The sequence below is a fragment of the Solibacillus sp. FSL R5-0449 genome (assembly GCF_037975215.1).
GTDB lineage: Bacteria > Bacillota > Bacilli > Bacillales_A > Planococcaceae > Solibacillus.
In genome coordinates this window covers 640,687-698,357 of the sequence record NZ_CP150239.1, presented here as the reverse complement: position 1 = coordinate 698,357, position 57,671 = coordinate 640,687, and the positions used below count along the sequence as shown (strand labels likewise).

Here is a 57,671-nt window from a genome sequence, read left to right as displayed (position 1 = left end):
AGCAATTTATTTGATGGAGTGGCTGTAACGAATGCAATCGGGGCATCCGGTTTTTTCGCTTTCATTACTGCACGCTGCAACGCCTCATCATACGTGTACGGAAATGCATCCGCTTCATCGACAATCATAACATCAAATGCCTGCTCAAACCGGTATAGCTGATGTGTCGTTGACAGGACAAGTTGCGCGAACTGAGAGTTAGTTTCCGTGCCGCCGTAAAGTGCATGGATCGTAATCTTTTGAAACACCTTTTGAAAACGTGGATACAGCTCTAAGACTACATCTGTCCTAGGTGTTGCCACACAAACTCTTTTACCTGCTTTAAGTGAATCGTATATTGCAGAAAAAAGAATCTCTGTTTTTCCAGCACCACAAACCGCCTCTAATAGGTGATTTCTGTTTTGTGAAATACTTTCTGCAAGTTCATCTGCTGCTTTTTTCTGGTGAGACGTCAGGTTACCGTTCAATACAAATTGAACTTGTGATTTTTGTTTTCGGGTGCCAGTTCCTTTCCAGATAATCAGCTCATCACAACTGCACATTCGTCCCATCGTAATACAGTGCCGGCAATAGTGACAGATTTTTTGGCACTTTGCACAGAAAAAGGAAACGAATTTATGTGATTTCTCATTTAGACAACGACGGCAAATCAACTTTGGTTTTGTAGTGACGGCGGGGACCGTTTCAAAAAAGCCACGATTGATATAGGTTTCGATTTTTTGCCGAGGAAATGGGGTATGGTTTCGCGACCAGATCCGGCCGGTGAAGAAATTTGTGATTGCTGGTTCCAAAATCAGACCAGAGTATCTAATATGGGTTGGCGAATTTTGTTTGCCTGAAATATTGAAAGGGTTGATTAGTCGATAGCGTTTTTTCTTTGAGATTGCAGACATAATTTCCGCTCCTTTGTTTGATTTTGATGATATCGATATTGAGCTAACAATAAAAAATTCTACTTTCCACATTACTTAAAAAACTTTCTACTTTTCACTCTAAAAGTTCTACTTTCTCCCCTTTACGTTCCACTTTCACCTTAAAACTGTCTACTTTCCGTGAAGAAGTTTCCACATTCCAGCCAAAAACTTCTAATACCGACAACCGTTTCTACTTCTCTCCGTTCACATTCTACTTTCGACTCAAAACTGTCTACTTTCTGAGAAAAACTTTCTACTTTCCGCCCACTAACTTCTAATAACGACAGCCGCTTCTACTTATCCCTGCTCACATTCCACTTTCTACCGGAAATTTTCTACTTTCCCCGGCCCGTGTTCTACTTTCCACCCACAAACTTCTAATATCCCTCGCCGCGACCCACCTCCCCACCAAAAACAAAAAAACAGCCACTCTCCCTAAGAAGTAGTGACTGTTAAGCCTAAAAACAAAATTATTTCTTAATCCATCCCATCGCAATCGCACCTTCACCTAGGTGTGTGCCAATTACCGGACCGAAGTAGCTTAGTGTGAAATCGACTGTTGGATAAGCCGCTTCCAGAGACTTCATCCATTCGCGTGCTTCATCTTCGCAGTTGGCGTGAATAACTGTTGCTTGAAGAGCTCCGTGCTTTTTGACTGCTGAAGCGAGTTGTTCTTCCACTCGGCGTAGTGCTTTTTTGCGTGTACGGATTTTTTCGAATGGCACGATGACTTTGTTCTGGAATGTTAAAATCGGTTTTACTTGAAGCAGTCCGCCGATTAATGCGGCTGCTGCTGATAAACGACCGCCGCGCTGCAGATGCTGTAAATCGTCGACAATAATATAATCATCCATTGAATTTTTCAAATCATTCAAGTGTGCCATAATCTGCTCGCCTGAAGCGCCTTCCGATGCAAGTTTAGCAGCTTCTTTTACATAGAAGCCCTGCAAGTAGGCTGCAACTTCCGAATCAAATGCGTGAACGTTTACGCCTTCCACCATTGCGCCCGCTTGGACAGCACCCTGGAAAGTTCCGCTGATTCCGCTTGATAAGTGAATCGTTACAATTTCATCATAATCTTTTCCTAAAGTTTCAAAAAGCTCGACAAATTTTCCGACAGACGGTTGCGTTGTTTTCGGAAACTCCGCTGCACCGCGCACACGGTCGTAAAATTCTGAAGCTGTAATATCAATCTCTTCATCGTAAAATGTTCCTTCAATGTTTACACTTAGAGGTATCATATGGACATTGTACGAATTTCGTTCTTCAAGTGTTAAATAGGCTGTACTATCTGTAACAATTGCTGTTTTCATCGCTCTCCCACTCTCCTATGTTCACTAGTTTACATGAACTCACTATAATTGTGAACGGTATTTTGCCTTTCTTATAGGGAACTCCACACATTCTCATCTTCACCACTATATGAAAAAAAACATCTTGGCATCCATTCGGGCAAGATGTTTTTACTATATATTATAGAAGATAAGATTTTATTCACTGCCGATATAATAGATGCTCGAAACTTTCCAACCGTCTTCCTTCTTTAAAACCGTTACTTGACGGCCGACACCGGATAGTTCTGCACCTGTATCGATTTCTTTCGTTTCTGTCGTTAAATTGGAAAATACTTGGGCTTCATCGTCGCTGTATTTTACAATCGTAATATCTTCGGCCGTACGTTTTACATCATATTGATTAAACACGTCGGAGACCGCTTCGATATCTTCGTCATAATTAAAACCTGACGCATTTTTGGAAATTATATTTTTATAACGTTCTAAATCTTTTTCATTAAAGGCTGCAATATATTCATTAAACGCAGATATAATATTATTTTTTTCTTCCTCCGGGACATCTGCCTCTTCCTGAATTGAATCACCCATCATTTCAAAGCCTACAGTACCTTCGTCGATCGTTTTCTGCAGATTTTCAGGTGAAGCTTCTTGTTCATTCCCGCAAGCTGCCAGTACAAAAACCGCTAGTACAGCTACCAACCATTTTTTCATAATTTTACAACCTCCCGCAAAACATTTTAGCACACAATATTGGAAAAACCCATCTTGTACAACATAGCATGTGATGATGTTTTTTCTTATACAAATTTCATTAAAAACCTAAATTTCTTTATGAACAAAAAAATTCGATGCACGAATTATTTGCTATTGCCTTCAAAACATTAGGACGAAACTTGTTCACAGATGTTTCATAGATTAGGTCGGGAAGTCTATTTATTAATCGGGAATAATATGCAAAAATAAAAACAAGGATACAAAAATCGAATCCTTGTTTTAACGTTAAATATGTAATTAACGTACTTCTACCCAGCCGTTTTTGATGGCTGTTACTACTGCTTGTGTACGGTCATTAACATTCATTTTTTGTAAAATACTTGATACATGGTTTTTAACTGTTTTTTCCGAGATGAATAATGTCTCACCGATTGTACGGTTCGATTGGCCATCTGTTAATAATTGAAGCACTTCACATTCACGCTTCGTTAATAAATGGAATGGGCGGCGAATTTCTGTTTGATGGAAATTACCTTTATTTTCGTGCTCTGATAGTCGACGGAATTCCGCAACCAGATTTTTTGTTACTTTCGGGTGCAGGTAAGAACCACCGTTAGAAACAACTTTAATCGCTTCAACGATTTCATCGGCATCCATTTCTTTCAGCATATAGCCAAGTGCACCTGATTTTAATGCGTGTGTTACATATGATTCGTCATCATGAATCGATAAAACCATTACTTTCGCATCCGGATATACAGCAAGTAAATCGGCTGTTGCCTCTACACCGTTTTTGCCCGGCATATTAATATCCATTAATACAACATCCGGTTCGTTTTTTTCATATAAGTTTACGATATCTGTACCGTCATCACCTTCAGCAACAACCTCGAATGTATCTTCAAAATCTAAAATACGTTTTACCCCTTCACGGAATAATTGGTGATCATCTACAATAATAATTTTCGTCATTTCGAAACCCCCTGGAATTCTGCTATCTAATCTCTTCATCTTTTGTCGGCAATGGTATTTTCATTAAAATCGTTGTACCCTTACCGATGCTGCTGCTAATCTTCAAAGAACCTTTCAGCAGTTCAATTCTTTCTCTCATTCCCATAATACCGAAAGATCCTTCACGAACGCTTTCTGCATCAAATCCAACCCCATTATCTTTTACTACAACATTAATTTCGTCACATAACCACTCTAGTTTAACAATAATCAGGTTTGGTTTTCCGTGTTTCAATGCATTGTTTACACTTTCCTGCACTAAACGGAAAACAGCCACCTCATAATCTGAAGGGATTCTGCGCTCGTTATTATATGAAAGGAACTGAATCTCAACACCCGGATTGTACTCCATAATCGTAGATAAATACTTTTTCAATGTTGGATCAATACCTAGGTCATCAAGTGCCATTGGACGTAAATCATAAATAATGCGGCGTACTTCGGATAAGGCGTTGCGTACGCTTATTTTCAAATCATGTATTTCTTTTAAAGCGGCGTCGAATCCTTTTTCTCGGAAAGTGCGGTCAATTAAATTCGAACGCATCAGTACATTCGCCATCATCTGTGCAGGCCCATCATGAATTTCGCGCGATAAACGCTTTCGTTCTTCTTCCTGGGCTGCGATAATACGTATACCAAAATCCTGTTTGATTTTTGCCTGTTCAAGTGCTGCCCCGACATTCTTCAGGTCAGTCGTCAAAAAGTTAATAACAACATTCACTTGATTCACGATATGATCCGCTCTTTCAATCGTATCATAAAGTGTGCGCAGGCGTCTTTCCAAATCATCACGCTTATCTCTTAGCTGCTTTTCACGCTCCCGGCAAAGAGAGACCTTTAATTGTAAATTACTTGTATTTTCATAAGCAGCACGTATTTGCTCTTCTGAATGATTATTGAAACTCTTACTTACAACGACTAATCGCTGTCTAGATAATTGAAGCAACTTTTCCAAGTTATCACTTTCATCTATTATAATCTTAATTTCATGACGCACAACTTCCAGCTCTTGTTGCATCTCTTCGAAGTTTCTGCGGCTTTGTTCGCTTATAATAAATACATCATCTTTTGAACTTGTAATAGTTTCCAACATTCGATTAAATATTACATCAAGCGAGGCGATGTCTATTTGATTGTTTTCTAGCACTTTTTCCCCACCTTACTTAGTCAGAATGCGAACTACTCTATCTTTTTACTTTGTAACCTACTAATATAGTACATACATATTATATCATTAGTAAATCATTTTTTAAGTTAAATTATAACCACAAATTTGAAATCAAATTGTAATATTAAGGAGAATAGATAATGAGAAATAACTACATTACAGTAAAAGGTTACGGAGAATCAGAAATCATCATATCCAAATCGCGTTTTTTAACTTATGTAGAACGCGTCGAAACAGAAGAAGAAGCGATTCTCTTTATTGATAAAATAAAAAAGATGCATGCATCGGCTACCCATAACTGCTCCTGCTATATGATCGGGGAGCATGATCAGATCCAAAAAGCGAATGATGACGGGGAACCTAGTGGTACTGCAGGCGTCCCTATGTTAGAAGTTCTGAAAAAACAGGGCTTAAAAGATACGGTCGTTGTCGTCACTCGTTATTTCGGCGGCATAAAGCTAGGCGGAGGCGGTTTAATCCGCGCCTACAGTAAAGCAACGACAGAAGGTATCGCAGCTGCTCAAGTTATTGAGCGAAAATTACATTATTTAATGAAAATTGGGATTGATTATGTGTGGTTGGGGAAAATAGAAAATGAGATACGCGGTTCCCACTACCCTCTTCATGATATTCAGTATGCTGAAAATGTAGAAATTTATGTACACGTTTTAAAAGAAGATGAGCAAACTTTCATTGACTGGATTACAGAACTGACAAATGGCCAGGCTGTGATCACACAAGAAGATGCACTTTTTATCGAGTTTTTGAAAGAATAGTGTAATTAAGCGTCATATAATACATGATTTCGTAACTTTACGACAAAAGTAGATTGTAGTATATTAGATAAGATTATGAACCAATGATTATACCCAATTTAATATAGTAACCTATCCCCAGACTAGAGGAGAATCTTTATGAAAACAAGGCAAAATAAAAAGAAAGGCTCTTCGAAATTCAGATTGTTTCTTAAAGTTACGACGCTTTTGACTCTTTCGCTCGTAATTTGTGCAACAGCGTACGGTGTCTATTTGACGAAGCAAGCCGAACATGCTGCAAACAGTGCATATGAAGTAATCGAAGACCGTAAAATTCCGGAACAACGTGAAGTAAAAGTAGAACCGGCCCAAGACAATGTTTCGATTTTAATTTTAGGTGTCGATGATAGTGAAAAGCGCGGTCAAGGTGCAGATAATTCCCGCACAGATGCCCTCCTGCTTGCCACTTTAAACAATAAAACTAAATCAGTTAAACTAGTGAGTATCCCACGTGATTCATATGTTTACATCCCTCATATCGGATATAACGATAAAATCAACCATGCGCACGCTCGTGGTGGCACACTAGCTTCAATTGAAACTGTAGAAGAATTATTTGATATTCCGATTGATTACTACATGCGTGTAAACTTTAATGCCTTCATCGATATTGTCGATGCATTAGGCGGAATTGAAGCAGAAGTACCATATGTAATGAATGAAAAAGATGAATTCGACCGTAATACAGTAAGACTGCAACCTGGTCTCCAAACGTTGGATGGTCGTCAAGCATTGGCACTTGCACGTACACGTAAACAGGACAATGACATTGAACGCGGTAAACGCCAACAGGAAATCATTAAGGCGATTGCAACAAAAGCAGCATCATTTACATCCATTTCAAAATACGATGATATTTTATCAGCTGTCGGAAACAATATGAAGACAGATATGACATTTACAGAGATGAAATCTTTCTTCAGCTATTTAACAAACGGCATGCCCCGTATTGATACATTGACATTGGAAGGCTATGACGATATGTCGACAGGCGTTTATTATTACAAGTTGGATCAAGAAGCACTTGAAGAAACGAGCCATATTTTAAAAAGTCATTTAGGACTTACTCCTGAATCAACAAACATTTCAGGCACAAGCTCACAATCAAATTCAGCTTATACAACAAGAACGGATACAGATACACAATAATTTGATAAACCAATCTCCGCGAGTGATGCGGGGGTTGGTTTTTTATTTGGTGTTTCTACCTATAATAAAGTGTGTGTATCCGTCATTAAAATTCACACTTTCTTCTTTTTCGACCATTTATTCTACTTTTCCATGAACAGTTTCTACTTTTGCTTCAAAACTTTCTACTTATAGTTCAGTCCGTTCCACTTTCCCCACATAACTTTCTACATTCCTCCTATGCTTTGCAAAAAAAATCCCCCAAAACAAAAAACAAGCAAACAGCACTAAGCCATTTACTTGTTTCGGTCATTTCACTTATTAAATATTCTTACGAGGTTGAGTAACGGTTTATAGTTTTTACCGGCAAGGCCGATAATTTCTACAAACAGCTCAATCGCAACTAATATTACCGCAATGAGTAAAATTGCGCCCCAAACTTTTGCCATCGAGAAGATGACAGCAGCGAGACCGAACATTGCAGCCATTGCATAAATAATCGTCACAGTTTGACGATGCGAGAATCCTAAATCCAATAAACGGTGGTGTAAATGCGATTTATCCGGATCCGACCACTTTTTACCGCTGCGCAAACGACGAACGATTGCGAAGAACGTATCAGAAATCGGAACTCCTAACATAATAACCGGGATAACGAACGAAATAACCGCTACGTTTTTAAATCCTAGTAGTGCGAGCACTGAAATCATAAATCCTAAAAACAGTGCACCTGTGTCCCCCATGAAAATTTTCGCGGGGTGGAAGTTGAAAAACAGGAAACCGATTGTTGCAGCAGCCAAAATGGCAGCCATTGCGATCACAATACCATTCCCCATGATCATTGCCATTACGGCTAATGTCATTAGAGCAATTGTTGATACACCTGCAGCTAGTCCATCAAGACCGTCGATTAAGTTAATTGCATTAGTAATACCGACAATCCAAATAATTGTGAACGGAATTCCTAACCAGCCGAATTCCAGTTCCCCACCAAACGGTAAGTTAATATTATCAATTTGAATACCGCCGACAAATACAACAATACAGGCAGCGATCACTTGGCCAAGCAATTTTGCTTTAGCGGAAATTTCACGCATATCATCAACGATACCTGTTGCTACGATAATTGTCGCGGCAATTAAAATCGCGTATAAGTAGTCACTTTCGAAGTTCGTGACAAATTTTAAAAGTAATATCCCGATCATAAACGCACCAAAAATTGCTAAACCGCCTAATCGTGGCATAATGCGAGCATGCACTTTACGATAGTTCGGGGCATCTACAGCTCCAAGGCGAAAAGCCAATCGCTTCACAAGCGGAGTTAGTATAATAGCAGCAATAAAAGCTACGATTAAAGACACGTAAATCATGTCTCTCCTCCTTAATTTTTGTAGTATAAAGCATTACAATAAATCGCCTTTTGGAGATTCATTAAAAACTCTACATTTTTATTCACCATAAGTATAGCATGAACAAATCATAAAATATAGCTTAAATTCCTTCCACTATTTATTCAGCTCACATAAATTTAACATCTATTAATCTTCTCTTACATTATTAATTTCTTTGAAAGCTTTCAAATTATCAAATAAGTACCATTATTAATTTGGTTCCTATCCAGTTTATTTATATTGCTCCTATGAATTCCCTTTTGGTCAGTAGTCTTTTTGTGCATTATTTGATAAAATAACGAAGTGTCTACTATATTAAAGTAGCCAATTTCAAAGGAGAGTAAAATAATGTTCTCAATTTTCAAACGTAATAAAGAGCAAACAAGTGCTCGAGAGCTCAAGAGATACTACAAAACAGTAGAGCAGATCAACAGCCTCGAAGCAACATATAGTCCCATGTCTGACGAAGAACTTCGCAATATGACATTTACATTTAAAGAACGTCTAGAAAACGGAACAGAACTTGTTGATATTATTCCTGACGCATTTGCTGTTGTCCGTGAAGCTTCTAAACGCGTATTAAACATGCGCCACTTTGATGTGCAGCTAATCGGTGGTCTTGTACTTACTGAAGGTAATATTGCCGAAATGCCGACTGGTGAAGGTAAAACACTTGTTGCCTCACTTCCATCTTATGTCCGCGCATTGGAGGGTAAAGGTGTACATGTTATTACGGTAAACGATTACCTTGCAAAACGTGACTTCGAATTAATCGGTCAAATCCACCGTTTCCTAGGGTTAACAGTCGGACTGAATGTTCCGATGATGGAACCAGGAGATAAAAAGGAAGCGTATAATGCGGATATTACATACGGTGTCGGGACGGAATTCGGTTTCGATTATTTACGTGATAATATGGCCCATACAATTGGCGATAAAGTACAGCGACCATACCACTTCGCAATTATCGATGAAGTGGATTCTGTATTGATCGACGAAGCGAAAACACCTTTAATCATTGCTGGTAAAATGGGGGCAAACGAAGAACTGCATCGCATTGCTGCAATGTTAGCGAAACGTTTCAAAGTTGAGGAAGATTATGATTTCGATGACGAAACAAAAGCAACTTCGTTAACTGATCAAGGAATTGAAAAAGTTGAAGCGGCTTTTGGTGTTGATAACTTATACGATTTGGAACATCAAACACTATACCATTACGTAATTCAGGCAGTACGTGCACACGTTATGTTTGAACGTGACGTTGATTACATCGTACGTGAAGACAAAATTGAATTAGTTGATATGTTTACTGGCCGTATAATGGAAGGACGCTCCCTTTCGGACGGTTTACACCAGGCGATTGAAGCGAAAGAAGGCGTGACAATCACTGAGGAAAACAAAGCACAGGCCCAAGTAACAATTCAGAACTATTTCCGTATGTACCCTAAATTATCAGGGATGACAGGTACTGCAAAAACTCAGGAAAAAGAAATTTTAGAAGTTTACGGTATGCGTGTTATTCAAATACCGACAAACCGTCCGCGTCGTCGCTTGGACCAGCCGGATATCGTATTTGAAACAATCGAGCAAAAATACGAATATGTGGCTCAGGAAGTATTGCGCCGTCATAAAAATGGACAGCCAGTACTAGTAGGAACAACTTCTATTCTACAATCCGAAAAAGTAGCGGATTACTTGAAAAAACACGGATTACAGTTCCAATTATTAAATGCGAAAACAGTCGAACAAGAGGTTGAATTAATCTCGGAAGCAGGACAAAAAAGTCGTATTACCGTTGCTACAAATATGGCTGGACGTGGTACGGATATCGTATTAGGTGAAGGCGTTGAAGAGCTTGGCGGTTTATTTGTAATCGGTACTGAAAAGCATGAAAGCCGTCGTGTAGATAACCAGTTGCGTGGACGCTCCGGTCGTCAAGGGGATTTAGGAGAAAGTCAGTTCATCCTTTCGATTGAAGACGACATGTTCAAGCGTTTTGCTAAAGATGATGTCGAGAAGTTCCGCAAGAAAATGACAACGAATGAAATCGGGTTAATTCAAAATAAAGAAGTGACAGAGCTGATCGAACGTACACAACGTATCGTTGAAGGCGCTCACTTCTCAATGCGTGAATACAATTTAAAACTGGACGATGTTATTAATGAACAACGTCGTATTGTGTATGATTTACGTGACAGAGTCTTGAGAAATGAGGATATTATTCCTCTGTTAGTTCGAATGATGTATGAAACGGTGGACTTTGCTGTTCGTGAAAATGCACCCGAGGATAAAGATGTTGCTGAGTGGGACTTCGATAAAATGGAGAAAACCGTCAATTCCTTATTTATTGAACCAGTCAAAGTAGATCGTGATGAAACAAAGGTCAAAAATTTACTAGATACAATGGATCCCCCAGTTAAGCAATTAAAAGCGGTAATTGAAAGCTTTGAGGAAAATGAACAAATTATGGCGGTTATTCCTAAGGTAATGCTAAGTTTCATCGATCATATGTGGGTAAAACATTTAGAACAAATGGCTCACTTAAAAGAAGGCATCGGGTTACGTCATTATCAGCAGGAAGATCCAATGCGTATTTATCAACGCGAAGGATTAGAATTATTCGGTAAAAACTATCAGGAACTTCGCCGCACAATTGTAGAAGAGCTTGTAACATTTATGAAAAACATTACGATGAATGTGGAGGAATAGCATATGGGTTTATTTGATTTATTTAAAAAAGGTGACAAAGTAGGTAAAGACAGTGCTGTAGATTCATCATCTGTTGTAAAAACATCTGATGAAACTTCTAAAAAAGGTGCTGACCGTGATGTCATAACAAAATTGTCATTCCATCCTGAATGGGATGTTCCACAAGAGCAAAAGTATGTATTTAACTTCCTGGCAAATGATTTGGCACCATTAAAGCCAAATCAATTATCATTGGCTGCAATTAATATTGAGCCATCACTTGCAAACGGATCATGGAATGTAAAAGCATTTTTCCGTTCTTCATTATCCGAGGCTATTGAATTAGGCGAAATCGAGTTATTAATTTTAGATAAAGACGATAACCGTATCGCTTCACATTACTTTGATTTCAAAGAACTTGGTGTCATTCCAGCAGAAAGTGCACGCCCTTGGATATTCACCTTCCCTGCATCTTCAATTACAGCAGACGAAGTACCTGAAGAAGGCTGGAAAATTTCATTCAATTTGCTTTCATTACGCGGTCACCAATTAGATTTGGATGAAACATGGAAAAAGCAATTACCAGAAGATCAACAAGAAAAATTGGCAGAAATCGTAAAAGGCTTACCGAAATTAGGAAAAACAGAAGTAAACTTTACAGGGTTGCAGGCTAAGATGAATAATGATGGCAGCTTACACGCATCTATTTTTATCCGTAACGGTCATGATAAAGCCATTAACCTGGAACAGTTACCTCTTGAAATTATGGATGCACGCAATGTCGTAGTTGCTAAAGGTTCGTTTAAATTAGATCCTGTCTTATCAGTACAACCTAATACGACAAAACCTTGGACATTCATCTTCCCTAAAGAATTAGTAACAGTTAAAGGTATTGACCTTTCTCGTTGGACAGCTCGCGTTCCACAATAGTTTTAATATGCAGCATCTGGAAGTTATTTATTTGGCTTCCGGATGCTGTTTTTTTATGGCGCATCCTGATTATAATTGACACTTTCACGAGAAAAGTAGAACATTTCTTTGTATATATAGAACGAAGCGCTAATAATGTGGAAATTTCAGAGGTTATGTAGAATGTTTCGAGGCTAATGTGGAAAATACATCAACTAATGTGGAATTATTTACTTAAAATGTACCCTCTTCATCACAGTTCCACCTATTAATCTACCAACACTTGACTTAAAAGCAGAACTCAAACTCACAATCAATACCCATTCTATATTTCAAAACAAACTAAAAATCCCCCACCCTATAAAAGGTGAGAGATTGTAATTACGAATTTTGCAGTATGTAGTAGTGTGTATAATCTATGTATTATTCTGCTTCTGGTGTATTGTCTACATCTGAATCGTCTGCAGCCGCTACAATCGCTTCTGCTGTGGAGAAGTTCGCGATACGTTTAGCACCTACGTACTTTTTCCCCCAGTAATATTTGTCGTTAATGCTTGTTTTAATAACACCCTTGCTTGTAGAAGCATGAATGAATTTTCCTGAACCAATGTAAATCCCTACATGAGAGATGCGTTTGCCTGATGTGTTGAAAAATACTAAATCGCCTGGCTCAAGGTCGGCTTTCTTAACTTTCGTACCTTGTGTATACATTTCTGAAGATGTGCGATTCAGTGATGTGATGCCTAGTTCTTTAAATACATGACGTACATAGCCTGAGCAGTCAAAGCCTTTTGCTGATGTACCGCCGTATGAATAGCGAACTCCTAAATATTTTGAAGAGACTTCTTTTAACTCATCAATTGAGTAAGCCGTTTCTGCAGAAGCTTCATTTTCATTTACCGGTGCGAAGAAAATTACGAAGGCTGCTGCCAAAGTTAGTACGGTGTTGCGTAATAATTTCAAGTAATCCATCGTGTTCCTCCAACCAATTAATAATTTTCTGAAAACTTAATTGATATTAGGTTAACACGGGATTCTATTTTATAACATTACAGTTATGTAACAACAAAGTTACATTTACCCGTTTTGAAATAACTTCAAACATTGCCAAAGAACCTATTTTTAAAAGGGATTTTAAACTAACATCCAAACAATTACCGCTATTATTTGTAATATTAACCAATATTTAAAGCGTTTTTCGTAACATTTGTAATATTACGATGAATTCCTGTAACAAAAAAAGAACTAATATGTGCTTTTTCAACAACACACATTAGTTCTTCATCATATTATTTTAAATTATTAAGTCGTTTATACGCGACAAAGCGCTCAGCCCAATATTTTTCCTGAACATTAGAAATCGTAATACCTTTCGATCCCGCATGGATAAATTCATTGTTCCCTAAATAGATACCCATATGTGAAATCGTCGGGATAAATGTATTTTTGAAAAATACTAAATCACCCGGTACAGGTTGCGTCACTTTTGTCGTATCTTGTTCGAAATACATAAGGCTGCTTTTACGATCCATCTGGACTCCGACTGAATTAAATATGTAGTTTACAAAGCCGCTGCAGTCAAATCCTTCTATTGTTGTTCCGCCATATTTATAAGGTGTACCTAATACAGCGTTAGCCGCTTGAATAGCTTGTCCGTATAGGCGCTCTGTTTGTTGGGAAACCTTCCCCGGCAGTGCAACTTCCTTCTTTAACTGTTTTTCAATCGCTTCGTCTGCTGTTTGACTGAAATTAATTTCTGCCTCTACTGTTTTGGCAGAAGGAGCTTCAACAGCCAAGTCTTTAGTTGCCTGCTGGCTGATTGTCAGCTTTTGACCAACTTTAATCGCATCAGATTTTAAATTGTTCAACTGTTTAATGCTTGCTACCGAGATACTGTACTTTTTAGCGATCTTTGTTAAATTATCCCCTTTTATAACCGTATGAGATACTGTATTTTGCGGACTTTCAACTTTTTCCTCTACAACAGAAACTGCCGTCGTTTTTGGTGCAGTTGTTGCAGCAGCCGCTTTGGTTACTGCCGGTGATTTGCTCACTGCATTTACTGCACTTTTTGCTGGCGTAACAACCAGTTTTTGTGCGATAAAAATTCGATCCTGAGATAGGTTGTTCCATTGTTTAAGCTGATTGATCGTCGTATTGTGCGCTTTCGCAATTTTTGTTAACGTATCGCCATGTTTCACCGTATAAGTGGACGCTTCGGCATCTGGTGCGACGAATAAGGCTAGTGAAAACGTTAAACCTGTCAACACTACCTTCCATTTCTTATTCAATATGAAAACTCCCCCATTTCAATGAAACTAAATTTTACTCTATTTTACTTAATATTTAATAGAGTATTCAACCCTCTTTTTTGGAGAAAATTCTACAGATAAATTCATTCTCTTCCTTATTATTATACTTATATATCAATATTATGAAATAGAAGTTCAAAAACATTTCATAGTTACTGAATTGGCGCAAATTGTTTTCTGAAAATAAGCTTGTATTTTAATAATTATATGATAGAATTAGTTCTTGTTAAAAGATTTAAATTTTTAGAAAACTTTGTATTTTCAAATTAAAGGAGTTTAGTTAACATGAATAGCAAGTCAAGTTTTTTCCGTGAGAATATCGCGGTAGGTTTTATGTTATTTGCATTATTCCTAGGTGCAGGTAACATCATATTCCCACCACAATTAGGCCAAATGGCGGGGGAAAATATTGTAATATCCATGATCGGATTTTTAATAACAGGAGTCGGGCTGCCTCTATTAGGTATTATTGCCGTAGCAAAAAATGGCGGAGATTTAGAAATATTGGCCGGCCGAATTAATCCGTATTTCGGTATAATTTTCACTTCAATTATTTACTTGTCGATCGGACCATTCTTTGCAATTCCGCGTACTGGCGCTGTATCATATTCAATCGGTGTGGAACCGTTTTTAACAGAAGCAATGAAAGGTAGCTGGATTCCATTATTCGTTACAACACTTATCTTCTTTGGAATCACATTCTACTTAGCATATAATCCGACAAAAATCGTTGACCGTGTCGGAAAAATTTTAACACCTGCTCTTTTAATCGTTATTTGTTTACTTGCGATTAAAGCCGTTATTACTCCGTTAGGTGAACCTGGTGAAGCGCAGGGACCATATATTAATAACGCATTTGGAGAATCGTTCATACAAGGTTACTTAACGATGGACGTACTCGCATCACTAGTATTCGGGATTGTTATCGTTCAATCATTAGTTGGCCGTGGCATAACGGATAGAGCAAAACAGGTTAAAATTACAATTTTCGCAGGGATTGTCGCTGCAATTGGTTTAGCATTTGTTTATGTATCGTTAGGTTACATTGGGGTAACAAGTACATCGGCAATCGGCTTCCATGAAGATGGCGGTACAATTATCTCCTTGGCAGCACAACAATTATTTGGACAAGCCGGTAAGATTATTTTATCTGCCGTTATCATTTTAGCTTGTTTAACAACATCTGTAGGTCTTTTATCTGCAAATGCAACATTTTTCAATAAGATCTTCCCGAAAATATCTTACCAAGTGTACTTAGTGATTTTTGCACTATTCAGCTTCGGGGTATCAAACTTCGGATTAGCTGATTTAATTAAATTGTCGTTACCTGTGTTAGTTGCAATTTATCCGTTCGCAATTGTGTTAATGGTTTTTGCACTATTCGGAAATTTATTCAACCACGCACCGAGCGTATATGGTATGGCTTTAATTTTCACAGGTATTGTTGCAATTTATGATGGTATCAAAACTGCCGGCTTTGAAATTGAAGCATACGATAATTTTTTGTCAATCTTCCCGTTTTATGAGCAAGGCATTGCATGGGTTGTCCCTGCATTAGTCGGCGGTGTTATCGGCTACATTATGTATTTAGCTAAACGAAAATAAGTTTAACTATCTTTTAGGGGGTAAGTTATAAGTGTAAAAACTTGTAGCTTATCCTCTTTTATTGACTAATAATAGCTTAAAATATTTTTTATCCTTCCCATAAATCCGGGAAGTTTTCATGATAAAATATGGTAATATCCGTATCATGGTATTACGCATTACATTATAGAAAAATAAAATTGATGAGGTGGACTCATGCTAAAAAAACATTTATCAGCAATGCTGTTTTTCATCATGTGCCTGGCTGTACCTTTAACAGTACTAGGTGCTCCTTTAGATGAGGCAAAACAGATTGTTAAGCAAAACTATGTAGGGAATGTTAGCGGCGACATCAATCGTGCCACAAGCCTTGAGCAACTGGCAGAAATGCTCGATCCCTATTCTGCTTATTTTACGCCGGAAGAATTCGATGAGTTTATTAATGGTGTGGACCTTACGACTGTAGGTATCGGTGTCGTCATTGAGAAAGTAGAAAGCGGTATTCAAATTTCCGAACTGATTGATGGTGGCAGTGCAAAAAATGCAGGTTTAAAAGTTGGCGATATCATCACAGAGATCGATGGGAAACCTGTTGCTGATCTAACTATCGACCAGGCTTCTTCCCGTATAAAGGGAGCGGCAAATACAACAGTCTCAATTACGGTTACACGTGAAGACGGCACTGTTTTAACGAAAAAATTAACACGTAAATCTTTCTCTCTTCCTAATGTGGAAACAAAGCTTTTGTACGGAAATACGGGCTATATTTCATTGAATTCATTTTCAAATGATACGGCAAGCCTTGTATCAAAAGCAATTCGCGATTTGAAAAATAAAGGGGCAAAATCATTTATTTTCGATTTGCAAAATAACGGAGGGGGCTATGTTACAGCAGCAGAACAGCTTATCGGAATGTTTCCGAACGCCACCTATGCTTACAAGCTGAAGGAAGCTTCGGGGACATCTATTGTACGTTCGATGAAGCAATCAACAACATTCCCTGAAAATACGAAAATGCTAGTAAATAGATATAGTGCAAGTTCATCGGAAATGACTGCAGCAGCACTTGCCGATCAAAAAGCAGTTACGCTTTACGGGGAAACAACTTATGGTAAAGGCTCTATGCAGGCATTTTATGAGCTTGAAGATGGCAGTTTCCTAAAATTAACAGTAGGTCATTTTTATGGTCCAAACGACACGAAAATAAATGAAGTCGGGGTTAAACCTCATATTAAAACAGTAAGTGAACCGCTCTATAAAGCACATTACGACATAATCGCTTCAAACTTGAAAAACTATAAAGAACTTGCTGTATTAAAGAAAGTTCCATTAAACAAAACTTTCACAATCAAGTTTTCCGCTAAACTGGCGAAAGAGCTAGATACTTCTTCCGTTGAATTAGTGGAGCTAGGCGCAGATACTGTAAAAACAACGTACAAATTATCGGGTCAACAGCTCGTTGTGACACCAGAAAAAGAGTTAACGGCCGGCAAAGAGTATGCACTGATCGTTCATCCTAAAGTTAAAAACGAAAAAGGCAAAAATTTAAAATCCGGTATTTATTTGCACGTAACAACAAAACAGTAAACGAAAATGAGACGATTTGCACAAAGGCAATCGTCTCATTTCAATTTTATGAATGTACTAAACTTAGCTCCGTTGCAAAATAAATCATGCAAATCTCTTTTGCCAGCTGTTCCGGATTCGATTTATTTGTAAGCAGGTTAGTCAATGTCAGTCGTTCCACCGAACCAACAAGACTTTCTGCCAGAATAGTAGCATCGACCTGCTTTACAACGTCGGAATCTTTTAGTTGTGTGTTAAGGATATGTATCAATTTAGAAACGAGCATTTCCTTCACGGCCGTTGATTGCTCTGCTTCGTAAAAACCGATTTTCGTCAAGTTAGGGTTTTCGATAAAATAATTGAAAATATGTGTCAGACTTCCCTGAATAAGATCGATTCCAAATTTCCCGTCATTTATGCCATTTGCAGAACTAGAAAAAATATCAGTTAATTCATTGTGAAACTTCTCATTTAAATCGTTAAATAAAGTTTCCTTGCTTTGGAAATATAAATAAAACGTCGGCTGCGTCAAATTTGCCGATTTCACAATATCACTGATTTTTGTTTGATGATAACCATATGTAGAAAATAACTCAATTGCTTTTTCCAATAATAATTTTTTACTTTTTTCACCGCATGAATTTACACGTCGTCCTCTTGCCATACTTCTCCACCCTTATCTCTATTTTAGATGTTTAGTAAATTATATATTAAATTCCAATTATTCCACTTATGATTATATAGTAAAGTTTTTTTAAAATAAAGTTTTCTGTCATATAACTAACATTTCTCATTAATATCAGCAACCAATTGACATAACTTAGCAAAATGCGGTTTATCCTTATATCAGGACAAATTGCGGATAGTAAAATATAAAATTTTAAGCGAAAAGGGATTTTATAATTTTAATCTCTTCTTTAATAAGCAGGTACTAAAAAGGCGTATCCTATTAAATTTTAGGATACGCGCTTCATCATATTATTTTTTTCGTGAAATCTTACCTTTTACTTTGCTTGTAATTTGCTGCAGCTCATCCATTTTGAAAGCAAACAGCAATACAACATAGCTGATCGATGCGACAATAAATGTAGCAATTACATGAAGCCATTTCTGATCTATTACAATCCATTGAGCAATCGCCCAGTTAATTGCAACAAAAATTAATCCGATTATAACTAACTTAAATAGCTGACCAACATTTTTGTCCAAAAGTTTCAACTGATACTTACTTTGAAGCACAATGACAAGCAACAGGAAGTTTATGATGGCACTGATCAGCGTTCCTAAAGCAACCGCATTTGCACCCATTTCATCGATGGTCGCCAAAACGACCGCAATATTTACACCGAATACCGTTAAAATACTGAAAATCATCGGTAAAACGGAGTTGCCCTTCGCATAGTAGAAACGCGTAATGTATGTGTTCGCAGCAAGGAAGAACATCGTCGTACTGAATACTTGCAGCAATGGTGCTGTAATCGCTGTAGATGCTGCATTAAATTCTTTATATTCAAATATGATGCGGACAACACCTTCTGCCTGGAAGTAGAAGAACACCGAAACAGGCAATACGAGTATATATAATAAACGCATCCCGCGAACATAAAGTTGTTTGACCGATTCTGTGTCCCCTTCTCCCTCTTTTTTACTGAGTAACGGGAAAATAACCGTCGTTACAGCAGTCATTAAAATTGCCTGCGGAAACTGGGACATTTTTGTCGCATAGTTCATCGCTGACGGAACACCGGCTTCCAGCATATTCGTAAAGAATCGCTGAATTAAAATGTAAAGCTGTGCAGTCGCACCGCCAAGCATAATCGGCAACGCTACTTTCCAAAGCATTTTCTGATCTTCAGCCTGTTTAAAGTCGGGCTTGAAGGACATTTCTTTCACATTCCGAACTCCGAATACAAGGAACAGGAACATACAGATTGCACCGACCAATGCCCCGATCCCCATTCCGATCGGACCCATCGTAATGGATAAGATTACGGATACAAGTAAAAATGAACCGTTATAAATAAGCACCGAAAATGCTGATAAATGATAGCGGCCCTGAACATTTAAAATACCGCTCATCCATGTCGATAAAACGAGCATAATCGTCGATGGCATCATCCAGTAGTAAAGCGAGCGCAGTATTTCATATTCCGCCTGATTATCAACTTGGAAAAATTGCATTAAGATCGGATCAGCCAACACCATAAATAAAATGACAATGAGCGTAATCGAAACAACAATCGTTGTAAACGTTCGCTGTATATATTCCGTAATGCTCGATGACGTCTTATGGTAAATGGATATAAACGCCGTCGTAAACGCTCCGCCAATAACTAAATATAAAAAGTTTGGAATTGTATAAGCATTAACAATACTGTCTGAATATAAAGTTGTACCAAATTCAATCCCGATATATGTTTCACGGGCAAAGCCGACCAGACGCGCTAAAATATTAATAACCGCGACGGCCCCTATTATTTTTAAAATTCCTTTCAACGCTTATCACATTCCTTTAGTTACAATTACTTTATTTCGCATGTGTTGTGTAGAGCCCTTTTAAACGCGCAATAATATTTTTTGCATCATGTGTATGAAGCAGCTCGGCTACACGCGCTTCATTCACTGCAATCCCTTTTTTCACTGCATTTTCAAGAGCCAGCTGAAGTAAAATTTCGTCTTTGGGAGGAACTAATACCCCTGCTCCATCCGCCAGCATATAATGCAGTCCCCCGACATCCGATGCAATGACCGGTACGCCGCAGCTCATTGCCTCTAAAGCTACTAATCCCAGTCCTTCAATATAAGAAGGCAGTACGAAAACATCTGCCGCCTGGAAATAACGCGCCAACTCCTGCTGCGGCATCGGTTCGATAAAGTGAATTGCTGTATTGTCCTTAGCCAGCTCTTTTACTTTACTAGTAAAATTACTATCTTTTGTCGATCCGACACAATAAAGAGCGGCTTGTTCCGGAAGGGATTCCGTTACTTTATTGAATGCCCTCACAAGTTCTGTAACGCCTTTTTCCCGTATGATGTTACCTACGAATAAAAAGTTTGTCTTATCGGGATCCATCCCTAACTCTTTGGCACATTGTTTTTTATCGTCCGCTTCTTTGAAAACCGTACGATCAATTCCCATGCTCATCACCGAAATTTTATCGTTTTCAACATGGAAAGTTGTTTCAATCGTTGCAGCAAGCTCTTCCCCTACTGCAATGACATGATCTGCAGACTGTAAAATCTTCTCCGTAAACTCACGGATTTGCCCGCCTTTTTTGGCCATTTTGTTAATATCGCCACCATGTGCTGTCACGATATACGGTATATTGTGACGCTTTTTTAAATAGTAGCTGAACATCCCGCTCGGAAAAACGTAATGGCTATGTGTTAGCGAAATATTACGCTTGTTTGCACGGAAAACTCGCATAAACTGCTGTGCCCATTTTAAATATTTTAAAATAACATTTTTCTTCCCTGTTGCGGGATTGGTATTTACTGCTAGCACTGTTTCGATTCCTTCTCGTTCCAGTTGCTCAACCTGATTTTTCACGAAAATGCCGTAAGCTAAATGTTCCTTTGAAGGGTACATATTGCTAATGACGAATACTTTTTTCATTACTTTTTCGCACCTTCTTTTAAAAGCTGCTCCCCTAATGCTGATTTTTCTTTAAATGATGCATTTGTACGAGCCGCTAAGTTTTGTGCACCGTTCCAATCTACTGCCATATCGTTAAAAAGCATCGCAAACTTCTCGTCTGATTCATGAAGTGAATCAATCGGTAATGAATAGTTTCCTAGCCCTGCCATTTGTAAAAAGTCATTAACCTTCACATGATATGACACACCGATAATCGGCGTTTTCGCATCTGTTGCCAATATTAATGAATGAAGTCTTGTACCGATCAGCACATCAAATGTGGACGTAATTTGTAAAATACGCTGCGGCGGCAAGTTTTCATCAATAATTTTTGTGTTTTCCGGATGCTTCATTTTAGCTTGGATATCCTTTGTCACATCAGCATCTTGCGGATATTTAGTCGCAAAAAAAGTTACATCGACATTATGCTCTTCAATTAGACGGTCCAGGTTTTTCGCCATACCATCAATATAGTTTTCGTATTTTGTCACATCGCCTGTTGGCCAGTATGAAGCATTATAGTAGGGAACTGCTGTAACCCCAACCGATTTTGGTTTTTCACTATAATCTGAACGTTCTACTTCTAAACTAAATGCAGGGTCTCCAATAACAGGAACATCACGTTTTACACCAATTGTTTTAAGCAGCTGTTTTGATTGCGGGTCACGCACTGAAATATTTTGTGCATGCTTGGCCATATAGCGGATAAACCATTTCCCTAAACCTGTGTTAAGCGGACCGGCACCACAGCCATAGACAACATACGGTACATTGTTATTTTTCGCCATCATCGCGTACGAACCATATAACGGTGCTTCGCGTTTATAATGGTCCATTAAAATACCGCCGCCGCCGATTACGACGAAATCAAGGTTTTTCACGACGTTGGAATTCTCTTTGTACGTCTTCATAAACGTTTTCACAGCATTACCGTTTTTGTAGTATAAAGGGTAACTTTGCACAGTATAACGTTCAGCAGTTTGTTTAGGATTATTACTAAAAACCGTAATATTTTTTGTATCTATTTGAAATACCTTCTGCAGCTGGCGAATAATACTTAATAAAATCGCCTCGTCTCCATTATTATCATTTCCGTAATTTCCTACAATACCAATTTTCATTTATTTAATCATCCTTTGAATCAAGCGTATCGATGCGCTTGGCTTATTTCATTTTTCATTTGAAAAAAACATCTATAGTAGATGTGTTTTGCGTTATGATTCGTATTTTCAGTATATCATAATGTCTGTTTGAAACGATATTTCCAATGGCAAGAACACACTATTTCCCAACAAGAAAAATAATATTAAATTTGTAGTTTTTCGTTAATGAGACGGTTTATATATAAGATTAGTTTCATTTTTACTTTTTGACGAGGAATTTATGCAATAAATGACTTTTTCCGTCCATTTGCAAGCTTTGAAATTTTCGGATACATTGCTGTCATAGAGATTTCGTCTCAATGCCCGAGTAGAGGTGATTTATTGTATAGGACTGAAAAACTTGTCTATTTGGAAGCCCTTATTTCTAGATTAAAAGTTGATGATGAAGAGTTTTCCTCTTATCAACAGGCTTACTATCGCTCCCAAGCTGGACTTGCAGGTGAATTAAAAATGCAGAGAACATTAGCGGATTACCATTTTCCTGGCCCCTATAAAATTTTCTATAACTTTGAGTGTATAAATGAAAAGGGTTTTTCTCATCAGATTGACGCCCTTATAATTACGACAAGATTTCTTCTCGTTGTCGAGGTCAAACAAATTTCAGGTACATTATTTTATAAACCCGCATTTCATGAATTCGCCCGTCAAACTGAGGAAGGGGTTATAGAAAACTTCAAAAATCCATTTGATCAAGCTTATCGGCACCAGTTATATATATCGTATTTATTATCAAAATGGGGGATCTCATTGCCTGTTTTGTATATTGTGATCAATGCTAATATAAGGACAAAATTGGATTCGTCCTTAAACGGTTACCCAATTATTCATTTAAGCGGCTTGCCAAATTTTTTAGAAAAATTATATGAAACCAATGGTGAATCAACAGTTAATTTAATGGATTTGGAAAGAAAATTAGTCTCTATCTCGCGCCGGCTTCCCTATAGCAAGAACGTGGAAAGAGATCGTTTACGAAATGGCGTCCTTTGCCAGAATTGTGACTTTCACCATGTCATGTATTATCATCACGGATTGTGGATTTGCCCACACTGCGGCGTGAAAAGTAAAGAAGCTATCTTTTTAGCGTTACATCAATATCGTCTATTAATCGGAGACCGCATTACTAATCGTGAATTGAGGAAATTTGTTGGGATCGACTGTAAAGCAGTTACTTCAAAACTGCTGAAGCGCTTAAAATTCGAGCAATTTGGCAAAGGACGTGGTGTATATCACTTAATTCCTGAAGATATTTTAGAAAGAAAAAATGAATAGGTTATTTTCTTATGTGATTTCTACTTTAAGGAGGTGATGAGTTACCTAAAAAGTATATTTTTCTCATTTTTCGGGGTAGAGTTCAACTTTTTTGGAGCGGAGTTCTGATGCACTCTATTTTCTCTGAGAAATTGGCGAATACTCACAACGTGTTCTACATTTCGAGTGAAACTTTCTACTTTACTGGTAAATCGTTCTACTTTTTTGGTGCGAAGTTCTACTTTATTACGTAACTATTCTACTTTCGTGCCAAATTATTCTACTTTCAGCGACAACTCGGCTATTACTCGCAACCCATTCTACTTTTCGAGTAAAACTTTCTACTTTACTGGTAAATCGTTCTACTTTTTTGGTGCGAAGTTCTACTTAATTACGTAAGTATTCTACTTTGGCGCCACATTATTCTACTTTCGTGCCACAATATTCTACTTTCCGCGACAACTCGGCTATTACTCGCAACCCGTTCTACTTTTCGAGTGAAACTTTCTACTTTACTCGTAAAACATTCTACTTTCCTGATGCTAGGTTCTACATTCTTGTCTAAGCATTCTACTTCCGCGCAAAAACAGCGCAACAATTACTTACATCTCCCCATCAAAACTCATTCCACGCACTAAAACTCTCCGTACCAACCTCACTTCACTTCACGCTCTCCTCCCTCTCTTCCCCAAAGCCTTCTTTTTCCCCATAAAAAAACCTTTGTAAAAGTTGCGATTCCTCGCTGCAACTTTACAAAGGTTCTCTCTTATTTATTTTGTGTAATTGTGCGGTATAAGAATAAGCTAAAGTGCACGCGTGATACTTCTTGACTTGGTTTGTACGTATTATCTTCATAACCTGTCGTAATTTCATTTGCTGCCAGCGTATGAATGTAATCGTATGCCCAGTGTTTTGTACTTACATCTTTAAATTTCGAAGTAGTAGTGCCTGTTAACTTATAGGCCTCAACGAGAATTTTTGCCATTTGAGCACGAGTTAATGGTTTGCCCGGTTCGTACTTGCCATCACCAGTACCACTCATGATGCCTGCTTGTACAATTGCCGCAACCGCACCATAATATGTGCTCTTTGTTGATAGATCGCTAAATCCAGGATTTGGCACATCTTTAGTCGATAAGCCTAATGCACGAGTCAGCAATACCGCCGCCTGCCCACGGTTTAATGCTATATCTGGTTTGAATGTACCATCCGGATAACCGTTAATTAAGTTATTATCAACTAAATATTTTATTTCAGTTTTATAAACATTGTTTACGGAAATATCTTTAAATAATGGTTGTTCAACAGCCTTTATAACAATTTCATTAGAAACAGATTTTGTTCCTAATGTCGCCGTTACACGGGCAGTTCCTTCTTTACCATTTGATTTGAAAAGACCTGAGCTGGATACTGTACCCATGTTTCCATCTACAGTCCATTTAATTTGCGAATCGTTATAAATAAGTGTTTCATTATTTGCGCCTGTTACATTTGCTTTTAATTGAAGCGATGCATTTGGTTGAATTGGACCCGAAACACCTGAAATAGAAAGTCCAGCCGGTGCATCCACTACATTGAAGCTAATTGTTTGTGTTGCGCCTTTATTTGAAACCGTAATACGTTCAGAGCCAGGTGCTACAGCTGTATAGCTTAAGCCGTTAACTGTTACTGTATTGTTTTGTGGTGTTACTACAAAGTCACCTGCATTTACTGCCAATGGGTTGTAATACTCATCCAGCACATAATTCGGTGTAAGTTTCACTGTTGCACCGACTAACAGCGTACCTACTTTATCACGATTTACTTGAATATATTTAGGTGCATTTGTTGTTGGTGCTGTACTGATTGCCTCAATAATCGCAGAAACGCGACGTTGCGTACCTCCAGATGGTGTATTGGCTAAAACGACTGTATTGCTGCCGTATTTACGTATACCCATTGTTGTTGAACCGCCGCCATCTAAATTAATCGCACGGTCAAAGCCAAGGCTTACTAGATAATCCGCAAATTGTGGTAATGTCATACCAGCACTTGAGTTAATACGTCCGTCCACTGTAATTAAGTGTACTTTCTTCTTATCTTTGCTGATTGCAATCGCTGTACGTGGTGCCACTTCTCTAGCACGTGAACTTGATTCATTGATTGTCAGATTTTTTTTGCCGTCCAATACGAGTAATGGACCACTTGCCATCATAAACTGTGCATCCATCCAACGATCATCGATACCAAAGTTTACTGAAATTTCTTCCCCGACTTTAATCCCACGGTATTTATCGCCCCATGCTGAGCCGTTAAAAGAAAGCACGAAACCGTTACGCGGAATTTTCGTTTTTGTTTCATCATCATAGCCGCGGATGGCAGTTACTTTACCTGTTAATGTTTGTCCGAATTTCGTTGCACCGATTGTATTGCCAGTTTCAACGATAAATTCCATACCTTTTCCGTTGTTCGGCGTCATAGAACTATGGTTTTGCGGTGTATAAACAATCGCTTCATCTGTTCCACGCTTTACATTAAGACCATTTACTTCATTCGTTTGACCGTTATATGTAACGTTAATCTTACTATTGTAGTAAGCGATCTCTCCAAATCCGTCCTTTGTAATACCGAATGCAATCGGCTGGCTGACATAGTTCGAACTTGAATCAGAAATAACGCTTGGTGTCACGATCGTATTATATTGAGAAATTAAATATAAAGGATAGCCGTCCCCCATATTATAAAAGTTAGAGTTGATCGCCCCAACTACCCGGTTTCCTTCCTTTGTATGACTGTTCGCATGCTGCGTCGTTGTCATTAAGGTATTAACCGGAGATGGTAAACCTAACCCAATTTTTGTGAAAGAGTCTGTTAAATCTACTTCTAAATGGTTAACTATACTTGTTTTAGAACCTTTATGTGTATAGTTTGAATATTTTACCCCTGTCGAAAGCGGGTATGAGTCATTTGTCGATTGTGCTGCACTTGTAAATTGCGGTGTACTGAAAATTAGTGCAAACACCATGAGCACTGCAATAAATAGAGATTTATTTGTTTTCATAAATTGTGCTTCCTTGTTAACTTGAAGCAAGTCACCTTCCTTTCTAATTGTCCTATCTATAACCTTAACAAATTTCCGCGTGCGAGACTATTAATCTTTTGTTACATTTTACAAAATACCGTTTTATTCAACATAAAATTACATATTGTAAAAAAGTATAATATAAATACACTTTCTATTTAGTCCGTTGATTTCCATTACGGGCGGACGCTTTCCGCGGCTCGAGCCTGTAGTCTCTCCCTCGCGCTTTTCCCGCAGGAGTCTGATTCGCTTGAATAAGTACCCTCCAGTAAACTTTTAATCAATAAAAAAAGAACTATCTCCCTAAGAAGATAGTCCCTTGATTATTCTGCTTTTTGTTTTTCGTAATCGCTAAGCTTGAGCATTGGATACATTGTGCGCATACTCGCAAATATTCCAAAGATAATAAAGTAGAATAGTACATATACTTTCAATTCCCAAATATTATAGAAGAAACCTGCTACACCTGTCGCAAACCATAGTCCAAATAAATATTGTCCGAAGACTGTTTTGCGTTCTTTCCAGTACATCCATACCATCGCAAGAAGGAATCCGGCAAACAATAGAACACCGACTGCTCCTGTCTCCGCAATAACCTGGATATATTGGTTATCGGAATAGAAGTTTTTGCCTCCGTAAATATCAGAACGGATACCGTACTCCTCATAAATTGGTGAGTCATATGATAAAGTCGCCGATCCACCGAATGTACCAAAGCCGGCACCTGTAATCGGATAATCTTTCAGCACTTCAAATCCTTTTTTAATATAGAACATACGACCACTTTCCTGCATTAGCTCCAAAGTGTCGTCCGAGAATGTTTCCGTGAAGCGGTTGCTGATTCCACCTGAAATTTCCTCAGGTGCTACCGCGCTTTCCACGCCTAAGTTCTGTAGAAACGATACTCCCCAGTTTACCGGGAAATAAATAAGCGCAATTGCTACAACAAATGAAATGGCAATTCTCTTCAATAACTGCCAATTACGTGATAGCAGTATAAAGAATAAGACGAATACGAAAGCGGAAATCCATGTACCGCGGGAAAGTGTCAATAACAGCATTCCAAAGAAAGCGACCTGGGCTATACGGAACGTCCATTTAAATTCATTGTTTTTATATGCCCACCGCAGGAAAAATACTGCGCCAATGGCAAAGAACATAACTAATGCCAACGAGTTTGGATTGTTCAGCATACCGTAGACGCGCACGAAGTTTGTTGAAGAAAGTATTTTTTCCGTCCATACTTCCGGCATTAATAACTGGCGCATCGACAGTTTTTCGACAATCCCCTGAATGAAAATAACGGCACCCGAGAATACCGTAACCCATGCTATTTTCACAAGGAAGTTTTTCGGCAATTCACTGCGGCTTAAAATGTAATACAGTAAATACATGACGCCGAATGTACGTAATTGGAAGACAATCGCACCAAGTGATACACCGTTTTTATAACCGATGATGGCACCGAAGATTAAAAAGGCGAAGAAGAAGTATTCAAATGGTTTGAAATGAAACCAAGTTTTAAATTTCTTCGTATTTAGTAAAAATAAACGCAGCAATACGACGATCGTAATTAAATCGCCGATGAGTTTAAGACCAGGGTTCAGTTCAATAAAGAATGTACGGAAAATAACGTACGGTACTAAAATTACTAAACTTTGAAATGGCTTAAAAAATGCGAAAAGTACAAAGAAAATCGCTGTACTGATTTGCGCTATCGAAGGCGGAAGCAGTATGGCCGCCACAAGTACAAGAATTGCCCCAAAAATTTCGAGCCACTCTTTTTTATTCATTTTGACAGAAATGTCATTCATAGATGTCCCAAACCCTTTCCTATATGTAGTTCTCTATTTTTAGATGAGTTTTGCTCATGTGGATTAAGACGAACTTAAGTATAATATGGTTACAATTATAATTCAATGAGAGTATAAAACACACCCTAAATTACTAGAATAATTGTCAGATCAATGGTTTTTCAGTCCAAAAAACAGGAACCATATTTGGGCACTAAAAAAAGAGACAAAATTTTTGCCTCTCTTTACATCTGCATCTCCACAATATGTTTAACCGTTTTAAAAGCTTTATTCATTTCAAAATTCCTCCCTAACTTCCCACATCTAAATAAGTACATAATTTACCATTAAATAGACTAGAGCGTTTTAAAACTTTCCGCAACGAATTCCACCTAGCCATTCATAATTGCTCCTCAAACCCATAAAATATATACATCACTATTTTGGAGGTCGTAGTATTGCAAAATAACCGTAAGAAAAACACTGAACCGCCAATCGATAACAACCCATTAATTCAAGCCGCTTCACTTGAGGTGCTGGCCGGTTTATTAGCTACGTTAGCGGAAGGGATTTCAACATTTGCATCCGCTCTTGCACTGCAGGAAGCACAGCAGCAGGCCAGTAATATCAGCCAAAATAATGTGGATCTCCAGGAAGTTCATGAACAACTACATTACTTAACGAAAGAAGTAAAAAAAATATCAAAAGCATTAAACCTGTAATTATTTTCCGATAAAAATATATCCCAATGCTTTGTCATGCATTCTATTCACGCATCTCTGCCCCGTAATTTCAGAAACCTCTATTTTATGAGCTTTAATCTGGCTCACCTTTTTTATATCTTCAACTCTTCTATTATAGAGCTCTTTTCTCCCTATTATTAAACTCATTTTCAAAGGACTTTTTGATTACATTTATATTACAAACATCTAAAGTAATAGGATTCATCTATGATTCTCGCTCATATATTGGTAAAATATCATCATATAGGAAAGGAGCGTGAATCTGTGTTAAAGAAAATAGTAGGACTAGCATTCGCATTTATCGTTGCTCTGTCTTTCACAACACAATCAACCTCTCATGCAAATGATATAAAAGACCATCAGATGGTTAATGAATTAACGTATTGGTCTAATCTTAATGTCATTCGACCAGACAGCAAAGGAAATTTCTATCCAAACCGTGCCGTAACGCGTGGAGAATTTGCTTCTTACATTACACGCGCACTGGAATTACCAGATTCGTCTACATACACTTTTAAGGATTTAAAAGCTGGTAATGAACTGACACGCGAAATCCAGGCAGCTGCAGGCTCGAACATTTTAAGCGGCTATCCTGATGGCACATTCCGTCCGAACGAAAAAATTACGCGTCAGCATATGGCAGCACTTTTGGAAAAAGCTTTACGTTATTCAAACGTGCCGTTGGAAGGACAACCACTAACGTTTAAGGATAACAACAAAATTAGTGATCAGTTCAAACCGGCTGTAGCTACTAACGTTTACTACAATATTATCCGTGGATCACATACGAAAAATGGCGTATTTTTTGAACCTCAAGGGAATGCGACAATCGCACATGCCGCAGCATTTTTATTCCGGATGCAAACGACAATCGAAACATTTGCTGTAAAAGAAGGCGAAGAACCGACGGAAACACCTGCTCCGAACCCTAATATCTATTATGTGGGTAAAATTTCAAATGGAGTAATTACGAAAAATGCTACTGTTTACTTTAACTATGAACAAGCTGAAGCAGCGTTAAAAAGCTCTGGTTCAAACCTGATTATTAAAGGCGACAAAATTATTAAAATGTCTTCAGGTATCGCTTCAGCAGCAGCTACAACAGTAACGGTATATTCAGATAAAAAATTCACAAAATCGTTATCATACGCTACAAAAGGCTCCCAATTCAAATATATTGGAAGCAGTGATGAGTACGCAATCGTTCAATTAGCAGATACAAAAGGCTATGCAAAAATTGATGAAGTTACATTAACACCTACAAGTTTAATAAAAGGACAAGATTTCTATTTTGTTGATGGTGGTTACTTAACACATCGTACGTACAACCATTCTACACAAAAATATAATTGGGATTATGTAGTAAGTGAAGCACCTGTCTTTATGAAACCAGGTTCACAATACTATAGCCAAGATGGTGTGAATTACTACTCTGACGTTCTATTAACGAAAAAGGTAGGAACACATTATCCTTACTTCCAATTCCAGTCAATCCGTCAGCCATCTAACTATACAGCTGAGGAACTGGACAATATGATTATGACATTATTAGCGGAGCGCCAGGCAATTAAAACTTCTCCTCAATATGCAAAAGCAACGATTGAATCTCGTTTAATCGGTATGGGGAAATTTTTAAAACAGGTGGAATCACAATATCATGTCAATGCCCTATTCATTCTGGCTGCAGCGATGCACGAAGGTGATTACGGTGTTAGTACGAATGCTTTAACGAAAAACAATATTTTCGGTATTAAAGTATTCGATTCAGATCCGACATTAGGTGAAGTTTATAAATCCCGTGACGATAGTGTTCTAGCCTTTATTAACCGTTACGTCAACTTAAACTATGCGCCTCAATCAGGTAGCTATGCAAAAGGTGCAGCCCCTGGTAATAAAACAGCCGGCATGAACGTGCACTATGCATCAGATCCATTCTGGGGCAGTAAAATCGCCGGTCATATGTACCGCATGGACAACCGCTTCGGCAAAAAAGATTACAAGCAAGCGAAGTTGGCCTTCGTATCATATGAAAACGGTCTATTAGTAAATGTCCGGAACGAACCATCAACTTCATCGCCAATTCACTTCACTTATAAAGCGAAGTATGTAGGTGAAACAGGTGTGTTCGGCTATCCTGTAGCAATCGTTGAAGAAACGAAAGGTACGGATGGCTATGTTTGGTATAAAATTATGTCAGACAGCAATCCTCCTGCAAAATACGGTTGGGTCCGCTCTGATTTAGTTCAGTTAATTCCCGGAAATTAATTTCTGATCCAGTACTTCTACGGAAGTGCTGGATTTTTTTGTGTTTATGGTCTGAGGTTTCGCGAGCGGAGGTTTTTATTAGAAGAGTTGGGATCGATATTAGAAGATTGAGATCGGATATTTGAACTTCTGATTATGATATTAGAACATCCGGATGACATATTAGAAGAAACGTCTATTATATTAGAACTTCGCACCTTTATTAGAACATTTTTCAGGTTATTAGAACTTCTGAGGAACATATTAGAAAATCTGAAACAAAAAATGAGCAGCTCCTTATAAAGGAAGCTGCTCACTCAATCATTTCGTATAATATTGCACAATGCCGTTATAAATAGACTGGGCAAATATTTCGACATACTCGTCAGAAATAAGCTTTTCTCTATCCGCAGTATTTGTAATGAAACCAAGCTCCACTAAAACAGCAGGCATTACGTTTCCTTTAATAACAACATAGTCTGCGCGCTTTACACCACGGTTGTACATTTTCGCATTTTTAACGATTTCATTGTTAATGGCTGTTGCCAACGCTAAATCTTCTTTTTCATTTGCATTGGAAGTAACACTGTAGAACGTTTCCGTACCATTTGCCGATTCCTTTGCTGCTGCATTTGCATGAAGGCTGATAAAAATTTCACCGTTCTCATTTTTAGCGTATCGAACACGATCCTCTAAGCTAGGATATGTATCACCAGAACGCGTCATTTTTACTGTTGCACCATCTTTTTCAAGCTTTTGCTTTACTAGATTCGCAACTTTTAGAACGACTTCTTTTTCACGTGCATTTTTACTAACAGCACCCGGGTCTTTACCGCCATGACCAGGATCAAGAACAATAATACGATCTTTTACAGCCGATCCTTTTTGATTAAGCAGTTGTAAATACGTTTTATTAATATAACCGTTAGTACCGTTATATGTGATTTTAGCCCAGCTGCCGGCTAATGAATGGACTTCCACTAGTGTTCCTCGCTTAATTTGACCAAGTGAACGCGCAGTACCTGAAGCCGACTCACGAATGTGCAGGGCATCAACTGTCGCTTTACCAACCGTATTCGTCAATAGCTGTTGCGGCGGGGTAACCGGTTGTTCGTTTTCACCGCCATTTGCAGGAGGCGTCGGCACATTATTTTCCTCTTCCACTACCGGTTTTTCCGGCTCTACTGTCGGAGGGGTAACTGGTTCTGTCTGCAATGAATCCACGGTTTGAGAAACACGAACATACGCAGGGATACCATTTACTAACGTTACATACCAATTGCCGATCGTATTATATACAGCAATTTTCTCTTTTGCTGCAATCGTGCTTACACTATTTGAAGCAATATCACGCTTTTCATATGTCTGGATATTTCCCGATGCATAAACGTGTTTTTGTATTTTATTAAGTTGCTTACCGGATTCATCTATAAAATCTACATAATCCTTGTAAACATAGGCATAGCGTCCTTCATGGGAGACCTTCAGCCAACCGTCCTTCTGGATTTCATAAACGGCGAACGATGCTCCTGTATTTACTTTCGCTAAAATATTTGATGCGTTTGAAGAAGATGCCGACGTACGGACATTTAAATCATTAACATTCGCTTTAGCAGAAGCAATTGCTGTTGAAACATCCGGTACGTTCACACCTTGAACAGGTAATGGCAAACGATATTTTTCAGAAGAGGCACGAGCGATAAATGAAGCAAACTGCGCACGTGTTACCGAATTTTTCGGATTATATTTCTCAGCTTCCACCGTAATACCATTAAAGTAAATTGCCGCGATGTATGGATAATAGCCATATGTCGGTTTAATATCTTTAAAAGGAATTTCCAGCTTTTCTGTTTGAGCTGTATTTAATTTAAAGGCAATGGCCAGCACTTTACTCATTTCTTCTCGAGTCAAAGGCGTGTTCGGTCCAAATTTCCCTTTAGATTGCTCAGAGAAAAATCCTAACTCCACGGCACTTTCTACATAACCCGACAGCTCTGTCCCCAATGTCACATCAGAAAAAGAAGACTTCGTAACAGTTAAAGGCTTGTTATTCGTTGCAACAACGACCATTTTAGCAGCTTGTCCTCGGGTTACATGAGTATTCGGTTTATAAAGAGTTTGACCATTTTCCGTATACCCTTTTATGACACCAGCATTTACTAAATAGTTTATTTCATTATACGCCCCGTTTGAAGAAGGGACATCGGCGAAGCTAGTATTAGCATATGCCGTATTCAATTGGAACATTGCCATGAAGATGATTGTCACCGTCACGACAAGATTGCGCAAAGACAATGTTAAAATCCTCCCCTCTATTAGATAGTTCCCATTTTACCAAATTATTCATAAAATTAATATGTAACAAACTAGAAATTTAATATTTTTCTAGGCTTATTTATGAGAAAATGATTTTCAATTTTTAAGATTGTCTAATAAAGTTAATGCGTTCTACTTTTGAACCGTAATTGTTCTACATTAGCGCCAATAGTTTCCAATTTATATCTCAAGCGTTCTACTTTGGCCTGAAAAGTTTCTACTTTCATTTATAGAACTTCTAATAAAGTAGCTCTTTCTACTTTAGGCATGACTTGTTCTACATTTCGAACTGAAACTTCCACATTCACTAGTAATCTTTCTACTATTGACGTAGAAGATTCTACTTTCTCTCAACCCCTACCCACAAATAAACACAGACAAATTTGTCTGTGTTTCACTACTATTAATAAGTACTTCCCTGCAAGGTGGATATCTATTGAGATATGTAGAAGTTACTATGTTACTAATTTATTCATTAAGTATTGGTATTGCCAATCTTATTATTGTAAACGGTTAATGAAAGCTGTTAAATGCTTTAACATAACGTTATCGTTTGTACCGAATGTGCCGTCACCTTTACCTACTGTGATACCGTTCGATGCTAGGATCGAGATGTCGTTATGTGCCCAGTGAGATGCTGGTACATCTGTGAAGTTTAAAGTATCTTGTTTCATTTTTAAGTCAAATGCTTTTACTAACACTTTTGCCATTTGTGCACGTGTTAATGGTGAAGCTGGATTGAATTTACCTTCGTCACCAGTGAAAACACCTAATTTATATAGTGCAGTTGCTGCACCTGCATATTTTGATGATGATTTAATATCTGTAAATGGTGAGTTTGTATCAGATGTATCTAAGCCTAATGTTTCTGCTAATTGAATTGCTACTTCACCGCGTGATGCATAAATCGTGAAATCGATTGCTGAATCTTTTACTTCTTCTTTTTCAACTGAAGAAACTGCTGCAACTACTTTTTTGCTTTCGCCAAAGCTCGCTACGCGTTTTGCTCCGTTGTATCGCTTTGCCCAGTAAGAAGAACTTAAACTCGCTTCAGTAACGCCTGTGCTTGTACCAGCGTGAACGAATTTATTACCGCCTAATGAGATACCAACATGTGAAGCCGTTTTACCAGTTGTATTGAAGAATACTAAATCTCCTGGTTGTAAATCTGATTTTGAAACAGAGCTACCTTGTTTATATTGAGCAGCAGCTGTACGGCTTAAGTCAAAACCTAATTGCTTGAATACTAATTGAGTAAATCCAGAGCAATCTAACCCGCGTGCTGTTGTTCCTCCATAAACGTATGGTACACCGATATATTTAGAAGCTGTTGCTGTTAATTCTGAAACTGATGCTGCTTGTGCTGTATTATTTGAACCCATCCCTACACCTGAAAAAATCATGAAAATTGCAAAGATCGGTAATAAGATTTTCTTTTTCACTTTAAAATGGAACTCCCTTCAAAATAGGCCTCGTGATGAATATTCGAGGTATAACATAACGTAAAACTTGTTTGTTCATGTTTATTTAACCTAATAACAGGGTAACATATATATTTGTGATATTACTTTTCACTTGTGTAACAGTTTCTAGTATTTCGATATAAAAACAAAAAACACCAAATCTCTATATTTACGCGGAGATTTGGTGTTTTTTGTAGAATTTTTATATTATTGAAATAAAACTTGTAACATTACTGTAATGTAAGGCACTAGTATTTACCAGTTTATTTACTAGAAAAGTGTTGAACTACATAATATTTTCCATTTTTCGACTTCTCAATACCGATGCCCATATGTGTATATACAGCTTTTAAAATATTATCGCGATGTTTCGGTGAAGCCATCCAAGCTTTAACCGTAGTTTCCGGTGACTCGAAGTTTCGGGCTAAATTTTCTCCATAGCTTGTATATTCATAATCAAATAACGTCGCCAAGTCCCAAGGGTTGCCATAAAACGGTGAATTATGTTCGAAGTAATTGCGTTTCAGCATATCCTTCACTTTAATGATGGCGATTTGTGTTAACTTCTTGTCTTGTTGAAGTGGTGAAAGGCCTTTAGCAGCCCGTTCCTTGTTTACAAGCTCCAATATTTTTTTCTCCCACTGTATATGATGATTTACTGTATCAATATAATCCTTTTGTAAAAAATCGTATACTATATCTAAATTTTTAACTTTATCCTTGAACTCCATTCCGCGCATTGTAAGTGCAGCTACATGCGCACGGGTAACAAATTCATTCGGTTCAAAGGTTTTCGCTGTCTTCCCTTTTACAATTTCAACATCCGCCAGTGATTCAATATAGTCTTTTGCCCAATAGTTTTTTGGCAAATCCTTAAAGGATGTCTTATTTTTCTGATCCACTTCAACCGCATAGGCAAGGGCGATCATTTTTGAAATATGTGCACGCTTTAAAGGGGCTTCAGGATGAAACTCACTCGCGTTTTGAATTATCCCCAATTCTGCCAGTTTACAAATCTCTTTATAATAACGGTGATCTGTAGGAACATCCGTAAAATTCGGTACAAAATCAGTCGTTAATGGTATGCCCATCGTTCTTGCGATAATACTAGCGGCTTCAGCACGAGTCGTCGTACTGTTTGGTTTGAATGTACCATCTGTATAGCCTTCCATATATCCTTTTTCAACTAGCTCATATATTACGGGTGCCGCCCAATACGTACTTTTCACATCGGTGAAAGTTGGAGACGTTTTTGCATATGCCTCTGAAGATGGTGCATGTAATAAACACGCAATGATGGACCCCATAATTAAAACTCGTTTCATCAAACCCCCCCTATCAGTCCATTTCTATTATTATACAATGGAATCATTACTTTTCTTTGAACATAAATCTTGGCAACTAACTTAAAAGCCACGAAATAGAATTTTCATACCAAATTCGATAGAAATCATTCGCATCTTCTATAAATACACGGTTTTCTTTAATCTAAGTTTACACTAAAAAATACCCCAAAAGGCAGATTTTCCATTCTACCTTTTGGGGTACAGTAATTAAATTATCGTATTTCCAATAAAATTACAACCCTAATTCAAAAATAGCGGCCTGCAGTTTATTGTAATTTTTCACTAAAGATTTTTGTTCGATTGTCAGGCGATCATAAGCTGTTTTCGCAGATTTCGCTCTTGAAGCATATGTTCTTAAAGTTGAATCAAGATCTTCTATTTGCTTCACGACACGCTCTGCTGCCTTTAAATCCTTTTCGGCTTGCTGAAGAACAGAGTAGTTCAGTACTTGGCGCTTGGAACCGGAAGGAAGTGCTTTATATGCTGCTACTGCATTAGTTACATCTGTTTCAAAACTGCTAGATGTAGCATTTAATGAAGCAATAATCGACGTCACCTTTTGGACTTCCGTCATATCGAGTACACCCTGCTGCAACTTGTAATAGTTTGTGACCTTCAGTTTTTCCGCTTCTGACAACTTATCATATGCCAGCTTTGCTGCTTCCATATTCCCCTGATAGTACTTGTCGCTTGGTTTTAAACTATCAATCAATGTATAAACATGAATTACACTCGATAAATTCGAATATTGATCCATATTTGTCACGTACTCTTTTTGTTTGTCATCCAATTTTTTCAAAGCATTATTGACAGTATTAAATTGACGGCTCAAATCATTTTTGGGATTGCTTAAGCCATCAATTGCTTTAATCGCAGCTTCAATCGGCTTAATATACTTTTCTTGCTCTTTTAGTTCAGATTCGAGTGTCACACCTTTTTTGTTAGCCGAGCTTAATGATTTATAGGCTTCGCGCGCCTCTTTAATTTTAGCGATAAATTCATTTGCCGGTGCTGCATTTAATGCGCGAATCATCGCATCTACTTTTGCGCCGCCCTCCACATTCAGTTCGTGTTCCTGCAATGTCTTTAGGTTCGACACTTGTGCAGCTAATTCAGACGGCAGTGTATTATACAATGCTCTTGCTGCTGCTGTCTCTTCTACAAACGTTTTGCTCGATGGCTTAATTGAATTGATCGCATTTACTACATTATAAATTGTCGAAAGATCTCCTAATAACTTTTCACTGTTGATGAGCAGTGAGCGTTCTGACATCGTCAGTTTTTCATATGCTTTCTCAGCTGATTTATACTTTGAAATAAATGTACGTGCATTCGATGGATCCAACGCTAAAATATTATTATCCAGCTTCAATACCGGTTTTACACCGCGCTCGCGGGTTGTTAAATCTTTATAGTTCGTTACTAATCGCTGTTCAGCTTTATCAAGGCTGTCATAACTGTTTCGTGCATCTACCAGTTTTTGAATATATCCATCTGCAGTAGGTATTGCTATTTCAATTAATGCCATTACCTGCTTCGCATTTGAAACACCTTGTTCTGCAGTAGCAAGCTTCGTAATATTATGCACGAGTTGTTGCTCTTGAGCAGAGAGTGCTGCATATTCAGCACGTATTGCCGCAACATCCGCCTCATATGTTTTGGAACCGACACGCAGTTTTTCTATCCGGTTGATTAAATCCGCAACTTTTAAAATTTTGCTCAGCTTAGAGCTATAATTATATACATCCTGTTTTTGCTTATCGGTTAACCGTTCATATGCTTTTTGAGCAGCAGCTACTTTTGAAGAATAATTACGGTCTGTGTGAACAGGCAGCTTTTCAATAAGATTGATTACTTTCAATGATGCTTTGTAGTCCCGTTCAAGGCCTGTTAAAACTTTGGCATTGCTGACATTGCGTTTCGTTGCGGAATCAAGATTCTTGTATGCAGCAGAGACTTCTGCTAAATCAGTGATGAACGCTTCACCTGATTTTGTTTGCAGTGCATCAATTCTTTGCTCGATAGAAAATGCAGTACTGACAACTTGATTGAAACCATCCAGCTTTTCACCGTATTCAGTTTGTAATTTCGATTTAATAACATCTAAATCTGTTTTAGGATTTTCTGGTGCTGTGTATCCTTTTAAGAATTCTATAAACTTATTCTGTGCAGTTGATAATTTCTCTTTAAAATCTTTTGCAGTCGTACGTATTGCATCAATTTCTATCATTAACTTTGCAATAGGTAAAAAATCATCCAGTTTGGCTTTATTATAGACATTCGTTTTCATTGGCTCTGTCAGTTTGTTGAAAGACGTTTCGGCAGTAGTCGTTTTACGTGTAAAATCCTTTGCATTTACGTCAATTTTATCGATAGCCTGAATCGCATTTAATGCTGTTTTATTGGCCTTTTCAATTTCTGTTAACGTTTTTATATTTTTTACTAAACGCTTGGCATTTGAAGATAATGAATTATATTTTTCACGAGCTGCACTAATTTGCTGTAAATCAATCGTTTCAGCATTTTGGAATGTTAAAATATCAGCTTCCAGTTGAGCAGCAACAGATTGCTCCTGTTTTTGCAATTGCAAATAGGTCGTTAAAAATTGATAAAGCTTTTCAATATTTCCTGCATCGCTTGAAGGGATAGCATTTTTGTAAGAACCCCACTTGTTCAATTCATCTTCCGCTTCTTCTAAATCCTTTGCATAGGTAGTGCTTGATACATTCAAATTAATTACTTTATCTGCAATATTCACAATTGGAATAAATGCCTCGAGAATCTCTCTTTTAGTAACTAAAGCTTTTTGCTGCTCATTTTCTTTAATTTTTGCATAAGAAGATTCTGCAGTTCGAACCTTTGTTATAAATGATGTCGTAGTTGAACGCTTTTTCGAATCTGTCTGTTTTTCATCATTCATATTCACAAATACATCTGTTTTAATCGCTTCGATTTGTTTATTGATTGTTGCTGCTGTTGCAGTAGACTTTTCCCATGATGAAAGTAAATCTGTTAATTCTTTTAATACATATTTACGATCTTTACTCGGTAATGCATTATAAGCTGCTCTTGCATCTGCAACGATTGTGCTTTTCTCTTCAAATGCAGCCTGATTAATTTTCGAGATTTCTAGTTCGACTTTTTTGGCATTTTCAATAGCCTGTTGCATTTCAAACAATTTATCAAAGTTTACAACCAAGCGTGTATTAAGCGGATCAAGTGCATCATAAAGTTCACCTACTTTTATTGCTTGTTCACGGAACTCTTCTGTGTACACTGATAATTTTGAAATTCTAATAATCTCATTTACGACAATTAAGACACTTTCATAAGGCTGTAAATCATCCGCATTAGATACTAATTTCTTCTGTAATTCTGTTAATTGTTCATATTCAGTTACAAGTGTATTAACTTTGGAATTAAACGTTGATGCGGTAGGTGGATTTTCTACTAAATTTTTAATTTTATCTTCTACCGATTGTGCTTTTTTGATATCCGATTCTGCATTTTTGATGAATTGTTCAAGACCAATATTATTTTCCACTAATTGAATTTTCAATAGGTTTTTCAAGGCAAGGTCCGTTATATTATTAAATTCATTCCGCGCTTTAACAACAAGATCTATGTAGCTTTCCTTACTTAACATGCCTTCGCTTGTTAATGACGTGATCGGGCTAATATTTTCTTCTATAAATTGTTCGATAGCTTCCGTTTGTGTCTCCAATGATTCAAGAAATTTAATAGAAGTTTCAGTAACGTATTTATTGATGAAGTTTTTTTCATCGTTTTCATCACTTTTACCGTAATACAGTAATGTCTCTAAAAATGTACCTGCATCACCTGTTATAGAATTACTTAGCTCACTATTGGCATTGTCTAAATCCTCATTTAATTTTTCAAGTGCCTCCTCCGCTACTTTTCTATCTTCAACTAAATTATTATTGACAGTTGTAAGTTTGGAAATTAAAATTTTTACTTCTTCGGCATCCTGCTTTAACTGAATGTACTTTTCTAAATATGTCAGTTTCGCATCAATTAGCGGCATGATATCCGCATAGGATTCATTATCTTTGAATTTATTATAGATTGTTCTATCTTGAGTAATTACTGCTATCGATGATTCTTCATTGGCTGTTTTAAAACCTTTCAAAAATTCCTCTGCAGTAAGCTCGGCATTAACGGGAGTCGGTATTTCGTTCGCTGCTGCCTCACCAGCCTGAGCAACGATTGCGGGAGTAATTAAAAGCCCCGCCATCAAACCAACCTTCAAGTTTTTCTTCATCGTTTTATCCCTTCCTTCATGGGTAGTACTTCATATATTGTTTCTATTCATAGGATAATTATCGGCATATTCTCACAGTTTGTTAGTTTATCTGGATAATATTAGCTTTGCCAAATTTAACAATGAAAAAAACTTCTACAACAAAAAAACTGCCTAAAAAGTTTTTACACTTTCTAGACAGCGTTGTTCATTATAATGCGTCTGTATATAATTTGCCTTCCGGTAAATACTCGGACATGCCGATTTCTTCCAGACCATTTTTAATTTTGTATGTGTGACCTAAACGGTTTTTCGATAAATAATTCGCTTTTGAAATCAGCATCTCTTCAAATACCGGTAATTGTGATGGATCTACATCTTTCCAGTTTTTATAAGCGTTGATCAAGTCTTCGAGCGTTAAGTGCTGATAATCATCACCGGCAAATTCACCTTTTGGATTTACGCGGTACCAGATATCTCCGTTTGAACGGATCCACTTGTTCTTCTCAATTTGTAATGCATGGCTAATTGATTTTGCCGCTTCTAAATATTTAGGATCCTGGAATTCTTTATATGCCAACAACAGAACATTCATCCCACCAAGTACATGGTTCATCGATGCATGTGTTGTCACCTGCTGATTCACAGGGAAGTAATCCGAAATGTAATAAGCATCTTTTGCCACACCAATTACATGCCCTGCCTGTTTTCGCGATGCTAAAAGATCTGCATAATTACGTAACGGTTCTTTATAATTCGGCATATTAAACTCTGCACCGGAATTATAGTAGAATAACGCAATCTGCTCATTAAAGCGCGTATCGATAAACGGTGCTGTAATGCCAAATAGGTTTTTCAAATACGTACTTGTTACTTCAGTCTTCCAGTAAGTCGCATCGCCTTTAAACTTATTCAAGTTAATGAACGAGTTTTTCACTAAGTTGGCAAAATAACGGTCGCCCTGTTCCTTAAATAAAACAAGTGCGCGGTCTTCTTTTACCAACAATAGATTACGCCCGAACCCTTGGTAAGATTTTGGCATTGGTTCTGTCGTTGTCGCCATTTTATTGTATGGACCTTCAGCTGTGTACCAGTTGTTACGTTTTTTATAGTTAAGCGCTGTTTCAAGCATCCAGCCATTCATATTTTCATCTGTTTCAAATAAACGCTCATTTGAATCCATATACCAAGTATCAACAATGTCGTTCCCGTTAGAAACGAGTGTATAGTAGCTGAATAAATCTTCGCCAAGCCATGCTTGTGAATAAGCTTCGTACTCAGATTCCAAGTCACGCATATAACTTGTACCGCCAGTATCTTTATAGCTTTGAGTTAATTGTTTTGAACGATATGCCTGTCCGACCATACGATCTGTCGCCAGCTTTTCGTTCGCCATAATGCGTAATAATCCAGTAGGGTATGAAGAAGAATCATATCCAAATACATCGGCTGAATTTTTTTCGATCGGGAAACGATCATAACGGTATAGACGGAAATTCGTTACGTTCGATGCTTTCTGGAATAGATCCACAGTCAGCTTTGATTTCCCTTTGTTTGCTAATGTTGTAAATACAAAATCATCGCCGTTTTCCAATGCACGCACCGTTACTTTTACTGTTGCGCCTTGGTTGCCGACTGCATAATTATAAACAGTATCTTTTGCAACACCGAAAGTTTCAGTTGTTGTGCCTTTAAATACAATCGCTGCTGTTGAACGCAGGTATAGCGGGTTTGCATCAGAAGTTACTTGTGCAAAGTTCATTTCTTCACGATTGTTTTTAAAATTACTGGATACTTCCGCTGCTTGTACTTTATATTCGTTTTTCGCAATTTGATTTGTCGCGACAAGGGCACGGTGAAGCATTACCGAGAATGTCACACGGTTAACCGTTGCTTTCGGATCAAAAGTGCCGTCTTCACGCCCAGTTGTGATTCCGTGCTGCGCTAAAATTTTAACATTTTCGCGGTGTGACTCACTGATTTTATTCCAGTCTTTAAATGTCAGTTCTTTACCTGTGTCTTTCAAATCAAATGCACGCACTAAAGTCGTTGCCATTTGTTCACGTGTTAACGCATCCGCTACACCGAAACGTCCGTCTGGTTTACCACCAAAAATACCAGCTTCATATGTAGAAAACACACCTTGTAAAAAGCTAGATTTCGTACTTACATCTGAAAACTTATTTTGATACTTACCGTCCGGAAGCTTTAATGCACCTTTAAACAAGTTTGCTGCCTGACCACGGTTAATGTTAAGGTTTGGTCGGAACTGTGCATCCGGATAACCACCGATTACGCCCATCTCCACAAGCTGCATTACTTCATTTTTTGCCCAGAAACTATCCGGTACATCCGCAAGTTTCTGCTTAACCGTTAACTTCTCGCCTGATAGCGGCTGATTAGCGGGCTGTTCTGACACTTCATTTTGTTCTGATACTTCATTTTGTTCTGCATCAGTTGCAGGCTGTTCAGTATTTGCCGGAGAATCTTGCTCTACTGATTCTTCGTTTTCCGGAGATGTTTCTGTCTGTGGTTCTTCTGGCTGAGCAGGTGTTGTTGTCTGTTCAGCATTTTTGTCGGCAGAAGTAGATTCCGCTTCCTGTTCATTTGTAACCGTTTCCTCTTGAACTATCGGATTATTACCGGGATCCGTAGTTTGAGTCGTAGTAGTGGTTGAATTTTGTACTGTTGGATTTTCAGCTTCAACTGTGCCTTGTACATTTGCATACGTTGCGGTTGGTAGCGCTGTGGATATAAATAGTAGCGAGGCTAACAGTGCTGATCTTATTTTCAACATTCGACAGATTCCCTCCTTTTATTTCAATAACGTATAAATTATACCGAATATCGCCATATATTTCACTGCAATGTACAACTTTTAATAGAATAGTAATATTCAAATTAAGTGTAGCACGCCACTTGTCGTGAAGCGATGGTAATTCTCGCTTTCTTTAGTAGGTATTTCTTTATTAAAATTTTGATATTCTCGTCTGTGGAAATGCGATTCTACTTTTGCACTTTATAGTTCTACATTTCGAAAAAAAGGTTCTACTTTTAGGTGAGGATTTTCTACATATTCACACTGAATTTCTACTTTCAGGCACAAAATTTCTAATTCTTTCGATAAATATTCTACTTTTTCTATCCCACTTACCTCTTTATCTCAAAAGAAAACACTTGAGCCCTATAAAAGACTCAAGTGCACAAAAAGCTATTCTACTCCAATTACGATAAAGTCATCTGAAGTTGCTTCAATCGCATTATATAAAAATGTTGCTAACTGGGCGCGCGTTAATTTCATATTCGGGCTGAATGTAGTAGCTGTCGTACCTTTCGTAATCCCGTAATCTACTAATGTTTGAATGTATTTCTTTGTTGCAGTATCCGTTAACTTATTAACATCGGTAAATTTCGTTTTTGCAGTAGTAGATTGCTCCAACTCAAAGCCCATCGTTAACATCTTCGCCAACTGGGAGCGAGTCAATGTAGCGTTCGGACGGAATTCATCACCATAGCCGTTCACAACACCTGCTTTATTTAATGCAGCGATAGCCTTGTAATATTTGCTTGATGTTGGAACGTCTTTGAACCCTGGATTGGACGCAGTACTATTTTGCAGGTTTAATGCATTTGCTAAATATAATGCCGCATCCCCACGTGTTGCCGATTTACCCGGCTCGTAAGTTTTGCTCGTTACACCTGTAATAATTCCTTCATTATATAAGGTTACGATTGCGTTTGCATGGGAATTTGTTTCTTTTACATCGGTAAACGGATTTGTAGCTGCCTGTACTGAATGACTACTTCCTATAACACTTGAAATAATGACAAATGCTGCAATAAGTATTGAGCCATAGAAATATCTCTTCATTTATTTCAATCCTTCCTCTTAAACTGGTTAGTATAATTATACAATAGTTTATCTTTTTATGTAGATGATTACTTACAGAGGGCCTCTCTTTAAATTTACGTCATTTTATTAGAAAGAATTTTGATTATATTAGATGATTTATACACTTTATTAGCACTTCCATAACTTATATTAGAAATTTGATATATTTGCAATAAAATTCAACTACATCTACGCCATAATAAGGCTAATTAAGTCGCTCTATAAACTTTATTAGAACAGTTAGCATCTATATTAGAAGTTCTGACTCACTTATTTGAACTTTCAATAGAGATATTTGAAGATCAAGCATTCTTATTAGAAGAAAGTAACTTTTTATTAGAAAACGGACAACTTATTAGAACTTTTTCATGTTTATTAGAAAATTAACCACTCTTATTAGAAAACTAGAAAGGCATACACGCCATTACGCATGTATGCCCCACCCAAATCTAGTTTGTTGTTAATGTTGGTGATAAAGTGAACGGGTGAACAACCGCATTTCCTGCTTCATCAACTACATCTTCAATTCCTGCACCTGCTGTAATCGTAACAGATGTATTTACTGTTTGATTCGATGCTAAAGTAACCGTTACTTTATTGTCTGTCGTCGATCCCGCTACTGATGCAATGCCTACCGTTGCTCCTGCAGCATTTACAATTACAAATGAATCTGTATCAAGACCGCTTACATTCTCGCTAAAAGTAAACTCGATTTGGTTAGCAGCTGTAAATTCAGCGGAGTTTAAGACCGGGCGAATATTTTCCTTCAAATTGACTTCAGTCGTTATATTTGGCTGAGCCGCAACTGAATCTTTCGCTCTAACATTTCTAATCGTTAATTCACGTGGGCCAGTTGTTGTTGTTTCATTCGGCGCCAATGTCAGAATAACTGTATCCAATGCATCACTTGGAACTTGAGCATTCGTAATTCTGGCATTTGGAATCGAGTAATTGCTCGCAACAGATGCTGAAGGTGCATCCAATACATGGTTAAACTTCAATCGCACTTGATTGTTCGTTAGTGTTGAATCCGCCACTGAAGTAGTAACAGTAGGCGCTGTCAGTACATTTTCATTATTAGAGTAATCCGATGTACGTTGGAAAGTGACTGCTTTATTTGCTGTATTCACACCATATGCACTATCTACTTCTGTGAATGATAACGTCACATTGTACGTTGCATTATCAGCGTCCCCAGTACCTAGTAAATCGTCCAGTTTCACGCGCACTACAGTACGATTGCCGTTCTCCCGATACTCTAACGCTGTTGCGGTACCATTAAATGTATGTGTAACGCCACCTTTAACATAGTTACCGGAAGCAGTAATACGAGAAGCATTCACTAAATCTACTGGTTTATTGAGTGTAATATTTAAATACTCGAAATTCCCTTCTCGTGTTACAGAAGTTGATGTCACTTCAGGTGCAACTGTATCCAGTGAGAATGAATGTGTCGTCATGAATGTATTCGTTTCACCTGAAATATCGGTAATTGTTTTACCGGCTGCTGTACCAATATTATAGACACCGGATAAATCATTTGTAGCAGTAACGATAAATGAACGGTCATCGCCCGGAACTGCATCAATTGCCGTAATCGCATTTGCCGAATTACCTAAACGTAACTCCAGATCACCGATTGCCGGTTTTTGAATTCGCTCGGAGAATGTCAGTCTGAATGTCTTCGGACCTGTTTGTGAAATACTTGTTAACGTTGGTTTAACTCCATCAGCTCCGCCCATTGCAAAGCTTGTCGTTAACGGGTTGGGTGTACTGAAGTTACCTGCAATATCACGCAGTCCTGCAAAGGTTGCTGTAACTGCAGTATTTGCCGCTAATGGCTGACCATTTACCATCGCATTTGATAAATCAAAGTCTGCATAAGTAGCACCCGCTGCAATTTCACCGGTAATGCCCGTTACATTCGTGCCATTTGCTAGTCTGAATGTAATACTGCTGTTACTAAATGCACGCAAAGGCTCAGAGAATGTAACGCGAACTGTTTTTGCGTCTCGGTTTACTGTACTGATCAATGTCGGTGCCACAGTATCTGTACCGAAATTGACAACATCATCATATGGAGTAACTGTTGTTCCCGCTGCATTTTTCACATTATTTACTTTTACAAGATAGCGTCCTGATAAAGCTGCAGCCCCGTTTGTAGAGATTGTCAAAGTACGGCCATCTTCGCTTAACTGTCCTCTTGAAAGTGTGACGCCATTATTGTCCACACCCGAAACTGTCACATAGTTTGCCAATTGTGCAGATGTTAAACTCGCAGGCAAATCTACTCTTTGATTGAATTTCACTTCAATTTGTCCTGCATTAAGCGCTTTCACAGATGCGACTTTCACTTCCGTCACGACATATGTTACTTTTGCCGAATAATCTTTACCGTCAATTTTAAATTCAACTGTTGTTTCCTCATTTTCAGGAAGATTATTCTCTAAAGTTACTTCATGCTCGGAGTTGTCGCTTAATGTAACTTTCAATTTATTTGCCGCAGTAGCTTCTGCTGTTTTTACTGTTAATGCAACATTATATGTGACAGAAGTTGAATACTCTTTACCGTTAATCGTAAACTTAACAGGCGTTTCCTTCCCGGCTTCCAATGGTGTATCCAATTTCACCGTATGTTCTGTATTGTCCGTAAGCGTGACTTTCAATGTTGATGCATCAACTACTTCAATCGCTTTTAGCCCTTCGCCCGGCACAGAAATTTGAAGCATTTTATACAGGAATGAAGAGAACTGCCCGCGTGTTGTGTTCCCTTTCGGATTGAAGTTAGGAACGCCCGTTACATTATAGTAATCTAAAACTCTAATCGCAGAACGTGCCTCAGCCTTTGCTCTATTATAATCAATGACATCCTCATTGAAATTTTGATTCAAAATATGTCCAAGGAAGTCAAAGTTTTTAATATTCGTATAAGCGCGCACTAAAACAACCGCCATATTTTCACGTGTAATCGGGTCTGCAGGTAACAGGTTTCCGTTACTTCCGTTAAATACACCGTTGTCTTTTACTAATGCCGCATATTGCAATAGTTCGTCCTGTGATGTGCTGCGCAAGTCTGAAAAGCGCATATTTGTTTTATAATCTGAAGGTATTTTATAACCTTGAGATACTAAGTATTTCCCTAATAGTTTTACAACATCCGATCGCGTCAATGTACGATTCGGTTTAAATGTGCCATCCGGATATCCTGAAATGATGCCTTGGCTTACGAGTGATTCAATTGCCAGTTCGTGAGTATTTCCCGCTGTATCCGAAAAACTTGCCGCACTTGCTGCCGGAACAATGGCTGATGCTACCAATGTTGTAGTAGCCGCCGTCGTCAAAAACTTCTTGTACTTTTTCTGCATCTTTATTAACCTCCTAGTTTGTAAAACATTTAGTAATTCCCATACCTACAACCTATGCATTTCCACTAATTATCTGAATATAAACATATTTTAGAGAAAATGACTATAAAGTATTATAAAAACATAAAAAAGCATATCTATCGAAATAGATATGCTCCAATTATTAGTAATTGATATTCGTAGGAACAGTAAACTGAAGTGGTGAGAAAACAAGTTTATTATTTGCTAGATCACTAACTGTCGAAGTCGCAGTTTGTGAAACAGTGACAACTTGGTTTGATTTTAACGGTTGAGCTAATCGAATTGCAACTTGTTCATTATTTGTACCAGTTGAATAAATTTGTGAAATCGGCACAGCTAAATCGCCCACTTTTACTTCAAACGAATGATTTAAAGCATTTTTAACAGACTCATTAAATGAAAGGATGATCGTATCAGTACCAGTAATATTATGATACACATATTGCGGTGCGACATTTTCATTTAAATAAACCAATTCTGTTTTTGGTTCCATCGTTACAATTGAATTTAACGCCCGTAGATTACTGATTGTCAAATTTGTTCCTCGTGGGTAAGCAATATCCCCTTCTTTGACCGTTAAATAAACTTTATGAGGTTCATTATGATTTACTACAGCACGCTGGATTGTCATACCGTCCAATACATAGTTTTGCAGGTTTGATGCCGTAACACCATCTACATATGTCGAGAACGTTATAACAATTGTTTTATTATCAATTACTGTACCTTGTCTTGCATTATATGACGTTTCCACACTTAATACAGAAAGCTTTTCCTCATTTTGCGCAAAATCCGAACCACGCACAAAATTCACTTGGTAGGCCGGGTTTACCGCTTGCCCATATTCACTCGTTACCCCTGTAAATGTAGCGCCAACTGAATATGTGTAGCCGGAATTTGCTGTCAGCCCAGTTAATGTACTTAGACGAACACGGATTGTTTTGTCATTCGTTGCTGATTTTTCAAGCTGCCCTACTAAAGAATCCTTTAATGGATACGTGTATCCGTTTAAAATATAGCTGCCCGTTAGTGTCACTTGCGCAAAGGCTGCTGTTTCTACATTGCGGTCAAATGTAAATTCTAAATATTCAATTCCTTTATCTTTTACAACATTCGTACTGACAACAGACGGGATTGTTGTATCAGCAACAAAGTTGTAAGCTGTTGAGAATACGTTTACTTCTCCAGAAACATCAGTAATATATTTTCCAGGTGTCGTTGAAATTGTTGTATAGCCGTTTAATGAACCACTTGTCGTAACAATATAGGAATTGACATCATCTTTATCTTTTATAATACTAGTAATTCCCGGTGAATACGTATTTTGAGCGATTGTGATATCTGCCGGTACGATTGTACGTACTTCTTCAGAGAATGTTAACTTAAATTTTTTAGCTCCTAATTGTGTAACATTCGTTAATGTTGGTACAACCCCATCCTTATCCCCTTTTGTAATATACGTAGTTAAAGGATTTGGTGAAGATAAGTTATTTGAAATATCAATAAGTGTTCCAAATGTGACCGTAATCGCTGTGCCTGGTGCTAAAATCTGCCCTTTAGCAGTAGCAGCCGATAGATCATAAATAACTTCTGTTGCGTTTTTTTCAATTGTTCCTTGAATACCTGATACAACGGTACCATTTGCTAATTTAAATTGCGTAACCCCAATCGGATTTGTAACTGGTTCTGTAAAAATCACTTTTACTTTAGTAGCCGATACATTTTCTACCTTTAATACGCCCGGAGATGTCTTATCAGGTAAGAAAGTTGCGATATCATCATATTTAATAAGCTTTTTTGATGTTGCTGATTCAATGCCATCCACAACAACACGGTAGCGTCCTTCAAGTCCAGCTGTTGCATTAATAGTCACCGTCAATGTGCGTTTATCTTCACTTAACTGTCCTTTTGACAATTGTACTTGTCCAAGACGATCGACACCCGTAACCGCCACCAATTTATTAATGGCTGCAGTATTTAACTCAGTTCCCAGCTTTACAGGCTGATTGAATGTGATTGCAACTTGACCCCCATTGGGATTTGTAACAGAAGATACCTTCAGATCCGGCACTTCGAATTTCACTTTTGTTGTGAACGTCTGTTCCCCAACTTCAAAAGTAACTTCAGTTTCAACATTCTCCACTAAAGGTGTTTTTAATGTCACAATATAAGCCTTATCATCAGAAAGCGTTACACGCAATTTGTCTGCAGCCTGTACTTCTACTGTTTTAACTGTTAAAACTGGTTTTTCGGGTTCAGGCGTCGGCACTTCAATTTGTAGCATATTATAAAGGAAAGTAGCGAACTGACCGCGCTTTGTCGGATCTTTCGGATTGAATGTCTTTTGCTTTGTTACTGCATAGTAAGCCAGTGTTTCAATTGACTCCTGATGTTCTACAGTTGTGCGGTTTAAGTCACTAATGTTTGATTTATATTCAGTTTCTTTCATCGCTTCTACATAATCATATTCATTGATTACTTTAAATGCACGTACTAAAACCGTTGCCATTTGGTCACGGCGTAACTGATCACGGTGCATTAAAGCACCATTACTTCCTTGGAATACTCCAACATCCTTCACTAATGCCGCATACTGCAATAACTCGTCCTGAGATTTGGCAGTTAAATCTGTGAAACGCATTTTCGTTTTATAATCTTCCGGTACTTCATGTCCCAATGAAACTAAATATTTCCCTAATAGTTTTACAACATCTGAACGTGTCAAATTTTGATTTGGTTTAAATGTTCCATCGGGATACCCCCCGATAATGCCTTGCTCAGATAATATAGTAATCGCGTTCTCATGACCACTGCCTTTAATATCCGAAAACGATGCCGCACTAGCTACAGGAACGATTGCCGTTGCTGCTAGAACAGCTGCTGATGCAGATGCTAGAAACTTAGAATGCTTTTTCATATGTAACGCCTCCAATTTTAATTCTCTTATTTATATATGTAGAAACTTTATTTGATTATGACTAACTTCGGAGATTACTAGATTTACGCTATCTAAATAAATAGTTTGTTCTTTATCGATAAAAGCTAATTCCTCAACTATTATCTCTTCATATCTCCAATTTCTAAACAGCGATATAACTTCCATACAATGAACTTCCAGGATATTCATTTTCGTTTGAAAATAGCCTTGAACATCTAAAAGAAGTCCATTTATTTTCAATTGACTAAAGAATTGCATAAAAATCCCTCCATAGTAAATATTGTATAGAATTCTATGTAAATTTACAAATTTTCATACAAAAAAGCTCCCTCTATTAAATAGAGGGAGCTAAAATCGAAATTACTACTATTATTTAGCTGTTACTTCGATGTTTAATTTTTGAGCGTTAGCACGTGCGCCTTTATCAGTTACAGATGCGTTATCGATAACTTTTACAGCTACAGTATCTACTAATGAGAAGTTGATTGGTGCAGATAGAGTTACACGTAATGTGTTATCTTTACCAGCTACTGGAGTTGCAGAAGCTAAAGTTTTTGAAGATACTTGACCATCAACGATTAATGAGAAGTCAGAAGCAAATGTACCGTTAACTTCAACTGCTTCATTATAAGTTAATTCGATAGTTTCGTTATCAACAATTACAGCAGAAGTTAATTCTGGAGCTTTTGTATCTTGAACAGCGATTGTTTGCTCATAAGCTTTAACTGTTTTTGTACCAGCTAAGTTTTGAACGTTAGATACTTTCATTACAGCTGAGCTGTTATCAGCAGTAATTGTACCTTCAGCTAATTTAATTGTTGCTACTTTGTTATCAGCAGAGATAGTAATAGTCGCACCAGTTAAAGTTTTACCGTCTAAAGTGTAGTTAGCTAAATCAGTTGCAGAACCTGCTACTGCGCCACCTTTTACTGCTTCTGGGAAAGTAACTACGATTGTGTCAGCAGTTGTTGTATCGAATGCACCTGCAGCCATTTCGAACTCAGTAGAAGTTTTAGCAGTACCGAAATCAAATGTCATATTGAATGCATCTGATTTATTTGCAGCTAATGCTAAGTCTGTAACTAACTCTTTGTTGAATGTTACAGCTAATTTACCTTCTACTAATACAGGAGTACCAAACTTGAATGATACTTTCTTAGAACCTTTTTCCACTGAACCAGTCAAAGTATCTAATGTAGAGTCAACTTTACCTTCAGCGTTTACTACAGTTGCTACTGAACCGAAGTTAATGCCAGATTTTTCAGCTAATGCTTCGTTGAATTCTACAACGATTTCTTCTACTTTACCATCTTCATCAACAATGATGTCATAGCCAGTAGCTACTGGTTTAACAGCGTCTTTTGTTAATGTTACAGATTTTGTAGTAGCAGCAAATTTGTTACCTAAAGCGTCAGTCATTGTACCGCCTAATACTACAGTGAAAGTACGTGAATCTTTGTTAGCAAAGATTGTGTTGTCTTTTAATTCAACTAAGAATTGTTTGTTGTCAGATTTTTCAACAACAGTTGCAGTATCGCTTGTTACAGCACCTAATAATTCATCTTTCACAATACCGTTAACTAAAGCATTTTTAACAGAATCAACATTCATTGATTTATCGAAAGTTACTAAAATTGTGTTGTCGCCAGCTGCTTCGATTGTAGCTGTTGGTGCAACAGTGTCTACAGTTACTTCAAATGCTTTTGAAGCTTTAACTGTTTTGTTACCAGCTGTATCTACAACGTTGAATAACTCAACAGTGTGAGATTTACCAGCTTCAACAGTAACACCTTCTAAAGTAACAGTTTTACCGTCAACTGTAATTTTTCCAGATGCAACATCTACACCGTTAATTTTTGCAGAACCAATTGATGCTTTTTCAGATAATGTAACTACTACTGTATCAGTAGCTTTACCTTTAGTTGTAGCTTTTACTGAAGCGATTGTTGGAGCAACTTCGTCTTTGTAAGTTACTACAGAAACATACTTAGCAGTTTTCACTAAACGATCTTTAGCAGTACGGATTGGTTCTACTACTACTGCAGCATCTTTAACGTTGATTGCAGTTGCAGAGTTTAAAGTTAAAGTTTTGCCGTCTTCAGATAATGTAGCTGTATCTAAAGTTGTACCTTGAATTGATACTTTGTTGTTAATATCTGATTTTAATACTGCTTCACTGAATTTTACTTCAACAGTTACGCCGTCAACGATGTTAACTGACATTACTTTTGGGGCTTCAACTTTGAAAGTTACTGTAGCAGTATATTCTTTACCGTCGATTGTGAAAGTTACTTTAGTTGCTTCGTTAGCTTCTAAAGCTTTTTCTAATGCTACTACATGAGTAGAATCATCAGATAAAGTAACGTTTAAAGTGTTAGCATCTACTGCTACCGCTTCTTTAACAGTTAATTCAACAACTGCATCAGTGTTGATTGTTTTGTTTAAGAATGAAGCGAATTGACCACGAGTTACTGTGTTTTTAGGGTTGAAGTTTTCAACTACAGTAATACCTAGGTCACGTAAAGCTTGGATAGCTTCGCGAGCTTCAGCTTTAGCTGTTGTTAAGTCAGCAACTTTAACGTCTTCGATTTCAGCAGCTAATTCTACTAAAGTAGTATCGTTGATTGCTTTGAAAGCACGGTCTAAAACTAAAGCCATGTTTTCACGAGTGATTTTGCCAGAAGCGTTTAATTCGCCGTTAGAACCGTTGAATACACCAGTATCAGCTACTAATGCAGCATATTTTACTAATTCTTGGTCTTTAGCATCTACTTTAATGTCGTTGAAACGAGCTTTAGTAGCATAGTCAGCTGGGATTTCGAAACCTTGAGCTTCTACCCATTTACCTAACATTTTAACAACTTGACCACGAGTTAATTCTTGGTTTGGTTTGAATGTACCGTCTGGGTATCCTTGGATAATACCAGCGTCAACTAATGCGTTAATGTTCACAGCGTGTGAGTTAGTGTCTGCTACATCAGAAAAACCAGCAGCTGAAGCTACAGGAACGATTGCAGATGCTACAAGAGTAGCTGTAGCAGCAGTTGCTACAAATTTAGTATATTTCTTAGGTTGGTTAGCCATAGAATGATTTCCTCCAAATAAAACAATTTTTTATCATTTTAGTAAATGTTGTCTCGTATATTACGATAACAATTATAAGTATATTAGTAAGATATTTTAATGTCAACGTTATTTTAGTTAGGATATAGTTACACTTGTAACATCAGTATTACCAATACCTTATTTATCAGTACTTTGTGTAATATTATTTGGTAATAACTTATTTACATGGTAATAATTAGTTTTTAGATATAATATTTTTATTTTCAGAATTATAACATTAAACTTTAAAATAACACTTATATGATTTCCTAATTAGTATAAAAATCCCACAAATAACACCTTAACTCCAATTTTTCTCTTTACCTCATATTTAATACGTTTCAAAAATTTAATCCTCGCTACATAGACATAAAAAGCCATCTCAAACTTTAGAGATAGCTTCACATTCTTCTATATTAGTACTCCCTCGGCTGTCGCTCCCCTAACAACGACTTTTCACAGGGGCAGCTTTCAGTATGCTAGCACGGTGACAACTTAGAGTTCAGCTAATCCAAAATCTTCTCTACGTTCATTGCTCTTCCTATTGTAAGTTACAAATATAAATATTGGTCCTGGTAAGGCTTGTTTATCTTTCTGATAATTGCATGAGCAACAATTGCTTTACTACAATCTGGTAAGCAGTTGATCCGCTAATGGATATCAGTTTAAACCGCAAGTTAGGTCCTGAAGATTTTTCGAAGTGGAATACCATATTTTTCCCACCAAACTTAACTAAAAGTCACACTTCTCTCTCGCTTAACCTAGACTATTCCTCATAATTTACATACTTTTTACACTTAATTTGCGATAAGGTTTATAATAAAATTATATTTTCTAATACACTGTTAATATATGTGTTATTTACTCTAAATAAGGGTAATAAGAATATGTTAATAAAAATATTGAGGTGAATTTATGTTCGAGTACAAGTTTTGGCATCATCTTTCAAACCCATCGCAACTCATACATAATATTGAACGTAGCGAAGATCAAAGACTTATAGGGTATCGGAAAGTTTTGCTGGCTATTTTTGGTTTTACACTACTGTTTTTTATCGTCCGTAACTTCTGGGGGATGAATACAACGGATTTAACTGCATTGCTTGTAAATGGTGAAGGGGATTTATATAGTTTCGCCAGACTGATGTCATTAATCGGCGCGATTCTAGCAGGAATTTTATTTTTTATCATTCATTATTATGTCATTACATATTTAATTCATTTACTGACAAATATCGATTATGGCTGGATTCGAAAAATACAGCTATATGTGATCTTTTTCATTGTTCTTGAAAAACTGGTGACGGTAATAATTTTTGCAATAGCAGGATACTCTACACAGTTCACGATGTTTTCATTGGCACCTATGATGGCGTACGTCTATTATCATGAATATTTATTGTTCTTCCTGAATCAACTGACAGTCGCATCAATCATTGCGGTATGGATTCAATACATATTTTTATCGAATTGGACAGATCGCCCGAAAGCGTTGCTGTTTAAGTTAATTCTTATTCAAATCGTATTGGCATCGCTTGTTGCGTTATATAGCATTCTTCCTGTTTTAACTTGGATCGAAGGGTGGCTTGGTCTGTAATGCGTATGACGAAAAAAGTAAAAATTTTTAGTGCTGTTGCCTTAGTTTTTGTTTTAGTGAATGGTTATTTACTATTAAAAGACAACGATATTATTATGAAAAACTACTATATTAATAATGTGCAGTTTGCCGTAGCGGATTATCATGAAAAAATATTGGAAACCGATGCAGTGGTGGCAGCGAAGCAGGAGCATTTCATCGCAGCCCCTGTACAATCGATAAGCGAAGTTCTTGTTACACAAGGACAGAGTGTCAGCGTCTTAACAGAGCTGGCCATTTATAAACCTGAAGAGGCTGAACGTGAAATTACACGTCTTGAGACGGACCGTGATGCTTATGAAAACGAGCTATCGGAATTGGAAAGAATCGTTTCGGAATTACAGTACGAAAGCAGTAATTCCTCACCGAGTACTGCAACCGATTCAACAACGCTTGGCGACAACGAAAACTGGAACATTAATTTAACACTGGAGCTTGGTATTGAACAAAACACGCCAACAGCTGAAGGTATTGCCATTATTCAACGTTCCATTGCGGAAACAGAGCGTCAAATCAGTATTTTGGACAGTATGATATCTCAGTTAAATAACAATAATTCTTTAACTACACCGGTGGATGGAATCGTTAAAGATATTGTTCTTGAAGGCGATTCGATTATTTTCCAAATCCAATCACTTGAAAAGAAATTCGTTGCCTATGTGGAACATGAAGACTGGAAGGAAATCGAAATCGGTCAAAAGGCTTCTGTTCTATTGAATGAAGGCAAAGAAGACGAACTGGTCATTGATGGAGATGTACTGGAAAAACAGCAAATTCCAGCACGTGATTCCATTGCGTTCAATGAAATGAAAAAGAACGATAAAGTAAAGCCAGACGATACGGTTTATGAAGTTAGTATCGAACCAATTGATCAATTAACGGAAACACCGATTGGTATACTTGCAGATGCGTCAATTACGACGTTTGAAGCAAATGACAGCTTCCAAGTAAATGAAGATTGGCTTGTAAAATATGAACAGGACAATTCTGTAAACCTTATTTATACAGTCGGAGAAGATGGGAAAACTAGATTAGAACCTGTTGACCTACTGTTCAAGCATAAAGCTGAAATACAGCAAGAAGAGTTCATGTACGGCGAACCGATTGAGGAAACTATTGAAGAGGAAGTACTTGAAGATACTGTAGTTACTGAACCGCGCATCCAAACTGTTGAGCTGGAAGATTCCAAAAAAGAGGATGCTGCTAAGAAGGACGAGGGTTTAGAGGATACGGCAGTATTTACAGCTCCAATCGCACCACAGCAAATATTCATTGACGGTGACGAAAAAAATCTGTTCGCCCCTACATTCCGACCATACCCATTACGTACGTTCGAATGGACTTATGTTGATGCGACATGGAAAGATGCTCTATGGTATTTAATTAAATAAAATATAAAACGGCGGGAACATACTCTACTTTCCTGCCGTTTTATTATATATACATACTCCGTGTTTTAGTGCTTTTCTATTCGGGTAAAGACAAAAAAATAATAGTTACGGAAAATAGAATTATCTATAAAGGAGTCGTGATGAATGAAAAAAAGAATAACGAAAAGTTTCATAGCTTCTACTTTGTTTGCTTCCGCATTGTTTGTGGCGGGCGATGACGCCTTTGCAAAAAAGACTTTTTATGATGTTGAAAACAGCAGCAACTCCCATACAGAAGCCATCCAATATTTAAATAGCTTAAATGTTTATGATTATAAATCCGGCAATCAATTTAATTTCAGCAAACCTGTATCACGCGCAGAGGCATCGAAAATTCTCCAGAAAGTTCTTTCAAGCGATTCGGCCCTTGCCATTCCAAAAGAACGTTCTTACAACGGGAAGTTTAAAGATGTAACGGATTCGACTCCTTTTGCACAAGAAATTACTTGGGCCTATGAATCAGGTATTTTTGATGGAGATGAATACGGCAACTTCAATCCGGATCAGCCAGTAAA

General features: G+C 37.6%; 36 protein-coding genes (2 of these 36 only partly in view). 12 read left to right on the top strand and 24 right to left on the bottom strand.

Annotated features, from left to right (window positions below; genetic code table 11):
• From MKY27_RS03290 to MKY27_RS03270, 5 genes are all read right to left on the bottom strand, one after another.
• Positions 1 to 542, bottom strand: partial view of a DEAD/DEAH box helicase family protein gene (locus tag MKY27_RS03290; RefSeq protein WP_339197708.1) — the 5' portion only. Its footprint begins 556 nt before the window's first position; 542 of the gene's 1,098 nt are visible here — the first part of the coding sequence; it begins with the start codon at positions 540 to 542; the stop codon falls past the left edge of the window.
• Between the two features lie 842 nt (positions 543 to 1,384).
• Entirely contained in the window at positions 1,385 to 2,227 is an 843-nt protein-coding gene (locus MKY27_RS03285; protein ID WP_339197706.1) for a DegV family protein, read from the bottom strand.
• A 177-nt stretch (positions 2,228 to 2,404) separates the two neighbouring features.
• Positions 2,405 to 2,920, bottom strand: coding sequence for a nuclear transport factor 2 family protein (locus MKY27_RS03280; protein WP_339197703.1), 516 nt, complete (start codon positions 2,918 to 2,920; stop codon positions 2,405 to 2,407).
• 300 nt (positions 2,921 to 3,220) lie between these two features.
• Positions 3,221 to 3,895: a response regulator transcription factor gene (locus MKY27_RS03275; RefSeq protein ID WP_339197699.1), complete on the bottom strand. Its 675-nt coding sequence runs from the start codon at positions 3,893 to 3,895 to the stop codon at positions 3,221 to 3,223.
• Between the two features lie 22 nt (positions 3,896 to 3,917).
• The gene (locus MKY27_RS03270) at positions 3,918 to 5,081 is read right to left on the bottom strand and encodes a sensor histidine kinase (protein ID WP_339197696.1); all 1,164 of its coding nucleotides are present in this window, start codon (positions 5,079 to 5,081) and stop codon (positions 3,918 to 3,920) included.
• 161 nt (positions 5,082 to 5,242) lie between these two features.
• Here MKY27_RS03270 and MKY27_RS03265 point away from each other — a divergent pair, with 161 nt between their 5' ends.
• Both MKY27_RS03265 and MKY27_RS03260 read left to right on the top strand, forming a co-directional pair.
• Positions 5,243 to 5,878, top strand: coding sequence for a YigZ family protein (locus MKY27_RS03265; protein ID WP_339197693.1), 636 nt, complete (start codon positions 5,243 to 5,245; stop codon positions 5,876 to 5,878).
• A 138-nt stretch (positions 5,879 to 6,016) separates the two neighbouring features.
• Positions 6,017 to 7,066, top strand: a complete 1,050-nt coding sequence (locus tag MKY27_RS03260; protein WP_339197691.1) for an LCP family protein — start codon at positions 6,017 to 6,019, stop codon at positions 7,064 to 7,066.
• Between the two features lie 293 nt (positions 7,067 to 7,359).
• Here the strand turns inward: MKY27_RS03260 and MKY27_RS03255 are convergent, their stop codons facing one another.
• Positions 7,360 to 8,415 (bottom strand): MraY family glycosyltransferase, encoded by a 1,056-nt coding sequence (locus tag MKY27_RS03255; protein ID WP_251689785.1) that lies wholly within the window; start codon positions 8,413 to 8,415, stop codon positions 7,360 to 7,362.
• 369 nt (positions 8,416 to 8,784) lie between these two features.
• On the opposite strand from MKY27_RS03255, the gene secA2 reads away from it, so the two are divergent.
• On the top strand, positions 8,785 to 11,145 hold the full coding sequence (gene secA2 / locus MKY27_RS03250) for an accessory Sec system translocase SecA2 (protein ID WP_339197689.1): 2,361 nt from the start codon (positions 8,785 to 8,787) through the stop codon (positions 11,143 to 11,145).
• A gap of 3 nt (positions 11,146 to 11,148) precedes the next feature.
• On the top strand, positions 11,149 to 12,054 hold the full coding sequence (locus tag MKY27_RS03245; protein WP_339197686.1) for an accessory Sec system S-layer assembly protein: 906 nt from the start codon (positions 11,149 to 11,151) through the stop codon (positions 12,052 to 12,054).
• Between the two features lie 402 nt (positions 12,055 to 12,456).
• Here MKY27_RS03245 and MKY27_RS03240 read toward each other — a convergent pair whose 3' ends face one another.
• Together MKY27_RS03240 and MKY27_RS03235 are read right to left on the bottom strand one after the other, a co-directional pair.
• Positions 12,457 to 13,005 (bottom strand): C40 family peptidase, encoded by a 549-nt coding sequence (locus MKY27_RS03240; RefSeq protein WP_339197685.1) that lies wholly within the window; start codon positions 13,003 to 13,005, stop codon positions 12,457 to 12,459.
• A 317-nt stretch (positions 13,006 to 13,322) separates the two neighbouring features.
• The gene (locus MKY27_RS03235; protein ID WP_339197683.1) at positions 13,323 to 14,324 is read right to left on the bottom strand and encodes an NlpC/P60 family protein; all 1,002 of its coding nucleotides are present in this window, start codon (positions 14,322 to 14,324) and stop codon (positions 13,323 to 13,325) included.
• 306 nt (positions 14,325 to 14,630) lie between these two features.
• On the opposite strand from MKY27_RS03235, the gene brnQ reads away from it, so the two are divergent.
• Positions 14,631 to 15,950: a branched-chain amino acid transport system II carrier protein gene (brnQ, locus tag MKY27_RS03230; protein WP_339197681.1), complete on the top strand. Its 1,320-nt coding sequence runs from the start codon at positions 14,631 to 14,633 to the stop codon at positions 15,948 to 15,950.
• A 195-nt stretch (positions 15,951 to 16,145) separates the two neighbouring features.
• On the top strand, positions 16,146 to 17,516 hold the full coding sequence (locus MKY27_RS03225; protein ID WP_339197678.1) for a S41 family peptidase: 1,371 nt from the start codon (positions 16,146 to 16,148) through the stop codon (positions 17,514 to 17,516).
• 46 nt (positions 17,517 to 17,562) lie between these two features.
• Here the strand turns inward: MKY27_RS03225 and MKY27_RS03220 are convergent, their stop codons facing one another.
• The 4 genes from MKY27_RS03220 to MKY27_RS03205 all read right to left on the bottom strand — a co-directional run bounded on the left by MKY27_RS03220 (position 17,563) and on the right by MKY27_RS03205 (position 22,253).
• Entirely contained in the window at positions 17,563 to 18,159 is a 597-nt protein-coding gene (locus MKY27_RS03220; RefSeq protein WP_339197676.1) for a TetR/AcrR family transcriptional regulator, read from the bottom strand.
• Positions 18,160 to 18,473: 314 nt separating this feature from the next.
• Positions 18,474 to 19,991, bottom strand: coding sequence for a murein biosynthesis integral membrane protein MurJ (gene murJ, locus MKY27_RS03215; RefSeq protein WP_339197674.1), 1,518 nt, complete (start codon positions 19,989 to 19,991; stop codon positions 18,474 to 18,476).
• 31 nt (positions 19,992 to 20,022) lie between these two features.
• Positions 20,023 to 21,111, bottom strand: coding sequence for a glycosyltransferase (locus MKY27_RS03210; RefSeq protein ID WP_339197672.1), 1,089 nt, complete (start codon positions 21,109 to 21,111; stop codon positions 20,023 to 20,025).
• On the bottom strand, positions 21,111 to 22,253 hold the full coding sequence (locus tag MKY27_RS03205) for a polysaccharide pyruvyl transferase family protein (RefSeq protein ID WP_339197669.1): 1,143 nt from the start codon (positions 22,251 to 22,253) through the stop codon (positions 21,111 to 21,113). The genes MKY27_RS03210 and MKY27_RS03205 overlap by 1 nt, the downstream gene beginning before the upstream one ends.
• A gap of 363 nt (positions 22,254 to 22,616) precedes the next feature.
• Here MKY27_RS03205 and MKY27_RS03200 point away from each other — a divergent pair, with 363 nt between their 5' ends.
• Positions 22,617 to 23,564 carry a nuclease-related domain-containing protein gene (locus MKY27_RS03200; RefSeq protein WP_339197667.1) on the top strand — a complete coding sequence of 316 codons (948 nt, stop codon included), beginning with the start codon at positions 22,617 to 22,619 and terminating at the stop codon, positions 23,562 to 23,564.
• A 745-nt stretch (positions 23,565 to 24,309) separates the two neighbouring features.
• Here the strand turns inward: MKY27_RS03200 and MKY27_RS03195 are convergent.
• Together MKY27_RS03195 and MKY27_RS03190 are read right to left on the bottom strand one after the other, a co-directional pair.
• On the bottom strand, positions 24,310 to 26,583 hold the full coding sequence (locus MKY27_RS03195; RefSeq protein WP_339197665.1) for an S-layer homology domain-containing protein: 2,274 nt from the start codon (positions 26,581 to 26,583) through the stop codon (positions 24,310 to 24,312).
• Positions 26,584 to 26,927: 344 nt separating this feature from the next.
• A complete protein-coding gene (locus MKY27_RS03190) occupies positions 26,928 to 28,418 on the bottom strand; it encodes an O-antigen ligase family protein (RefSeq protein ID WP_339197663.1) in 1,491 nt (496 codons plus the stop codon).
• Between the two features lie 437 nt (positions 28,419 to 28,855).
• On the opposite strand from MKY27_RS03190, the gene MKY27_RS03185 reads away from it, so the two are divergent.
• Together MKY27_RS03185 and MKY27_RS03180 are read left to right on the top strand one after the other, a co-directional pair.
• Entirely contained in the window at positions 28,856 to 29,119 is a 264-nt protein-coding gene (locus MKY27_RS03185; RefSeq protein ID WP_339197661.1) for a multidrug ABC transporter ATPase, read from the top strand.
• Positions 29,120 to 29,404: 285 nt separating this feature from the next.
• Positions 29,405 to 31,405: an S-layer homology domain-containing protein gene (locus MKY27_RS03180; protein WP_339197659.1), complete on the top strand. Its 2,001-nt coding sequence runs from the start codon at positions 29,405 to 29,407 to the stop codon at positions 31,403 to 31,405.
• Positions 31,406 to 31,705: 300 nt separating this feature from the next.
• Here the strand turns inward: MKY27_RS03180 and MKY27_RS03175 are convergent, their stop codons facing one another.
• The 10 genes from MKY27_RS03175 to MKY27_RS03130 all read right to left on the bottom strand — a co-directional run bounded on the left by MKY27_RS03175 (position 31,706) and on the right by MKY27_RS03130 (position 54,070).
• On the bottom strand, positions 31,706 to 33,679 hold the full coding sequence (locus tag MKY27_RS03175) for an N-acetylmuramoyl-L-alanine amidase (protein WP_339197656.1): 1,974 nt from the start codon (positions 33,677 to 33,679) through the stop codon (positions 31,706 to 31,708).
• Positions 33,680 to 34,200: 521 nt separating this feature from the next.
• Entirely contained in the window at positions 34,201 to 35,142 is a 942-nt protein-coding gene (locus MKY27_RS03170) for a C40 family peptidase (protein ID WP_339197653.1), read from the bottom strand.
• Between the two features lie 284 nt (positions 35,143 to 35,426).
• Complete coding sequence (locus MKY27_RS03165; RefSeq protein ID WP_339197652.1) at positions 35,427 to 36,488, bottom strand: S-layer homology domain-containing protein; 1,062 nt, start codon at positions 36,486 to 36,488, stop codon at positions 35,427 to 35,429.
• A gap of 253 nt (positions 36,489 to 36,741) precedes the next feature.
• Positions 36,742 to 40,791 (bottom strand): hypothetical protein, encoded by a 4,050-nt coding sequence (locus tag MKY27_RS03160; RefSeq protein WP_339197651.1) that lies wholly within the window; start codon positions 40,789 to 40,791, stop codon positions 36,742 to 36,744.
• A gap of 190 nt (positions 40,792 to 40,981) precedes the next feature.
• Positions 40,982 to 43,567, bottom strand: a complete 2,586-nt coding sequence (locus MKY27_RS03155) for an S-layer homology domain-containing protein (RefSeq protein ID WP_339197650.1) — start codon at positions 43,565 to 43,567, stop codon at positions 40,982 to 40,984.
• Between the two features lie 414 nt (positions 43,568 to 43,981).
• Positions 43,982 to 44,641 carry an S-layer homology domain-containing protein gene (locus tag MKY27_RS03150; protein ID WP_339197648.1) on the bottom strand — a complete coding sequence of 220 codons (660 nt, stop codon included), beginning with the start codon at positions 44,639 to 44,641 and terminating at the stop codon, positions 43,982 to 43,984.
• A 470-nt stretch (positions 44,642 to 45,111) separates the two neighbouring features.
• Positions 45,112 to 48,027 carry an S-layer homology domain-containing protein gene (locus MKY27_RS03145; RefSeq protein ID WP_339197646.1) on the bottom strand — a complete coding sequence of 972 codons (2,916 nt, stop codon included), beginning with the start codon at positions 48,025 to 48,027 and terminating at the stop codon, positions 45,112 to 45,114.
• Between the two features lie 163 nt (positions 48,028 to 48,190).
• Positions 48,191 to 50,965 carry an S-layer homology domain-containing protein gene (locus MKY27_RS03140; protein ID WP_339197644.1) on the bottom strand — a complete coding sequence of 925 codons (2,775 nt, stop codon included), beginning with the start codon at positions 50,963 to 50,965 and terminating at the stop codon, positions 48,191 to 48,193.
• Positions 50,966 to 50,995: 30 nt separating this feature from the next.
• The gene (locus tag MKY27_RS03135) at positions 50,996 to 51,244 is read right to left on the bottom strand and encodes a hypothetical protein (protein WP_339197642.1); all 249 of its coding nucleotides are present in this window, start codon (positions 51,242 to 51,244) and stop codon (positions 50,996 to 50,998) included.
• Positions 51,245 to 51,355: 111 nt separating this feature from the next.
• A complete protein-coding gene (locus MKY27_RS03130; RefSeq protein ID WP_339197640.1) occupies positions 51,356 to 54,070 on the bottom strand; it encodes an S-layer homology domain-containing protein in 2,715 nt (904 codons plus the stop codon).
• A gap of 936 nt (positions 54,071 to 55,006) precedes the next feature.
• Here MKY27_RS03130 and MKY27_RS03125 point away from each other — a divergent pair.
• The 3 genes from MKY27_RS03125 to MKY27_RS03115 all read left to right on the top strand — a co-directional run.
• On the top strand, positions 55,007 to 55,687 hold the full coding sequence (locus MKY27_RS03125) for an amino acid transporter (RefSeq protein WP_339197638.1): 681 nt from the start codon (positions 55,007 to 55,009) through the stop codon (positions 55,685 to 55,687).
• On the top strand, positions 55,687 to 57,117 hold the full coding sequence (locus MKY27_RS03120; protein ID WP_339197636.1) for an HlyD family secretion protein: 1,431 nt from the start codon (positions 55,687 to 55,689) through the stop codon (positions 57,115 to 57,117). The genes MKY27_RS03125 and MKY27_RS03120 overlap by 1 nt, the downstream gene beginning before the upstream one ends.
• A gap of 144 nt (positions 57,118 to 57,261) precedes the next feature.
• Positions 57,262 to 57,671 carry the 5' end (the start) of an S-layer homology domain-containing protein gene (locus MKY27_RS03115; RefSeq protein WP_339197634.1) on the top strand. Its footprint extends 1,066 nt past the window's final position, so 410 of the gene's 1,476 nt are visible here — the first part of the coding sequence; it begins with the start codon at positions 57,262 to 57,264; the stop codon falls past the right edge of the window.

Bases quoted from the DNA above. Each gene is read 5' to 3' on its own strand.
- MKY27_RS03285 (WP_339197706.1), bottom strand. From the start codon at position 2,227: ATGAAAACAGCAATTGTTACAGATAGTACAGCCTATTTAACACTTGAA.
- MKY27_RS03280 (WP_339197703.1), bottom strand. From the start codon at position 2,920: ATGAAAAAATGGTTGGTAGCTGTACTAGCGGTTTTTGTACTGGCAGCT.
- MKY27_RS03275 (WP_339197699.1), bottom strand. From the start codon at position 3,895: ATGACGAAAATTATTATTGTAGATGATCACCAATTATTCCGTGAAGGG.
- MKY27_RS03265 (WP_339197693.1), top strand. From the start codon at position 5,243: ATGAGAAATAACTACATTACAGTAAAAGGTTACGGAGAATCAGAAATC.
- MKY27_RS03260 (WP_339197691.1), top strand. From the start codon at position 6,017: ATGAAAACAAGGCAAAATAAAAAGAAAGGCTCTTCGAAATTCAGATTG.
- MKY27_RS03255 (WP_251689785.1), bottom strand. From the start codon at position 8,415: ATGATTTACGTGTCTTTAATCGTAGCTTTTATTGCTGCTATTATACTA.
- secA2 (WP_339197689.1), top strand. From the start codon at position 8,785: ATGTTCTCAATTTTCAAACGTAATAAAGAGCAAACAAGTGCTCGAGAG.
- MKY27_RS03245 (WP_339197686.1), top strand. From the start codon at position 11,149: ATGGGTTTATTTGATTTATTTAAAAAAGGTGACAAAGTAGGTAAAGAC.
- MKY27_RS03240 (WP_339197685.1), bottom strand. From the start codon at position 13,005: ATGGATTACTTGAAATTATTACGCAACACCGTACTAACTTTGGCAGCA.
- brnQ (WP_339197681.1), top strand. From the start codon at position 14,631: ATGAATAGCAAGTCAAGTTTTTTCCGTGAGAATATCGCGGTAGGTTTT.
- MKY27_RS03225 (WP_339197678.1), top strand. From the start codon at position 16,146: ATGCTAAAAAAACATTTATCAGCAATGCTGTTTTTCATCATGTGCCTG.
- MKY27_RS03220 (WP_339197676.1), bottom strand. From the start codon at position 18,159: ATGGCAAGAGGACGACGTGTAAATTCATGCGGTGAAAAAAGTAAAAAA.
- MKY27_RS03210 (WP_339197672.1), bottom strand. From the start codon at position 21,111: ATGAAAAAAGTATTCGTCATTAGCAATATGTACCCTTCAAAGGAACAT.
- MKY27_RS03205 (WP_339197669.1), bottom strand. From the start codon at position 22,253: ATGAAAATTGGTATTGTAGGAAATTACGGAAATGATAATAATGGAGAC.
- MKY27_RS03195 (WP_339197665.1), bottom strand. From the start codon at position 26,583: ATGAAAACAAATAAATCTCTATTTATTGCAGTGCTCATGGTGTTTGCA.
- MKY27_RS03190 (WP_339197663.1), bottom strand. From the start codon at position 28,418: ATGAATGACATTTCTGTCAAAATGAATAAAAAAGAGTGGCTCGAAATT.
- MKY27_RS03165 (WP_339197652.1), bottom strand. From the start codon at position 36,488: ATGAAACGAGTTTTAATTATGGGGTCCATCATTGCGTGTTTATTACAT.
- MKY27_RS03160 (WP_339197651.1), bottom strand. From the start codon at position 40,791: ATGAAGAAAAACTTGAAGGTTGGTTTGATGGCGGGGCTTTTAATTACT.
- MKY27_RS03155 (WP_339197650.1), bottom strand. From the start codon at position 43,567: ATGTTGAAAATAAGATCAGCACTGTTAGCCTCGCTACTATTTATATCC.
- MKY27_RS03150 (WP_339197648.1), bottom strand. From the start codon at position 44,641: ATGAAGAGATATTTCTATGGCTCAATACTTATTGCAGCATTTGTCATT.
- MKY27_RS03145 (WP_339197646.1), bottom strand. From the start codon at position 48,027: ATGCAGAAAAAGTACAAGAAGTTTTTGACGACGGCGGCTACTACAACA.
- MKY27_RS03140 (WP_339197644.1), bottom strand. From the start codon at position 50,965: ATGAAAAAGCATTCTAAGTTTCTAGCATCTGCATCAGCAGCTGTTCTA.
- MKY27_RS03135 (WP_339197642.1), bottom strand. From the start codon at position 51,244: ATGCAATTCTTTAGTCAATTGAAAATAAATGGACTTCTTTTAGATGTT.
- MKY27_RS03130 (WP_339197640.1), bottom strand. From the start codon at position 54,070: ATGGCTAACCAACCTAAGAAATATACTAAATTTGTAGCAACTGCTGCT.
- MKY27_RS03125 (WP_339197638.1), top strand. From the start codon at position 55,007: ATGTTCGAGTACAAGTTTTGGCATCATCTTTCAAACCCATCGCAACTC.
- MKY27_RS03120 (WP_339197636.1), top strand. From the start codon at position 55,687: ATGCGTATGACGAAAAAAGTAAAAATTTTTAGTGCTGTTGCCTTAGTT.